Source organism: Bifidobacterium aesculapii (genome assembly GCF_001417815.1).
In the GTDB taxonomy this organism is placed as follows: domain Bacteria; phylum Actinomycetota; class Actinomycetes; order Actinomycetales; family Bifidobacteriaceae; genus Bifidobacterium; species Bifidobacterium aesculapii.
The window spans coordinates 57,672-115,145 of the sequence record NZ_BCFK01000028.1 but is presented as its reverse complement, the minus strand read 5'-3'; the positions used below and the strand labels follow the sequence as shown (position 1 = coordinate 115,145).

The 57,474-nt window shown below is 64.7% G+C and carries 48 protein-coding genes, 1 pseudogene and 1 riboswitch (1 of these 50 cut by a window edge); of the genes and pseudogenes, 28 read left to right on the top strand and 21 right to left on the bottom strand.

Annotated elements, in window-relative coordinates:
* The 6 genes from hisD to priA all read left to right on the top strand — a co-directional run.
* Window positions 1-1,251, top strand: partial view of a histidinol dehydrogenase gene (gene hisD / locus BFAL_RS04140; protein WP_055427153.1) — the 3' portion only. 147 nt of this gene lie to the left of the window's left edge; 1,251 of the gene's 1,398 nt are visible here — the last part of the coding sequence; its start codon lies beyond the left edge, outside the window; its stop codon occupies window positions 1,249-1,251.
* Window positions 1,248-2,426, top strand: a complete 1,179-nt coding sequence (locus BFAL_RS04135) for a histidinol-phosphate transaminase (RefSeq protein ID WP_055427152.1) — start codon at window positions 1,248-1,250, stop codon at window positions 2,424-2,426. The genes hisD and BFAL_RS04135 overlap by 4 nt, the downstream gene beginning before the upstream one ends.
* A 54-nt stretch (window positions 2,427-2,480) precedes the next feature.
* Entirely contained in the window at window positions 2,481-3,083 is a 603-nt protein-coding gene (gene hisB / locus BFAL_RS04130) for an imidazoleglycerol-phosphate dehydratase HisB (RefSeq protein WP_055427151.1), read from the top strand.
* Window positions 3,083-3,796 carry a hypothetical protein gene (locus BFAL_RS04125; RefSeq protein WP_055427150.1) on the top strand — a complete coding sequence of 238 codons (714 nt, stop codon included), beginning with the start codon at window positions 3,083-3,085 and terminating at the stop codon, window positions 3,794-3,796. The genes hisB and BFAL_RS04125 overlap by 1 nt, the downstream gene beginning before the upstream one ends.
* A gap of 68 nt (window positions 3,797-3,864) precedes the next feature.
* On the top strand, window positions 3,865-4,509 hold the full coding sequence (gene hisH, locus BFAL_RS04120; protein WP_055427149.1) for an imidazole glycerol phosphate synthase subunit HisH: 645 nt from the start codon (window positions 3,865-3,867) through the stop codon (window positions 4,507-4,509).
* Between the two features lie 63 nt (window positions 4,510-4,572).
* A complete protein-coding gene (gene priA / locus BFAL_RS04115; RefSeq protein WP_055427148.1) occupies window positions 4,573-5,298 on the top strand; it encodes a bifunctional 1-(5-phosphoribosyl)-5-((5-phosphoribosylamino)methylideneamino)imidazole-4-carboxamide isomerase/phosphoribosylanthranilate isomerase PriA in 726 nt (241 codons plus the stop codon).
* A 118-nt stretch (window positions 5,299-5,416) separates the two neighbouring features.
* Here the strand turns inward: priA and BFAL_RS04110 are convergent, their stop codons facing one another.
* Complete coding sequence (locus BFAL_RS04110; protein ID WP_055427147.1) at window positions 5,417-6,865, bottom strand: DUF2252 domain-containing protein; 1,449 nt, start codon at window positions 6,863-6,865, stop codon at window positions 5,417-5,419.
* A gap of 104 nt (window positions 6,866-6,969) precedes the next feature.
* On the opposite strand from BFAL_RS04110, the gene glnA (BFAL_RS04105) reads away from it, so the two are divergent.
* The 5 genes from glnA (BFAL_RS04105) (at window position 6,970) to BFAL_RS04085 (ending at window position 12,610) form a co-directional block, all read left to right on the top strand.
* Window positions 6,970-8,307 carry a type I glutamate--ammonia ligase gene (gene glnA / locus BFAL_RS04105; protein WP_055427146.1) on the top strand — a complete coding sequence of 446 codons (1,338 nt, stop codon included), beginning with the start codon at window positions 6,970-6,972 and terminating at the stop codon, window positions 8,305-8,307.
* A 152-nt stretch (window positions 8,308-8,459) separates the two neighbouring features.
* Window positions 8,460-9,683, top strand: a complete 1,224-nt coding sequence (locus BFAL_RS04100) for an MFS transporter (protein ID WP_055427145.1) — start codon at window positions 8,460-8,462, stop codon at window positions 9,681-9,683.
* Window positions 9,684-9,812: 129 nt separating this feature from the next.
* Window positions 9,813-10,388, top strand: coding sequence for an FMN-binding protein (locus tag BFAL_RS11300; RefSeq protein ID WP_055427144.1), 576 nt, complete (start codon window positions 9,813-9,815; stop codon window positions 10,386-10,388).
* 1 nt (window position 10,389) lies between these two features.
* Window positions 10,390-11,316 carry an FAD:protein FMN transferase gene (locus tag BFAL_RS04090; protein WP_055427143.1) on the top strand — a complete coding sequence of 309 codons (927 nt, stop codon included), beginning with the start codon at window positions 10,390-10,392 and terminating at the stop codon, window positions 11,314-11,316.
* Window positions 11,306-12,610: a ferric reductase-like transmembrane domain-containing protein gene (locus BFAL_RS04085; RefSeq protein WP_055427142.1), complete on the top strand. Its 1,305-nt coding sequence runs from the start codon at window positions 11,306-11,308 to the stop codon at window positions 12,608-12,610. The genes BFAL_RS04090 and BFAL_RS04085 overlap by 11 nt, the downstream gene beginning before the upstream one ends.
* 18 nt (window positions 12,611-12,628) lie before the next feature.
* On the opposite strand, the gene BFAL_RS04080 is transcribed toward BFAL_RS04085, so the two are convergent.
* The 3 genes from BFAL_RS04080 to BFAL_RS04070 form a co-directional block, all read right to left on the bottom strand.
* Window positions 12,629-15,082, bottom strand: a complete 2,454-nt coding sequence (locus BFAL_RS04080; protein WP_082440351.1) for an energy-coupling factor transporter ATPase — start codon at window positions 15,080-15,082, stop codon at window positions 12,629-12,631.
* An 82-nt stretch (window positions 15,083-15,164) separates the two neighbouring features.
* Window positions 15,165-15,767 carry an ECF transporter S component gene (locus BFAL_RS04075; RefSeq protein ID WP_055427141.1) on the bottom strand — a complete coding sequence of 201 codons (603 nt, stop codon included), beginning with the start codon at window positions 15,765-15,767 and terminating at the stop codon, window positions 15,165-15,167.
* Between the two features lie 7 nt (window positions 15,768-15,774).
* A riboswitch (FMN riboswitch) is annotated at window positions 15,775-15,928 on the bottom strand.
* Window positions 15,929-15,994: 66 nt separating this feature from the next.
* Entirely contained in the window at window positions 15,995-16,780 is a 786-nt protein-coding gene (locus BFAL_RS04070; RefSeq protein WP_055427167.1) for a nitroreductase family protein, read from the bottom strand.
* Between the two features lie 192 nt (window positions 16,781-16,972).
* On the opposite strand from BFAL_RS04070, the gene ppgK reads away from it, so the two are divergent.
* Together ppgK and BFAL_RS04060 are read left to right on the top strand one after the other, a co-directional pair.
* Entirely contained in the window at window positions 16,973-17,740 is a 768-nt protein-coding gene (gene ppgK / locus BFAL_RS04065) for a polyphosphate--glucose phosphotransferase (RefSeq protein ID WP_055427140.1), read from the top strand.
* Window positions 17,737-18,912 carry a pyridoxal phosphate-dependent aminotransferase gene (locus tag BFAL_RS04060; protein WP_055427139.1) on the top strand — a complete coding sequence of 392 codons (1,176 nt, stop codon included), beginning with the start codon at window positions 17,737-17,739 and terminating at the stop codon, window positions 18,910-18,912. Before ppgK ends, BFAL_RS04060 begins: the two co-directional genes overlap by 4 nt.
* Before the next feature lie 13 nt (window positions 18,913-18,925).
* Here the strand turns inward: BFAL_RS04060 and BFAL_RS04055 are convergent, their stop codons facing one another.
* The 3 genes and pseudogenes from BFAL_RS04055 to BFAL_RS04045 all read right to left on the bottom strand — a co-directional run bounded on the left by BFAL_RS04055 (window position 18,926) and on the right by BFAL_RS04045 (window position 23,811).
* Window positions 18,926-19,717: an ATP-binding cassette domain-containing protein gene (locus BFAL_RS04055; protein WP_055427138.1), complete on the bottom strand. Its 792-nt coding sequence runs from the start codon at window positions 19,715-19,717 to the stop codon at window positions 18,926-18,928.
* 83 nt (window positions 19,718-19,800) lie between these two features.
* Window positions 19,801-21,468: pseudogene (locus BFAL_RS04050) on the bottom strand (aryl-sulfate sulfotransferase).
* Window positions 21,469-21,636: 168 nt separating this feature from the next.
* Entirely contained in the window at window positions 21,637-23,811 is a 2,175-nt protein-coding gene (locus BFAL_RS04045; RefSeq protein WP_236691658.1) for a hypothetical protein, read from the bottom strand.
* Between the two features lie 78 nt (window positions 23,812-23,889).
* On the opposite strand from BFAL_RS04045, the gene BFAL_RS04040 reads away from it, so the two are divergent.
* Entirely contained in the window at window positions 23,890-27,393 is a 3,504-nt protein-coding gene (locus BFAL_RS04040; protein WP_055427137.1) for a tetratricopeptide repeat protein, read from the top strand.
* A gap of 28 nt (window positions 27,394-27,421) precedes the next feature.
* Here the strand turns inward: BFAL_RS04040 and BFAL_RS04035 are convergent, their stop codons facing one another.
* The 3 genes from BFAL_RS04035 to BFAL_RS11705 form a co-directional block, all read right to left on the bottom strand.
* Window positions 27,422-28,570 (bottom strand): Mrp/NBP35 family ATP-binding protein, encoded by a 1,149-nt coding sequence (locus BFAL_RS04035; RefSeq protein ID WP_055427136.1) that lies wholly within the window; start codon window positions 28,568-28,570, stop codon window positions 27,422-27,424.
* A 91-nt stretch (window positions 28,571-28,661) separates the two neighbouring features.
* Window positions 28,662-31,430 (bottom strand): NAD-dependent DNA ligase LigA, encoded by a 2,769-nt coding sequence (gene ligA / locus BFAL_RS04030; RefSeq protein WP_082440350.1) that lies wholly within the window; start codon window positions 31,428-31,430, stop codon window positions 28,662-28,664.
* A 170-nt stretch (window positions 31,431-31,600) separates the two neighbouring features.
* Window positions 31,601-32,101, bottom strand: coding sequence for a DUF805 domain-containing protein (locus BFAL_RS11705; protein WP_201780442.1), 501 nt, complete (start codon window positions 32,099-32,101; stop codon window positions 31,601-31,603).
* Between the two features lie 298 nt (window positions 32,102-32,399).
* Here BFAL_RS11705 and BFAL_RS04020 point away from each other — a divergent pair, with 298 nt between their 5' ends.
* Window positions 32,400-34,277 carry an oleate hydratase gene (locus tag BFAL_RS04020; protein WP_055427135.1) on the top strand — a complete coding sequence of 626 codons (1,878 nt, stop codon included), beginning with the start codon at window positions 32,400-32,402 and terminating at the stop codon, window positions 34,275-34,277.
* A 173-nt stretch (window positions 34,278-34,450) separates the two neighbouring features.
* Complete coding sequence (locus BFAL_RS04015; protein WP_055427134.1) at window positions 34,451-35,530, top strand: InlB B-repeat-containing protein; 1,080 nt, start codon at window positions 34,451-34,453, stop codon at window positions 35,528-35,530.
* A 212-nt stretch (window positions 35,531-35,742) separates the two neighbouring features.
* Here the strand turns inward: BFAL_RS04015 and BFAL_RS04010 are convergent, their stop codons facing one another.
* The 5 genes from BFAL_RS04010 to BFAL_RS03990 all read right to left on the bottom strand — a co-directional run bounded on the left by BFAL_RS04010 (window position 35,743) and on the right by BFAL_RS03990 (window position 41,691).
* Entirely contained in the window at window positions 35,743-36,570 is an 828-nt protein-coding gene (locus tag BFAL_RS04010) for an aldo/keto reductase (protein ID WP_055427133.1), read from the bottom strand.
* A 220-nt stretch (window positions 36,571-36,790) separates the two neighbouring features.
* Entirely contained in the window at window positions 36,791-38,224 is a 1,434-nt protein-coding gene (gene glnA / locus BFAL_RS04005) for a type I glutamate--ammonia ligase (RefSeq protein WP_236691663.1), read from the bottom strand.
* 253 nt (window positions 38,225-38,477) lie between these two features.
* Window positions 38,478-39,266 carry a DUF4191 domain-containing protein gene (locus tag BFAL_RS04000; RefSeq protein WP_055427131.1) on the bottom strand — a complete coding sequence of 263 codons (789 nt, stop codon included), beginning with the start codon at window positions 39,264-39,266 and terminating at the stop codon, window positions 38,478-38,480.
* 117 nt (window positions 39,267-39,383) lie between these two features.
* Entirely contained in the window at window positions 39,384-40,910 is a 1,527-nt protein-coding gene (locus tag BFAL_RS03995; protein WP_055427130.1) for a dihydrolipoyl dehydrogenase family protein, read from the bottom strand.
* 151 nt (window positions 40,911-41,061) lie between these two features.
* Window positions 41,062-41,691: a DUF3043 domain-containing protein gene (locus BFAL_RS03990; RefSeq protein ID WP_055427129.1), complete on the bottom strand. Its 630-nt coding sequence runs from the start codon at window positions 41,689-41,691 to the stop codon at window positions 41,062-41,064.
* A 161-nt stretch (window positions 41,692-41,852) separates the two neighbouring features.
* On the opposite strand from BFAL_RS03990, the gene BFAL_RS03985 reads away from it, so the two are divergent.
* Window positions 41,853-43,220, top strand: coding sequence for a dipeptidase (locus tag BFAL_RS03985; RefSeq protein WP_055427128.1), 1,368 nt, complete (start codon window positions 41,853-41,855; stop codon window positions 43,218-43,220).
* A gap of 29 nt (window positions 43,221-43,249) precedes the next feature.
* Here BFAL_RS03985 and BFAL_RS03980 read toward each other — a convergent pair whose 3' ends face one another.
* The 3 genes from BFAL_RS03980 to BFAL_RS03970 all read right to left on the bottom strand — a co-directional run bounded on the left by BFAL_RS03980 (window position 43,250) and on the right by BFAL_RS03970 (window position 45,533).
* Complete coding sequence (locus BFAL_RS03980) at window positions 43,250-44,428, bottom strand: sensor histidine kinase (protein ID WP_152973522.1); 1,179 nt, start codon at window positions 44,426-44,428, stop codon at window positions 43,250-43,252.
* Window positions 44,407-45,045 carry a response regulator transcription factor gene (locus BFAL_RS11755; RefSeq protein ID WP_055427126.1) on the bottom strand — a complete coding sequence of 213 codons (639 nt, stop codon included), beginning with the start codon at window positions 45,043-45,045 and terminating at the stop codon, window positions 44,407-44,409. The genes BFAL_RS03980 and BFAL_RS11755 overlap by 22 nt, the downstream gene beginning before the upstream one ends.
* 287 nt (window positions 45,046-45,332) lie before the next feature.
* Complete coding sequence (locus BFAL_RS03970) at window positions 45,333-45,533, bottom strand: hypothetical protein (RefSeq protein WP_055427125.1); 201 nt, start codon at window positions 45,531-45,533, stop codon at window positions 45,333-45,335.
* A gap of 531 nt (window positions 45,534-46,064) precedes the next feature.
* Between BFAL_RS03970 and BFAL_RS03965 the strand changes: the two genes are divergently transcribed.
* From BFAL_RS03965 to BFAL_RS03940, 7 genes are all read left to right on the top strand, one after another.
* On the top strand, window positions 46,065-46,661 hold the full coding sequence (locus BFAL_RS03965; RefSeq protein ID WP_055427124.1) for an ECF transporter S component: 597 nt from the start codon (window positions 46,065-46,067) through the stop codon (window positions 46,659-46,661).
* Window positions 46,661-48,151: an ABC transporter ATP-binding protein gene (locus BFAL_RS03960; protein ID WP_055427123.1), complete on the top strand. Its 1,491-nt coding sequence runs from the start codon at window positions 46,661-46,663 to the stop codon at window positions 48,149-48,151. The genes BFAL_RS03965 and BFAL_RS03960 overlap by 1 nt, the downstream gene beginning before the upstream one ends.
* A gap of 27 nt (window positions 48,152-48,178) precedes the next feature.
* Window positions 48,179-49,081, top strand: coding sequence for an energy-coupling factor transporter transmembrane component T family protein (locus BFAL_RS03955; RefSeq protein ID WP_082440354.1), 903 nt, complete (start codon window positions 48,179-48,181; stop codon window positions 49,079-49,081).
* 52 nt (window positions 49,082-49,133) lie between these two features.
* Complete coding sequence (rhuM, locus tag BFAL_RS11700) at window positions 49,134-49,349, top strand: RhuM family protein (protein WP_082440348.1); 216 nt, start codon at window positions 49,134-49,136, stop codon at window positions 49,347-49,349.
* A 244-nt stretch (window positions 49,350-49,593) separates the two neighbouring features.
* Entirely contained in the window at window positions 49,594-50,016 is a 423-nt protein-coding gene (locus tag BFAL_RS03950) for a nucleotidyltransferase family protein (protein WP_160319025.1), read from the top strand.
* The gene (locus BFAL_RS03945; RefSeq protein ID WP_160319024.1) at window positions 49,991-50,416 is read left to right on the top strand and encodes a HepT-like ribonuclease domain-containing protein; all 426 of its coding nucleotides are present in this window, start codon (window positions 49,991-49,993) and stop codon (window positions 50,414-50,416) included. The genes BFAL_RS03950 and BFAL_RS03945 overlap by 26 nt, the downstream gene beginning before the upstream one ends.
* A 469-nt stretch (window positions 50,417-50,885) precedes the next feature.
* Complete coding sequence (locus BFAL_RS03940; protein ID WP_055427119.1) at window positions 50,886-51,140, top strand: hypothetical protein; 255 nt, start codon at window positions 50,886-50,888, stop codon at window positions 51,138-51,140.
* A 285-nt stretch (window positions 51,141-51,425) separates the two neighbouring features.
* Here the strand turns inward: BFAL_RS03940 and BFAL_RS03935 are convergent, their stop codons facing one another.
* From BFAL_RS03935 to BFAL_RS03925, 3 genes are read right to left on the bottom strand one after another with little or no spacing between them, the layout of a single operon-like run.
* The gene (locus BFAL_RS03935) at window positions 51,426-52,187 is read right to left on the bottom strand and encodes a DUF4417 domain-containing protein (RefSeq protein ID WP_082440346.1); all 762 of its coding nucleotides are present in this window, start codon (window positions 52,185-52,187) and stop codon (window positions 51,426-51,428) included.
* Complete coding sequence (locus BFAL_RS03930; protein ID WP_152973521.1) at window positions 52,184-52,729, bottom strand: hypothetical protein; 546 nt, start codon at window positions 52,727-52,729, stop codon at window positions 52,184-52,186. Before BFAL_RS03930 ends, BFAL_RS03935 begins: the two co-directional genes overlap by 4 nt.
* Window positions 52,726-53,229 (bottom strand): hypothetical protein, encoded by a 504-nt coding sequence (locus tag BFAL_RS03925; RefSeq protein ID WP_055427116.1) that lies wholly within the window; start codon window positions 53,227-53,229, stop codon window positions 52,726-52,728. Before BFAL_RS03925 ends, BFAL_RS03930 begins: the two co-directional genes overlap by 4 nt.
* 240 nt (window positions 53,230-53,469) lie before the next feature.
* Here BFAL_RS03925 and BFAL_RS03920 point away from each other — a divergent pair, with 240 nt between their 5' ends.
* From BFAL_RS03920 to BFAL_RS03905, 4 genes are read left to right on the top strand one after another with little or no spacing between them, the layout of a single operon-like run.
* A complete protein-coding gene (locus BFAL_RS03920) occupies window positions 53,470-54,618 on the top strand; it encodes an ABC-three component system protein (protein ID WP_055427115.1) in 1,149 nt (382 codons plus the stop codon).
* Window positions 54,619-54,643: 25 nt separating this feature from the next.
* Complete coding sequence (locus tag BFAL_RS03915) at window positions 54,644-54,826, top strand: hypothetical protein (RefSeq protein ID WP_152973520.1); 183 nt, start codon at window positions 54,644-54,646, stop codon at window positions 54,824-54,826.
* Complete coding sequence (locus tag BFAL_RS03910; RefSeq protein ID WP_055427113.1) at window positions 54,819-56,501, top strand: DUF2326 domain-containing protein; 1,683 nt, start codon at window positions 54,819-54,821, stop codon at window positions 56,499-56,501. The genes BFAL_RS03915 and BFAL_RS03910 overlap by 8 nt, the downstream gene beginning before the upstream one ends.
* Before the next feature lie 42 nt (window positions 56,502-56,543).
* On the top strand, window positions 56,544-57,443 hold the full coding sequence (locus tag BFAL_RS03905; RefSeq protein WP_055427164.1) for a TrmH family RNA methyltransferase: 900 nt from the start codon (window positions 56,544-56,546) through the stop codon (window positions 57,441-57,443).
* Window positions 57,444-57,474: the final 31 nt, after the last annotated feature.

Below are 57,474 nucleotides of genomic sequence, written 5' to 3'. Positions count from 1 at the left end.
GGCGCTGCGGCCCTGCGCGATTTCGAGGAGAAGTTCGATCACGTCCGTCCCGAGCACCTGCGCGTGCCCGAAGCGGAGATAGAAGCCGCGCTCACCACGCTCGACCCTGAGGTGCGTGCCGCCATCGAGGAATCCGTGCGCCGCGCACGTGCCGTCGCCGAAAACCAGGTGCCGAAGGACTTCCACACCGACCTCGCGCCAGGCGCCCGGGTCGCCGAGCGCTGGATTCCGATCCAGCGCGTCGGACTGTACGTGCCCGGCGGCAAGGCCGTCTACCCGAGCTCCGTCATCATGAACGCCGTGCCCGCGCAGGCAGCAGGCGTCGAAAGTCTCGCCATCGCCACCCCGCCGGCGCGAGACAACGACAAGGGACTGCCGAACAAGACGATCCTCGCCACCTGCGCCATCCTCGGCGTCAAGGAGGTGTACGCCGTCGGCGGCGCCCAGGCCATCGCCATGTTCGCCTATGGTGCGAAAGGCAGTGAACCGCAGGACGGTGCCGTCCTGTGCGATCCGGTCGACAAGATCACCGGACCGGGCAATATCTTCGTCGCCACCGCCAAGTCCCTCGTCTCCGCGTTCGTCGGCATCGATGCCGTCGCCGGTCCCACCGAGATCGGCATCATCGCCGATAAGGACGCGAACCCGTCCCTCGTCGCCGCCGACCTCATCGGCCAGGCCGAGCACGACGAACTCGCCGGTTCCGTACTGTTCACCGACTCGCCGGAACTCGCCGGCAAGGTGCAGGAGAACCTCGCCTACCGCGTGCCGAAGACCGAGCACGCCGAGCGCGTCCACACGTCCCTGTCCGGCACGCAGTCCGCGATTGTGCTCACCGACGGACTCGACCAGTCCATCGATGCGGCCAACGCGTACGCCGCCGAACACCTCGAAATCCAGACCGCCAACGCGGACGAGGTCGTCAAGCGCATCAAGAACGCGGGCGCCATCTTCCGCGGCCCCTACTCGCCGGTTCCGCTGGGCGACTACATGTCCGGCTCCAACCACGTGCTGCCTACCGGCGGCACCGCACGTTTCGCCGCCGGTCTCGGCGTGCACACGTTCATGAAGCCCGTCGAGGTCATCGAATACGACGAGGAAGGCCTCAAGGCCCTTGCCGCGCGCATCAATGCGTTCGCCGTGTCCGAGGATCTGCCCGCCCACGGCGAGTGCGTGCTGTCCCGTTTCGTCAAGGACCCGTACGACAAGGCCACGCTGCGCGAGCAGGAGAAGGAAGCGGGCCTGCGATGAGCGGAGAGAACGCAAGCAACGCCATTCCCGCGAACCTGCCGCTGAGGAACGACCTGATCGGTGAGGAGCCGTACGGCGCCCCGCAGCTCGACGTGCCGGTCTGCCTCAACGTCAACGAGAACCCGTATGCGCCGGATCCGGCCGTCTGCGATACCATCGCACGCCGCGTGCGTGAGATCGCACCGACGCTCAACCGGTATCCGGACCGTGAGCACATCGCGCTGCGCCAGGCGTTCAGCGATTATCTCGCACGTGAATCGGATACGCGTCTCGACGTGGACGAACTGTGGGGCGCGAACGGCTCCAACGAGATCATGCTCCAGCTGTTCCAGGCGTTCGGTGGTCCGGGCCGCACCGCGCTCGGCGCCGACCCGACGTACTCCATGTACCCGGAGTACGCGCGCGACACGTTCACCGGCTGGAAACTCGCCCACCGCAACGAGGACTTCACCCTCAACGTGGAGAAGACCATCGAGGCGATCCACGAGGTCAAGCCGTCCATGGTGCTGCTCACCAGCCCGAACAATCCGACCGGCACGCCGCTGCCGATGAAGGACATCGAGCGCATCCTCGCCGCCTGCGAGACCGCCGAAGTGGAAGACGCCGGCGAGGGCGTCCACCCGATCCTCGTCATCGACGAGGCGTACGTGGAGTTCCGCAAGCACGGCACGCCGAGCGCCGTGAGCCTGATTCACCAGCACCCGAACCTCGCGGTCAGCCGCACGATGAGCAAGGCGTTCGCGTTCGCCGGCGCGCGCGTCGGCTACCTCGCGGCAAGCAAGGGCATCATCGACTGCGTGCGCATCGTGCGCATGCCGTATCATCTGTCCGCCGTGACGCAGGCCGCCGCACTCGCCGCGTTCGAGCATACCGACGAGCAGCTGAGCCGCGTCGAGCACCTGCGTGAGACGCGTGAGGCCACCGCGGCATGGCTCAAGGACCAGACCTACAAGGGCGAGCCGCTTCAGGTCGCCGAATCCGGTTCCAACTTCCTGCTGTTCGGCGGGCGTTTCGACAAGCGCGACACGATCTTCGACGAACTGCTCAACCGCGGCGTGCTCATCCGAGTGGTCGGCCCGGACGGCTGGCTGCGCGTGTGCATGGGCACCGACGAGGAGATGACGCGCTTCCGCGAGGCGCTCTCCGAGACGTTGCGTATCGTGGAAGCGGAATAGCAGCGAAACAACACATGTGACGCGGTTCCATGCCGCGCATGACAAGGAGTTACCATGGCGCGTACAGCGCACATCGTCCGTGAGACCAGCGAGTCGCACATCGACCTCGAGCTGAATCTCGACGGCACAGGCCAGACCGATATCGACACCTCAGTGCCGTTCTACAACCATATGATGAACGCGCTCGGCAAGCATTCGCTCATCGATCTGAAGATCCACGCGTACGGCGACACCGACATCGACGTGCACCACACCGTGGAGGACACCGCCATCGTGTTCGGCGAGGCGCTCAGGCAGGCGCTCGGCGACAAGCGCGGCATCCGCCGCTTCGCCGACGCCACCGTGCCGCTCGACGAGGCGCTCGCCAAGGCCGTCGTCGACATCTCCGGCCGCCCCTACGTGGTGTGCACCGGCGAGCCGGAAGGTTACGAATACTGCATGATGGGCGGTCACTTCACCGGTTCCCTCGTGCGGCACGTCATGGAGTCCATCGCGCTGCACGCCGGCATCTGCCTGCATCTGCAGGTGCTCGCCGGCCGCGACCCGCACCATATCGCCGAAGCGGAGTTCAAGGCGTTCGCGCGCGCCCTGCGGTTCGCGGTCGAACCCGATCCGCGCATCGAAGGGCTCATCCCGAGCACGAAGGGATCGCTGTGATGTCCGCCTGGAACGAGCGGGGGAACGACGGCGGCGATTCCTCCGACGACGATATGCACTTCTCCGACGAGGAGCTCGCCAAGGCGATGGAGGGCTTCGAAAAGGAATTCGCCGACGAGGAGACCTCCGACGAATCCGACGCGGATGACGCCGCCGGCCTCGACGGCATCGACATTCCCGACGACGCCTCCGCCATCGACCCCTCCGTCGGTTTCGACGATGCGCTTCAGGGGCTGCTCGGCAACAAGGCGAAGATGGCGGCGCTGGTCACGCGCATCGCGTCCGCGCAGCTGCTCGCCGCGTTCTGCCAGCTGTCCGACGTCTCCGCCGACTGCATCGGTTCCAACCAAGGCGCCATCGCGGTGCTGCGCAATCTCGACGGCGACGCGCCCGAAGCCGCGGCCCGTGACATCACGACCGTCGTCGGCGGCATGAGCGTCGTACTGGGCGTGAACCGTGCGGACAAGCTCGAAGTCACCCTGTATGCGGGCGGGCAGGCGGGCTCCACGCTCGCCCCGCCCATCCTGTTCAACTCCACGCCTCGTTTCGTGGAGGACCTCATGCTCGGCATCACCACTGTCGCGCAGTTGAAGACGCAGGGCTTCGAAGTGGTCGATTCCGCCTCGATGGACCGTGAGCGGGCGATGCAGGTGATCGCCGAGCACACACGCATGGGGCGCGGCGGCTCCACTCGCGGTTCCAGCGTCGCATAACGCGCCCGCGGATCCGCGCAGCGGGTCGAAGAGAACGAACGAACACCGGCAGACAAGGAGAACGAAATATGACCACCGCAGTCGTGTTCGACTATGGGTTCGGCAACGTGCGCTCCATGGTGCGCGCGCTGGCGCGCCTCGGCGTAGACACCACACTCACCTCCGACTACCGGCAGGCCCTTGAGGCGGACGGGCTCGTCGTGCCCGGCGTCGGCGCGTTCGCCGCGTGCATGGAGGGATTGCGCCGTGCGCAGGGCGATCGGGTGATCATCGACCGTCTGCGCGCCGGACGGCCGGTGCTCGGTGTGTGCGTCGGCGAACAGGTGATGTTCGAGACGGGCCACGAGCATGGTGAGAACGCCGACGGCGTGGGACTGATCGGGGGCACCGTCGACCCGCTCGACGCCGACGTCGTCCCGCACATGGGGTGGGACACCGTCGAAGGGGCGGAAGGCTCCGCGCTGCTACGCGGCGTGGAGGACGAGCGTTTCTATTTCGTCCACTCGTACGCCGCGCACGAGGCCGGCCTCAAGGATCTGTCGCCGCTTCAGATCGAGATCGGCGACGACCAGCATGTCACCTGGTGCGAGTACGGACGCAGCCGGTTCGTCGCCGCCTACGAGCGTGGACCGCTGTCCGCGACGCAGTTCCACCCCGAGAAGTCCGGCGACGCCGGCGCCCAGCTGTTGGAGAACTGGATCGCCACGTTCTGACCGTTCCGCCGGCGGCGTGCACGGACCGCACCTTCCACAGACTTCCAGTAGAAAGGTTCCATCATGTCACTTACCCTGCTTCCCGCCGTCGATGTGCGTGACGGCAAGGCGGTGCGCCTGCGTCAGGGCGAATCCGGTTCCGAGACCGACTACGGCTCCCCGCTCGAGGCGGCGCGCACGTGGGTCGAGTCAGGCGCCGAATGGATTCATCTCGTCGATCTGGACGCCGCGTTCGGCACGGGCGACAACCGCGCGCAGCTGCGCGAGATCGTGCATGAGCTCGGCGATCGCGTCAACATCGAGATGTCCGGCGGCGTGCGTGACGATGCGTCGCTCGAAGCCGCGCTCGAAGCGGGTGCCGCGCGCGTGAACATCGGCACCGCCGCGCTCGAGAACCCGGATTGGACCCGCAAGGTCATCGCCGAGTACGGCGATCGCGTGGCCGTCGGCCTCGACGTGCGCGGGCACACGCTCGCCGCGCGCGGTTGGACGCGCGAGGGCGGCGACCTGTTCGAGACGATGAAAATGCTCGACGACGCCGGATGCTCCCGCTACGTCGTCACCGACGTGGCGCGCGACGGCATGATGAGCGGCCCGAACCTGGACCTGCTCAGGGAGGTCGCCGAGCGCACGGACGCGAAGGTGACCGCGTCCGGCGGCATTTCCAAGCTCGACGATCTGCGTGCGATCAAGCAGCTCGCCGCGATCGGCGTCGACTCGGCGATTCTCGGCAAGTCGCTGTACGCTCGCGCGTTCACGCTCGAGGAGGCGTTGGACGTCGCCAAGTGACGGACAAGGTGCCGCTGTGCACTATGCGGCTATGACGGTGGTGCTCTTTCGCATCATGCGTAAGAGCCCCACTTGCGTTGCCGGCCCGTTCGCGTCGACTGGTCCGACGCCGACCTGTCTACATGGTCGGCAGCTCGCCCTTCTTGATCAGGCTCATGAAAACGGCGTAGTCCTCGTCGTTCTGCGCGGCGTAGCTCGCGGCGAACGAGGCGATGGCCTGGTCGAACTCGTCGGAGCCGCCCAGATAGTTCGCGATGGCGATGGAATCGCCGGTGCGCGCGTGCGCGTGGGCCAGGCACCATGCGCACATGCGCGACAGGTCGGACAGGGCGGTCGCGTTGAGATTGTCGATGTCGATCGACCCCTTGCCGTTCCACAACTGGCGTACGTAGTAGTCTCGCTGGCGTCCGTCCTCCGCGAGGAAGCTCGTCCAGCCGAGCAGCACGTCCGCGGTGGACTGGATGAGCTTCTGGCCCTGGACCACGCGCTCGCCGTGCGTCGTATACGGGGAGGCGCCGCAGTAGTGTTCGAGCACCGAATACGTGGCCTCCTTCATCTGGATCATCATGGGGTCGTCGGCGTCGCGGGCCGTCCAGACGGTCGCCCAGGCGCGCTGGCCCACCGAACCGACGCCCACCACCTTGCGCGCGCCGTCCTGGTAGCGGAAATGGTCGAACACCCAGCGGCGGTCTTCGTACAGGGAGTGGCGGTAGTTGTCGAACAGCGTGTCGATGCGCGCCTGCAGCGCCTCCGGATCCGCGTAGGAGGTCAGCTCGTTGATCGGCACGAGTTCCGGCGGGTTCGACTTGAACCGGAGTTTGCCGTCCTTGAAACGGCACAGTTTCGCGGCTGCAGCGTCGTTGTCCTTGAGCAGCGCCTTCATCGCGGCTTCGCGCAGCACGCCGTTGCGTTTGCCGCCTCCGATCGTCTCGAACCGGTCGAGCGTCTCCTCGACGTCGAGGTGCTCGTACCACGCGTCCAGATAGTCCATTTCGGAGAACTGCTTGACGCATTCGCGGTACGTGCGCGTGCATTGGAGCACGGCGTCGCGGATGTCCTTCTCCTTGAGGCCGTTCGCGCGCCCGCAGATCTCCACGGAGACGGCGAGACGCTTGAGGTCCCACTCCCAGGGGCCGGTCGCCGTCTCGTCGAAGTCGTTGATGTCGAAGACGAGACGGGCGGAGGGGGAGCGGAAGATGCCGAAGTTGCCGATATGCGCGTCGCCGACGCATTGCACGGGGATGCCGGTGACCGGCGTGGTCGCCAGGTCGTTGGTCATGATGAGCACGGTGCCGCGGTAGAAGGTGAACGGGCTGACGCTCATGCGCTTATAGCGCAGCGGAATCAGGTCCGGCACGCGGATGGCCGACTGCTCCTCGAGCAGCGCGATCGCCTCACGGCGTCCGGAGCGCACCTGCCAGACGGCGTGCGATTCGAGCGGGGCCTTCGAGCGTGCGGCGATGCCGGCGCGTGAACGTTCGCGTGGGGTCTCGGCCTGCCGCCATGATGCGACGTCGACGGGAGGGTTTTCGGACGGGGTGAGATGATCGGATGCTGCTTCGCTCATAGGGCACTACTCTAGCGTGACCGGGGACCGGCGCGGGACGCTTCGCCGCGGGCACGCTTGTGAGGTAACAAAGCCCTAACACGCGGGTGTGAGGATTGGGCACTATGGATAAGCAGCAAGAGTTCGCCTTGCGTACGGTCGAGGAACGTGACGTGCGCTTCATTCGCCTGTGGTTCACGGACGTGCTCGGCACGTTGAAATCCGTGGCCATCGCCCCAGCGGAACTGGAGGCGGCGTTCGAGGAGGGGCTTGGGTTCGACGGTTCGGCCATCGAGGGCATGACTCGCGTGTCCGAGGATGACATGATCGTCCAGCCGGATCCCTCCACATTCCAGATCCTGCCATGGCGAGGAGGTCCGCAGGGCACCGCCCGCATGTTCTGCGACGTGCTCACCCCGGACGGCGAACCCAGCCTCGGCGATCCGCGCCATGTGCTCAAGCGTTCGCTCGCCAAGGCGAAGGAGAAGGGGTTCACGTTCTATGTGCATCCCGAGATGGAGTTCTACCTGTTCGAGCAGCAGGACGACTGGTCCAAGGCACCCACCCCGATCGACGAAGGCGGCTATTTCGACCACGTGCCGCGCAGCCCCGGCATGGACTTCCGCCGCGCCACCGTGAACATGCTCGAGCAGATGGGCATCTCGGTGGAGTATTCGCACCATGAGGCGGGCCCCGGCCAGAACGAGATCGACCTGCGGTATGCGGATGCGCTCACCACGGCCGACAACATCATGACCTTCCGCACCGTGGTCAAGGAGATCTCGCTGGAGCGCGGCATCCATGCGAGCTTCATGCCCAAGCCCTTGGCGGATGCCCCCGGTTCCGGCATGCACACGCACCTGAGCCTGTTCGAGGGCGACGCCAACGCCTTCTACGAGGCGGGCCAGGAGTTCAACATGTCGCTCACGGCCCGTCAGTTCGCGGCCGGCATCCTCCACCATGCTGCGGAGATCTGCGCGGTCACCGACCAGTACGTGAACTCGTACAAGCGTCTGTGGGGCGGCAACGAGGCGCCGAGCTATATCTGCTGGGGTCACAACAACCGTTCGGCCCTGCTGCGCATCCCGCAGTACAAGCCCGGCAAGGGCAACTCGGCGCGTATGGAGTTCCGTGGCCTCGATCCGGTCGCCAACCCGTATCTCGCGTACTCCGTGCTGTTGGCGGCGGGTCTCGACGGCATCGAGAAGCAGATGACCCTGGCCGAGCCGACGAGCGACGACGTGTGGGAGCTGACGGACGAGGAGCGTCAGGCGATGGGCATCGAGCCGTTGCCGCGTTCGCTGGGCGCCGCTCTGAAGATCATGGAGAAGTCCGACTTCGTGGCGGACGTGCTCGGCGAGCATGCGTTCAACTATTTCCTGCGCAACAAGCGTCGGGAGTGGGAGGAGTACAACCGTCAGGTCACCGCATACGAGCTCAAGACGTATCTGCCCAAGCTGTGACCGCGTGCCGGCGTGGCATGGCATATGCCGTCGGCCGTCGTGATCCCGGAGCCCATCGGCTTGTTCCGCCGATGGGCTCCTCGCGTGTCGCCCCGGTTTTTGTAGGGCTCGGCCAATAGCATGTCCACTGATGCGAGATGGAAAGGATCGGTATGACCGGGCATAGATTGCAAACGATTGCACCCTCGTCGGATCGTTTCTTCAACCTGCCGGTGTTGATTCTCATTCTGGCGAGCTTCATGCTCGGCATGAGCGAGTTCATCGTCGTCGGCATCCTGCCGGACATCGCCGCGGGCCTCGGAGTCTCCGAAGTGACCGTCGGCAATCTCGTCGCCCTGTTCGCGTTCGTCTACGCCCCGGTAACGCCGCTCGGCTCCGCTGTCTCCGCGCGCTTCCCGCGCTTCGCGACCTATCTGACGCTCATGGGCGTCTTCCTGGCCGGCAACCTGTTGTGCGCCCTCGCGCCGAACTACGCGGTGCTCGTCGTCGCCCGAATCCTGATCGCGCTCGTCTCCGGCACGCTCGTCGCCATCGCGATGACCTACGCGCCCGACGTCACCACAGACCGGTACCGCACGAAGTTCATCGCCTGGGTGTTCTCCGGGTTCTCCATCGCCTCCGTCGTGGGCGTGCCGTTCGGCACATGGGTGGCGAACACGTTCGGCTGGCGCGTCACTTTCATCATCATCACTTTGGCGACCGCCGCGCTCATGACGTCCATGTTCCTTGTCCTGCCACGCAATTCGCACCCCGTAACCATCGGCTTCCTGCGCCAGTTCCGCCTGTTTTTCGACAAGCGCATCTGGGGCGGCGTACTCACCGTGGTGTGCGGCGCCGGCTCCAGCTATGTCTTCTACACGTATCTCACGCCGATCATGCGCGACGAGATCGGCGTGCCGGAACGCTACGTGAGCATCGGGCTCATCGTCTACGGCGTCGCCTGCCTGTGGAGCAACCTGTATGGCGGCAAGCTCGCCGAGAAGGGGCGGGGCGTCGAACCGCTGGCGCGTACGAGGCCGATTTTCTGTCTGCATGCGGTGCTGCTCGCCTCGCTCGCGTTGGCCTCGGTCATTCCGCTCTACGGTGCGATCCTGCTCGTCGCGCTCGGCATGATGATGTATCTGTTCAACTCCGCCTCGCAGGTGCTGTACATGGATGTGGCCGCACAGTCGCACCCCGGTTCGATGAACCTCGCCGCCTCGCTCAACTCGATGAGCTTCAACATCGGCATCGCACTTGGCTCGGCGGTCGGCGGGCTGGTCAACGACCATCTGGGACTCACCTGGCTCGGTCCGTTCGGCGCGCTCTTCGCCGTGTGCGCCGTCGTCATCACGACGCTGCTGCGCCGGTATCTGCCTCAGCGGCCCACAATGTGAACCGTCTCACAGAACCAGCTGTTTTCAGGGCTTTTCCAGTTTGCTGTAGGGCTGTTCCCCGCAGGTTCCCCTTATCCTGAACACGTAGGGTAATACCACGAATCGTGGTGTATGGAAGGGAACCCAATCATGCGTAGAAAAGTCATATCGGCGGTCATCGCCGTCTTGGGCATATGCGCCGCGGCGGCCGACATGATGCTGCTCTTCGTCGGCGCGGGGGCGTCCAGCCGTTCCGTCTCCTCCGCAGGCGCCCCGCTTGGCTCGGGCTCGTCGGCGGGTTCGTCCGACTCGGGAGCCTCGTCCGGAGCGGATTCCGGCGACGCCTCGGGCGACGGGTCCGATGCCGCAGACGGAGCCGGTTCCGCCGATGCCGACGAATCCAGCGGCGGCTCCACCGGAGACGATGCGGCGACGTCCGAAGGAGCGTTCAAGGACGGCACCTACACCGGTGCCGTCGTCGCCACCGGCAAAGGCGACGTGCAGGTGCAGGTCACGGTCTCCGGAGGCAAGGTCACGCAGGTCACGGCCGTCAAATACCCGAGCGACAATCCGCGTTCGATAGGCATTGCCCAGCAGGCGATCCCGCAACTGTCCGACGAGGCCGTCAAGGCGCAAAGCGCCGACATCCAGATGGTCTCCGGCGCCACCGAGACCTCCACCGGGTTCATCGGATCATTGCAGGATGCACTCGACCAGGCGAAGTGACATGACCGGGACGACCATCGAGTACCACGCCACCGCTGATGGAGAACTGCGCACGGCGGTCTTCCATCTGATGACCATGCCGTTCACCCTGCGTCTGCGCGGTGCCGACGAACACACGCTGCGCGACGCCGCGATCCGAATCCGCAGGTCGCTCGTCGGCGTGGACCGCCGGTTCTCGCCGTTCCGTGCTGACTCCCTCACCTCCCGCGCCAACCGCGGCGACTGGAGCGGGCTGTTGCTCGACCGCGACTTTCATGAGGTCTACGCACGCAACGCCATGGCCGCCGATCTGACGGGAGGGTATTTCCGCGCCATGCGCCACGGCAGATACGATCCCGTCGGCCTCGTCAAAGGGTGGGGCATCGAACGTGCCTTCACGCAGGTCCTGCGCCCGCTGCTGGGCAGCGGACGCGCCGAAGCCGCCGTCCTCGGCGGGGGAGGGGACATGCGCCTAGGCGTCGCCGCCGGCAGCGACTTCACATGGTCCGTCGGCATCGAGGATCCGGCCAGTACGGACATGCTCGCCGGCACCATCCGCATCCGGGAAGGGGCGGTCGCCACCAGCGGACTGTCGAAGCGGGGACGGCACATCGAGTATGGTCCCGGCACCCACCCGGGCGATGCCGGGGCGTCGGAGCCGGTCGTGCGCACCGGACCCGCACCCGCCTCGGACGACGTCATTCAGGCGACGGTGATCGGCTCCACGCTCACCGACGCGGACATGTGGGCCACCACCGCCGTCGCCGCCGGCCACGCACGATTCGCCGAACTCACGGCGCATGAGGACGATCCCTCGTTCTCTGCGCTGCTCATCACCCGCGACGGCGCGAAGCACACGATCAGGCCCGCCGCCATACCGATCATCGGCCACGCAACCACGGCCGAACCCGCAATCGAAAAGGACACGAACGATCATCATGCTGCGTAGAATCACCACATCCACCGCCCTGGCATGGGTGGTGGCGCTGTTCATCATCCCCCTGCCGTTCCTCATCGCCCTGCGTACGGGGCTGCCCTCCTTCTACACCGCCATGGCTCCGGGAATCGGCATCGGCGTCATCGCGTACGTGTGGATGCTCACCGCCGTCTATCTCGCAGGCCGCCCCCGTTGGGTGGACCGCACGGTGGGGTTGCCGCATATGATGATGATCCACGGCGTGCTGAGCCTGCTCGCCATCACGCTCGCGTACCTGCATGCCAACCTGCTGCCCGCCGAAGGCCTCACGAAGACGCTCGGTGGGGCTGGGCTCTACCTGTTCATGTTCCTCGCCGTCTACTCGCTGGTGTTCATGGCCGGTTGGCTCTCCCAGCGCGTGGCGTTCGTCGCCGCGCTCAAGCGTGTGCTGGAGCGTGTGTTCCGTCACGAGGCGAGCGTGTGGATCCACCGTCTGAACCTCGTGGCCGTGGTACTGATCTTCCTGCATGTGCAGTCGATCGCGTTCATCCGCGACGACCTGCCGTTCATCATCCTGTTCGACGCGACCACGGCCGCCGTGTTCGCCTGGTACGTCGTCTCGAAGATCCGTCAGCAGGCTGGGCGCGTCAAGGCGCGCGTCGCCGACGTGCGGACGGTCGCGAACGGCGTGACCGAACTGACGCTGGCCCTGCCCGCGAAGGCGGGCGCATGGGAGCCCGGCGACTTCACCTTCATCCGCTTCCCCGAGGTGAAGGGCATGCGCGAATACCACCCGTTCTCGATGATCAACACGGCGGACGGGCGGGACGTGGACGCCCAAGGCCATACGCTCATGCGGTTCGACATCCGCGCCGACGGCGATTTCACGCGGCGCATCGGCACGCTTCCCGTCGGCACCGTGGCCCACGTGCAGCCGAGTTACGGCCGCTACCGCCGCTTCATCGACGAGCATGCGCCGGGCGCGCCGCTGGTCATGCTCGGCGGCGGCATCGGCGTGACGCCGCTGCTGTCGCTGATCGGCGCATACCGGGGCGAGCGCGACATCACCCTCCTGTACGGCGCGCGCACCGAAGGCGACCTCGTGCACGCGGACGACCTGCGGCGTCTGGACGCCGCGCACGCCAACGTGCATGTCACGTTGCGCGCCGGCGGCAGGTTCGGCGAGCGGGAGGTCGCCGACGCGATGCGCCCCGGAGCGTTGTATCTCATCGCCGGCCCATACGCCATGATCCGCTCGTGGCGCGCGTTCCTGCTGCGCCACGGCGTGAAGGCGGACGACATCTACTACGAGCCGTTCGCGATGTGATCGTCCATCGCGCGACGGTCAGGCCGCGGCGAACCCCAACGCAAGCAGAACGGACAGATAGATGACGGTCGTCGCGATGAACGCCACGTCGCGCGCGGCGACGCGCATCACACGCCAGTGCGTGCGCCGGATGCCCTCCTCGTAGCAGCGGGCGTCGAGCGCGAGCGACAGGACGTCCGCATGGCGCAACGCACCCGCGAACACCGGCACGATGATCGCCGTCATGGCCTTCACGCGCTGGGGTAGGCTTCCCGTCTCTATCGAGCCGCCGCGCGCGGCCTGGGCGTCCGCCACCGCCTGCATCTCGACGGCCAACGTGGGGATGAACCGCAACGCGAGGCTCAGCACGAGCGCGATCTCCTGCGTATGCACGCCCAGGCGGTTCAGCGGGCGCAGCAATGCGGCGAACGCGTCGGTGGCGGCCGTCGGCGTGGTGGTCGCGAGGAACACGGCGCCCAGGATGATCACCAACGCGAAACGGCAGGTGTACAGCACGGCCGTGGCCACGCCGTCGTCCGTGATGGGCACCGGGCCGAGCGTGAACAACGTCGAACCGGTCCTGACGAAGAACACATTGAGCAATCCCATCACCGCGAACAGGCCGAGGAACATCCTCACCGAGCCGAGCAGACGGGCGGCGTGCGCGCGTGCGGCGGCGGCCACGCCGAAGGTGAACGCCGCGCCGAGCGCCAGCTGCGGCGCGGTTCCGATGGCGAACGCCGAGAACATCGCGACGAGGAACGTCACCATCTTCACGCGCGGGTCGAGCCGTGCGACGGGGGAGGCTTTCGCCACGTGTGAAACATCATGTGAAACGTTGCGTGGAACATGTTGTGAAACGTTATGCGCGTGGTGCTGCGCCGCTGCCGCCACGGTGCCGTCACCCTCCGCGCCCTGCAGCCGGGTCATATCGACGATGCGATCCGCCACGCGGCGTGCCTCCGCATGGCTATGCGTGACGATGAGCATGGTCACGCCCCGCGCCTTCGCATCGTCGATCAGACGGTAGACCCGCCCGCGCGCGTCCTTGTCCAATCCCGCCGTCGGCTCGTCCATGACGAGCAGTTGCGGTCGGCATGCGATGACCCCGGCGATGGCGGCCAGACGCTGCTGCCCGCCGGACAGGTCGAACGGCGAACGGTCGGCGAGTCCATCCAGACGGGCGACATGCAGCGCCTCCGCCACACGCTCCTCGACTTCGGCGCTCGGCAGCCCCTGGTTCGTGGGGCCGTACGCCACATCCTCGCGCACCGTATCGGCGAACAGCTGACGTTCCGGATGCTGCATGACCAGTCCGACCGTGCGCCGCAGCCGTGCCAGATCCCGGCGCTTCGCCGTGTCGACGCGGATGCCGTCGACCGTGACGGAACCCGCGTCCGGCCGGGCGAGCGCGCATATCAGACGCAGCAGCGTCGACTTGCCCGACCCGTTCGCGCCCATCAACGCCACCGTCTCGCCGCGGCGTATGTCGAGCGACACGTCGTCGAGCACGGGACGGGCGGCGCCTGCATACGCATACGAGACGTGCGATACCGACAACATCACGTCGTCTTGGCCTCCGGTGCCCGGGGCGGACGGTGCGTCGCCGGTTCCGCACATACCTGCCGCCTGCGGGACCGGCATGTCGGGGGAGTCGCCACCCTCCGCGTCCACACCGGTCCCGCCGCCCGTGGCCGCTTCGACGGCGGTCCCGGCATCGAGACGGACGACGCGCGTGGCGCGGGCGATCTCATCCGGATGATGCGTCACATGCACGATGGTCGTGCCGGAGGCGTGCAGTTCGTCGAGCACGCCCATCACCTCGGCGCGCGCTTCGGGGTCAAGCATCGCGGTCGGCTCATCCAATACCAGCAGTCGCGGGCACATGGCGAGCATGCCGGCGATCGCCGCGCGCTGCTGCTGACCGCCGCTCATGCGGATCGGGTTCGCCCGCCGCATCTCCTCCAAACGCACCGCGTGCAACGATTCCGTGATGCGCTCGCCGATGCCGCCCCGTCCGTCGCCGCCGTCGCCGTCACGGGGCACGCCGAGATTCTCCGGTCCGAAGGCCACGTCGTCCTCCAGCACGGTGGTGACGAGCTGGTCCTCCGGATTCTGGAACACGGCGCCGATGCCGCGCCGCGCCAAACGGTAGGCGTCGGCGTCCGGCCGGGAATCGGCGAAGACCGTGTGCCCGAGCAGCGTGATGGTGCCGGCGTCGGGCGCGGCGAGACCGGCGACGAGACGCGCGAGCGTCGACTTGCCGGAGCCGTTCGCGCCGGTGAGCGCCACGTACTCGCCTGCGGCGACGTGCAGCGTGACGTCGTCGAGCGCCCATGTGGCGCCGCCGTCATAGCTGAAACGGATGTGGTCGAGTTCGGCGAGGGTCACGTCGAGGATCCTTCCATGGGGCTTGCGGGAACGATGCGGGATTCCGGCGGCGATCGTCGCGCACGTGAAAACGGCGACGGCCGTGCCATGGGTGCTGCCCATGGCACGGCCTTGCCGGGATTCGGGTCGCGTCGGCGACGGTCACCGCGAACGCGGTGCGGGACGAGGAAAACGCCCTCGGGGGCTACTTGTCGAGCAGCTTGGTGATCGGCTTGTAGATGAGGAACGTGACGACCGCGTGGATGGCGAACTTGAGCACGTTGAACGGCAGCAGGACCGGCACGATCATCGCCGCGACCTGGGCGACGGTCATGTGCGCGTAGATCGGCGTGATGACGAGGTTGCCGCAGATGGCCACGGCGAGGGCGACCACTGCGCCGACGATGATGCCGATGAGGGCGCCCTTGCGGGTGCGGTCGCGCCGGTAGATGACGGACGCCGGCAGCGACAGGGCGAGCGCGACGAGAATCGCCATCAGCGCGCCCCACGGATCGGTGAACGCGTGCGGCAGGAATCCGAGCACGGAGACGATGGCGGCGGCGGCCGGACCGAACGCGAAACCGGCGATGAGACTCACGATGCCTGAAGGATCGTATTTGAGGTACGGCGCGGCCGGGAAGATCGGCAGTTCGATGAAGCTGGTGACGATCGCCAGGGCGACGAACAGCGCGTACACGGCGATGCGGCGGGTGGACCAGCGTCCGGAGTCGGCGACGCCGGTGGAGTGCGTGCCGGTGGCGTGATCGACCGGCTGCTGCTGGATATGGCCATCAGAAGATACGCTCATGCTGAGCTCTCCGTTTCTTCCATCCGGACTATGACCGTTGGCTCCGGATTCCCACCGGATCGGCCGCCGTGGCGGCTCGCGGGCTTCCCGCGCGCTCCCGTTATGAATCCCGGGCGCCGGGTTACCGCCAGTAAGGAGTTTCACCTTCCCTGAAACTGACAGCCACCTGTATACGCGAACCCCGCGATGAGCGCAACCTATGTTTCGCTGTGCGGGAGCCCGCCGGACTACCGGCGGGTGAAGATCCCGTTGTCCCCCCATGTCCACTGGCCTTGGCCGGCGCCGATCTGGAAGTGGAGTTTGGCGATGCCGAGGTCGTTGAACGCCCAGTGTTCGTCGCCCGCCGACGGGTCGATGTGCGCCGAGGCGGTGCCCGACGCGGCGTCATACGAGAAGACGACCGGCTGGCGGTTCATCGCGCTCGGGGCCTTCATCGCCGCCTCGACGCCCGCCCTGAACCATGCCGGAGCCGTCTCCCGCTCCGCGGCGGACATGCCGGCCGTGAACTGCTCGTAGGTCTTGGTCTCACGGTGCGTGCGTTGGAATTCGGCAAGCTCCTCGAACGGTTTCGCGAGACGTTCCACGTGATGCTCGGGGTGGCCGATCACCACGCCCAGATACAGTTCCTCGCCGTTGCGGATGTGGCAGTGGCGCGCCGCCTCGGCGCGGTCCCAGCTGCCGGCGACCCACAATGTGCCGAGTCCGCGCAGCGTGGCGGCGAGCACGGCGCGTTCGCCGTAGAATCCGGCGCGTTCCTTCGCTTCGTCGTCGTCTTTCGGGCCGACGATGGCCAGATAGTTCGCGGCGTTGGTCAGATGCCCTGAGGTGTTCGCCTCGGCGAACACCTTGGGACGGTCGCATACCAGCTGGATGTGCAGGTCGCCGAGAAGGTTGAGCGGCGCGAGCAGCATGTCGATCTGACGGGCCGTGTCGTCGTCGATCGGCTCGGGGTCGTAGGAGCGGATGGCGGTGCGGATGTCCACCGCGTCGATGAGTTGCGTATGTTCTGCCATGGCTCCCATTATGGCATCGTTCGCCGTCGGTCCGACGCTCTGATCTGCGGGCACGTTCCGATATCGTCATCCGTTACCGGGCGTTCATGCCGCCGCGTCCATACGCTGAGGCATGAACGCCCGTTTTGGGATGCAGGGGCGGTACGATGCAGGTAAGCGAAAGCACATCCCGATACAAGAGGAGGATCGACGATGATTGAAACCGCACAGGCCTTCGGCATCGACATCGGCGGCTCCGGCATCAAGGCCGCGCCCGTCAACCTGGAGAAGGGCGAGTTCGCCGAACCGCGTCTCAAGATCCTGACCCCCGAGGTCTCCACGCCGGACGCGGTCGCCAAAATCGTGCGCCAGCAGCTCGACCACTTCGAAGTGCCCGAATCCGCCCCCGTGGGCATCGCGTTCCCCGCCCCCATCAAGCCGGGCCAGCCGCTCGACTTCATGGCGAACCTCGACCAGTCCTGGGTGGGCGTCGACGTGACCGAGGTCTTCTCCGAGGCCGCGGGACGCCCCGTCACCGTCGTCAACGACGCCGACGCGGCCGGCCTCGCCGAGCAGCAGTTCGGCGCGGCCAAGGGCAAGGAAGGCCTCGTCATCGCCACGACGCTCGGCACCGGCATCGGCACCGCGCTCATCATCGACGGCGTGCTCGTGCCCAACACCGAGCTCGGCCATCTCATCCTCAACACCAAGCACCTCGACGCGGAGAAGTACGCGGCCAGCTCCATCAAGGAACAGGAGGATCTGAGCTACAAGAAGTGGGCGAAGCGCCTCACCAAGTACTACGGCCTGCTGGAGAAGTACTTCAACCCGGACCTGTTCGTCATCGGCGGCGGCGTGAGCCGCAAGTCGGACAAGTTCATCCCGTTCATCGACGTGAAGACGCCGATCGTGCCGGCCGAGCTGCGCAACGAGGCCGGCATCGTCGGCGCCGCCTACTACGCCAGCACCAGGCAGGCATGACGGTCCGGTTCTCCTCGCGAGTCGACGTCTCCGCCCCGAACCCGATCGCGGCCGCCGAGGCCGCGGCCCGGGCCCGGGGCGTGATGCTCGACAGACTCAACGACTCCAACCCCACCCGGCACGGACTCGCCCCCGCCGAGGTGCCCGGCGTGTACACGGCCGAACCGCGCGGCCCCCGCACGGCACGCGAGGCACTTGCCGGCTTCCTGGCCCGTCAAGAAGGGGAGGGCGACGTCGACCCCGACTCCCTCTACCTGCTGAGTTCGACGTCCGAAGCGTATTCGTGGCTCATCAAACTGCTGTGCGATGCGGGCGACGCGGTCCTCGCGCCGAAACCCGGCTATCCGCTCATCGAATCCATAGCCCGTCTCGAATGCGTGGACTCCATCGAATACCAGTTGCGTTTCGACGGCTCATGGACCATCGACACCGCCGAAATCGAGGACATCCTCTACTCCGAGGAAGGCGAGCGCATCCGCGCGCTTGTGATCATCAACCCGAACAATCCCACCGGCTCGTACGTGAAGCCCGGGGAACGCGCCGCGCTGGTGCGCCTGTGCCGCGAACGCGGCGTGGCCATCATCGCCGACGAGGTGTTCTACGACTATGCGCTCGAACCGTTCAACGGCAATGCACGGCTCGCGGGGGAGCGCGGCGTGCTCACGTTCGCGCTTGACGGATTCTCGAAGATGCTCGCCGCGCCGCATGCGAAGGTCGGGTGGATCCGCGTCTCCGGGCCCGAACAGGATGTACGCGAGGCGCAGCGCCGGCTCGACGTCATCGCCGACGACTATCTGCCGATGAGCGACATCATCGCCGAACGGCTGCCGGATCTGCTCGACGCGGCGCCGCGGCAGACGACGCGCGTGCGCGAACGGGTGCGCGGCAACCTCGCCGTCCTGCATGGCATGCTCGCGCGTGACGAGCACGGTCTGACCGACGTGCTGCGGGCGGAGGGAGGCTGGAACGTGCTGCTGCGCGTGCCGGCCGTCATCGACGAGAACGATCTCGTCCTGCGCCTCATCGACAGGTGCGGGCTCACCGGGCAGCCGGGGTATTTCTTCGACATGACGTCGAACGGGTATCTGGCGCTGTCGCTGCTGCCGGAACCCGACGTGTTCCGGCGCAACGTGCGCGCCGTGCTCGACACGGTCAGCGGAATGCTCGGCTGACCGTGTCAAGCGGCTAGGCGGCCGAGCGCGCCTCCTCGTAGCGGCGGCGGATGAGCTCCATGTAGAAGGCGACGGCCTCCTGCGGGGTGCCGTCGAACGCGACATGGCCGCCGTCGAGCACCAGCGTGCGGTCGATGGCGTATTCGGGGCGGACGATCATGTCGGTGTCATGCGTGGCGACGACGACCTGCTTGTCGTAGGTGAACAACGCTTCGGCCACGTGCCGCGTACCGACTTCGTCGAGTCCCTTCGACGGCTCGTCCGCGACGATCGCCGCCGGGTCGAACGCGAGTGCGGCGGCGATTGCGAGCAGGTGGCGTTTCTCCGAATCGAGTTCGGCGGCCTTCGCCCCGCGCATCCGCTGCAGACCGAAGTGCGCGAACAGGTTGCCGATGCGCGCGCTGCGTTCCGCGTCCGCGATCTTGTGCTTCTTGAGGGAGTCGTCGACGGCCTTGGCGATGTTCTCCGCACGGTAGAAGACGTTCGGGATTTCCTCGCGGCGCACCTTGCCGACCCATTCGTCGACGGTCCTGCGGTCACGCTTCGACGAGGTGTCGAGCGACGTGCCGCCGCCGGCGACCGTCACCGTGCCGGCGGACGGCGTGAGCGAGCCGTCCAGCAGACCCAGCAGCGTGGATTTGCCGGCGCCGTTGAGTCCGATGATCGCGGTGCGGCGTTCGGTGATGGTCAGATCCGTGGGGGACAGGCCGACATGGCCATCGTCATAGGTGTGGCCCGCCGCGGCGAGCGTGAACGTGAGCGACGCCGGTCGAGGCGTGTCTTTGCGTGCGAAGAAGAAGCCCATGGCCTCCAGTGTAGTGGGGGTCATGGGCCGGGTCGCGGATGGTCTCGGATGGCTTCGGACGGGGCGGGCTTCGACCCTGTCCGTCAGGCGAAGTAGAAGCCCTTGAAGTCGTAGTCGTACACGCGGTAGATGTACGAGGTGGACAGCGCCATCCGGTATTGGGCTTCGAGATCGCCGTCGTCATCGTACAGGCCGAACACGCCCTGCATGCCGGTGTCGACGAGGTTGACGTCGTCGTCGATCTCCTGCGCAGAGCTCACGTACGGCGAATACGGCACGTCGAACGACTGTACTTCGGTGTATGTGCCGGCGTTCTCGTCGACCAGGTACTTGCGGAACTGGGAGTTCGAGTTCTCGTCCTTGGCGCTCTGTGCGGTGGAGATGCCCTTGATCGTCGTCCAGTCGTAGTCGGGGCGGGTCATCGCGTAGCCGAAGTTGTTGTCGAACATATAAATGTAGTATTGGCCGTCCGGCAGGGAGTCGTCGGCCTGGTAGGTGATCGAGTGCTGGCCGCCCGTGTCGCCGAAGTCGCCGAGCTTGCTCAGGAACGAATCCTTGTAGGAGGTGCCGTCCCACACGCTCGGTTCGCCGATCATGTACGCGACCTTCGGATCGGTCTCGATGTCGTCCACCTTGATGATCGTCGAGGTCTCGCGCGCGGAAAGCAGCGCGGAGCCGTCGTCCAGCAGCTGGATCGTGTTGAAGTGAATCCAATCCCAGCGGTTGGTGGCGGTCGGATCGGATTCGTCGATGCCCGAATGGTCGGTGGACTGCTTGTAGTCGGGGAACACCTCGCCGAAGTCGACGAGCTGCGTGACCTCGCCGGTCGTGGTGTCCACCTTGATGACCTGGTCCTGCACGGCGTGGTCGGAGCGTGTGAGGTCGGTGGCCAGGGAGACGATGTTCCCGTCGCCGTCGAGCGCGTAGTCGTGGTGGAGGATGAACCGGTCGCCCAGGTCGATGATCTTTTCCAGTTTGCCCAGACGGTTCATGCCGACGAACGTCTTCGTGGAGGCGGAGAACCACATGAGTCCGTCGTCGTCGAACAGCAGACGGTGCGAACGGTAGTAGAGCACCGGCACCTCGCCGCGCAGCACGCCGTTGACGTCGTAGTAGTACATGAAGTCCTGCTCGTTGGAATCGTTGCCGAGAATCGCGTACAGGCCGTTGCCGACCGCCTCGACGGCGTCGGAGGAAGGCTCGACCGCCCGTTCGAGACGGACCTCTTCCGCGCCGAGGAGCTTCGCGCCGGTGCGCGTGAGCGTCTTCGTGCCGACCGTCGCGCCGGAGGCGTCCTTCAATGTGAACGTGATCGTGTTCTTCGCGCCGGGGATGAGGCCGAGCACGAGGAACTCGTGGGTCGTGGCATAATCGTCGCCCTACTCGGCCGTGGCGGAGAAGTCGGGGTAGCCGTCGGCGCTTACCGTGTAGGAGACGCTGGAGGCCTCGTCCGTGGTGAAGTAGACGTACAGCGACGTGGTGTTCGTACCGTACGGGTTCTCCTTGACGTACGGGTCGTCGAAGGTGGCGGCGGCGCTGTCGCGCTCGGAGGCGAGCGTCTCGTCGGCCATGGCATGGAAGTCCGTGGTGTATACGTTCTCGATGCGGGCGTTGAGCCGTTCGACGCGGCGCTCACGGATGGCGGCATCGACATTGTCCTGCGTGAGCAGGCACAATCCGAATGCGACGGCCATGGTGACGACGGCCGCCGCGATCTTCACGACGAGGTTCTTGGATGCTGTACGCTTCATTGTGCTGGGTTTCGGCTTTCACGAATGGTGTGCGGTCTCACATGTTGACCTGCCCAGTATTATGCTTCGTCCCTTGGAAATCATAGGATTCGGCTGGGGATTGCCTGAAGGGGACACCGTATTGCGCTGGAAGTCCACGGGCTTCGCCGCGAGGCGGGGAGCCGGACGCTACAGGACGAACCAGGACGCCACGTCGTGGAACAGACCCGGGTTCGTGCCGATCATCTGATCCTGACGGCCCGGCGTGAACAGGCACAGGATATTGATCAGCAGCGAGAGGAACAGCGCCAGCGGAACCACGAACCGCATGATCCGAACCGGCCACGTCGTTGTCGCGCCCGTCGTCCGTACGACGTCCGCATCCACCGCATCGTCGCCGATGCGCGCACCGTTCAACGCCCACAGGAGGCCGGGCAGCGCAGCCAGCGCGAACAGCCAGCCGAAATCACCCATGTAGCGCCATCCGAGGCCAGCGCTCGCCGCATCGAACACGACGACCAGCATGCCGATCGCCAACGCGGCCGCGGGCAGCGCCATCAACGCGGGGCGACGGCCGCGGCGCGATGCCCACGGCAGCGCCAGCGCCGCCAGCAGCATCGGGCACATCACGACCAGACCGCCCACCATCGGTTCCGCGAACGCCCACTGCGGCAGCGGCGTCGGCGACAATGCGACGAACGGGAATGCGTCGACGAGCCGCACCGGCAGCAGCAGATAGTAGCCGACCATCAGGGGGACGTCCCGCAGGGGCTGGCTGAACGCCGTCATATCCGTCACCGTGAACTGGTACTCGTTGCCGAACGTGAGGAATGAGCCGAACCGCACGTGGTTGTAGAGCGCGAGCGGGACCACTGGGACGAGCGCGGCGCCGAGCACGACGCCCGGGGCGCGCAACGCGTGCGCGACATGGATGCGGCGGGCGCGCAGATCGCCCGCCATGGCGCGGATTTGCGGCCAGAACAGCGGGATTCCCAGCAACGCCGCCAGACAGAACGTGGGCCGGCAGCCGAAATTCAGGGCGATGCACACTGCGCCCAGACCCAATCGGGGCAGGGACAGCTCCGGCGCGCCCTCGACGCGCCACCGGTCCGCCGGGTTGAGCGGGCGTTTCGTGGTCTGCGCGCCCAACCACAGCCACAATCCCAGCGTCGTGAGGGCGAGGGAGGCGGCGAACGGCACCGAATAGAAATTCGTGCGGTACGCCAGGTACACGGCATTCGACGCCAGCGGCATGAACGCCAGCAGGATGGACACGGCCGCGACCGACGTGCGCGGCGCCAGACGCACCACCAGACGGATGGCGAGCAGCCATAGGAACACCAATGCCAGGAACATGAGCAGGTGCACGGCCGCCGCGCTGGAGAGCATGCGCCCCGTCAACGCACGGTAGGGGGCGAACAGCAGCACCGCGGGCACCACGCCGAAATACGAGTACCAGCGGCCGTCATGGAAGGCGTAGTCCCAGTAGATGGGGCTCACGCCGGCATCCAGCAGGCGGCGGCGCGTCGCCACATCATACGGGTCGGCGGCGGATGCGAGCTCCGGGGGCACCGGCAGGTCGAGCGAGACACGGCCGTGCAGCAACGCGTCGGCGAGATGGCCGTACTGGTCGATGTCATACGTGTACCCGCCCGTCATATGGAACGACAGCGGTACGGCGTAGCGCATCTGCCACGCGACGTTCGCGACGGTCGCGACGGCGAACGGCGCCGTCAGCGCGGCGAACGCCAGACGCTGGCCGCGGCTGGACGGGTCGACGGGGATGCGCCACAGCCGCGAGCGCGGCCGCCACGCCGCCGCGGCGATCAGGACGCCGGCCATGAGCGCCACGCGCATCGGGCTGAACGAGAACGGCACGCGCACGTTCGCCCTCACCGCCTCGATGGGGACGACGGCGCCCTTCGCCTCCTCCACCCACACGCGCATCGTGCCGGAACCGGGCGCCCTGAGGAACAGGGAGCGAGACGACGACGTCGATACCGAGCGTACGATGCCAGTGCCGTCGCCGTCGGCGAACGTCACACGCAGATGGAAGACGCGCAGCGCGTCCTGCCTCGCGGCACGCACGTCCACGCGCGCGTAGTCGGACGTCCCGTCCGCCGGCACTTCGAGCCATGCGGACGTCGGGTCGGCGACGCGCAGCGCGCCCGCATCGGTGCGCACGAGACCGGGGCCCATGGCGTTGTCCGCCGAGGCGGAGTCCGTGCTCGCGCCCAATGTACGCCAGAACGGCAGGTTGAACCCCACGCATTCGATGAGCAATACGACGAGCACGCATGCGAGCGCGGCGAGCACCGTGCCGGGGCGCGGCGCATGGGACGGGCGACGGGGGAGACGAATCACCCGACCATTCTATAGTCAGTTATTCTCAGGGCTTCATCGCGAGGGGCCATGTCGGGTTGCGTTGGAACAATGTGAGGCATGTCAGTACGCAAGCTGCATCACCAAGGAAGCCCGTTCGATCCGCTGAAGGACGCGATGGGGCGGCTACGTGGGCTTGCCATGCATCTGACGCGTTCCGGCCGGGGCGCGTTCGAATCGGTCGACCCGTTCGGGGCCACCATCGACAAGGCGTCGCAGGCCGCGATCGCCGGCGGGTTCGTCAAGGACGCCTCGGACGGCGGCTCGACCGCTCCCACGCGTCTGGAGATGGACGTGGCGCAGGAGCTTGCCAGCCATTCGCGTCGGCTCGGCCCGCTTGTCAAACGCCGCACATACGACTTCGAGGACGTGCCGGGCCGTCTCACCCTCGGATGGGCGCAGCTGCCCGGCGGCAAGGGCGCCGCGGGGACGGGGTTCTCGCTCGGCGTGTTCGCCGACCGTGACCACTTCTCGCAGATCGCGGTCGCGGACGGCAAGGGGCGCGTCTTCGTCGGCACGCGGATCGGCATGGACGTGCAGGGCATGGAACCGAGGTTCATGCTCACCAAGGAACCGGGCGACGGCCGAGTCGGCGGCGGCGTCGTGGGCCGCGACGACAGCGGGCGGATGGTCTGGCTCGCCTCGTGGCGCCGTGACCGCGCCCATGGCGGCTACACGCTCGAACAGATGCGCTACCCGCTGTCCCGCGACATGCGTGAAGGACTCGAATACCGCGACGCCGTCGCCATCGCGTTCTTCGCCGCCTACATGCTGCCCCAGATGCGCGGCATGCTGGTCGGATTCGGCGCGGGCAACATCTTCCGCAGGCTCAACCGCGAGGCCCCGATGGGCGCCATCCGCCGTTCCGTGCGCGACATGATGGCGATGCGGGCGCATGGCATGCGCGTGTCGGGGCTCGAGGACCATTTCGCCGAACTCATGCACGAGGCCGGCGCGCTCGACGACGCGCCCGGCCTCGAAGCCGTGCACGGCGCCGAACCGCTGCACCTGTACACGTCCAGCTACTCCGGCTCGTACTTCTTCGGATGGGACTCCTCCCTGTCGTTGGCACCGGCCCTGCGCGCGCTCGCCATCGAAGGCAACCTCAACCGGTTCGCCGCGGTGAGCGCATGGCTGGAACGCAATGCGCGACTCGGTCTCGAACCCACCGAGGAGACGGTGACGCGCGCGCAGGCCGCCACCATCGACCTGAAGCTGCTCGACGACCCCGCGCTGCTCGCGCTCGGCGCGGATGACTCCGGCCGCTCCTCGGCGACCGCGGCGGGCGAGCGCAATGCTCTCGACGGCGCCGCCACGGGGCATGATGTGCGGCTGGACCGTGGGGCGGACCATCATGCGATGGCCTCGCTCATCGCGCAGGCGCATCGCATCGCACGAGGCATAGGCGAGCAGGCGGGCGAGCATGGCGACACCGGTTCGGAATGGGTGTACCGGCAGAGCATGGCGCTGCTGGTGCGGCGTCTGCGCCTGCCGTACCGGTTCGACGTGGAGATCCGTTCCGACCTCGCCTCCGGCCGCGTCGCCATCGGATTCACCACCGCTGGCGTGTCGATGATGCCCGCGACGCGCTATGACGAGTCGGAGCATCGTTGGGTGGCGTTGAGCGACCGGGAGCGCGCCGAGATGAGCGCCGCCTACAATCTGCGCGTCGGCCTGATCATGGCGGCGATGAGCTTCGCCGCCAGTGACCGTGTGCGCGAGGTGTCCCTGCATGTAGACTCATTGGGTTTGGAGGAGGCCGTCGCCGAGCAGGATTCCGCCATCGAGGAGATGATGAGCGAGGCGCTGAGCGCGTTCGAACGCATGCACACCGGCGGCATGGGCGCGGTGCGCGGCAAATCGGAGCCCAAGGACGGCGACTATCATGGCGACCCCACGCACACGCCCACCAAGCCGTTGGCCGACCGCGACCAGCAGGACGCCGATGGGTCGGGCGCCCAGTCCGCGGCGCAGGCCGGAACGCATGCCGAATCCGGTGCCGCGACGGCGCCTGGGGAGCATGACGACAGCATCGAGCGCCGCTTCGAGGACCTCATGCAGGGCGTCGACATCGATGAGGCCGCGTTCGCCATGCCCGGTGATGACGGCGACGGCGACGGGCATGCTGCGGATCCGTACGGCATCGATTCATCCGCCGACATGGACGGCGATTACGACGGCGACTACGACGGAGACGGGGAACAGGACGACGACATCGATCCGATGAACGTGCTCAAGCGCAATCCCACCGTGCGCAACCTCGCCACCGTGGCGTTCCCGAGGGAGGCGTTCCTCGCCCGCATCGACGAGGACGCCCTCGACCATCCGATGGAGACCTACCACATGTTCGACGCGGTGATGGACGTCGACGGCGACGGGGCGCTCAAACCGGTCAGCGCCGGCTTCGACCTGCGCGACCAGCGGTTCGCCCCCATCGGCGCCCAGGAGCAGCCCGAAATGTCCGACCACGTGTTCGCGCCCGAGGCCGCGCGCGTGCTCGGCACCGGCGACGCGGTCGGATTGTCCATCCAACGCGTCGACCTGCTGCAACGGGCCGAATCCGACTTCCACCGCATCGCCGGCGATGACGCGATGCCCTCGGTGACCAAGGCGAAGGAGGCGATGCGGATCATCGACATGATCGGCGACCCGGAACTCGCCGACCAGGCGTCGAACGTGACGAGCGCGCTCATCGATGGACGCGATACGCCGTCCATCGCGATGACCGTGGCCGACGAGCTCGACCGTGAGCGGCTCAAGGCCCGCGATCTGCTGTTCGGCGGGCGAGTGAATCAGGCGTTCGAGGCGGCCGAGGCCGCGATCGGCCGCCTCGACGCCATGTGGAAACGGGGCGACGGCGTCCCACGCTACTTCAACTCGTATGCGGAGCGCGTGATCTACAACCGTCTGTTCGCCACGCAGGGGGAGCGCACCGTGCTCATCCCCGACAACCTGTTCTACGCGCACATGGAACTCGCCGACGTGCTCGCCCAGATCAAGGGGGCGAAGGCGTCGTTGCCCCATCTGAACGCCATGGTCGCCTACGCGCCCGCCTATCCGCTCACGCATCTCAAGCTCGCGGTGCAGCTGGCACGCAGCGAGGACTGGGATTCGGCGCGCGCCGCATGCCTCAACGCGCTGCGCGTCGCACTCGACCGGGACGACGCCGCCTTCGCGTACTACCGTCTCGCGTACACGGAATGGATGCAGGACCGCTTCGACACGGCGGTGGCATCCTATCTGATGAGCGATCACATCGCGGCCGGGCAGATCGACTCGTTGGAAAGCGAGCTGCAGGAGCTCGTCGCCCGCGCCGACTCCCAGTGCATCCGCGTTCCGGAGAACGTGGACGAGGCGGCGCACGTCCTAGCCTCGCACGATCTGCCCGTCTGGCCGCACACCGAGGCCGCGGACATCGTGCGTGACGCGGCGCGTCTCACCGTCGACGAAGGCATGTTCGTGCCGGCTCGCACATTGTCCGTCGCGGCCGCCCGCATGAACGACGACGGCGGCAGTGGCATTGATGTGGTCCAGGCGCAGTTCATCCGCTCCTTGAACGGGTGACGCCCGTCACCGCCCGTTCAAGGAGGCGTCAGGCGGCCATGAGCCGTTCCGCCAGCGCCCGGAACTCGTTGCCGATGCCGTCGGGGCGCAGCGCGCCTTCGGCATCCAATACGGCCGGACGCCCGGCCTCACCGGTCTCGCGCAGCTCCGGCTCCAACGGCAGCCGAGCCATCAGAGGCACCTCGTAGCCGAGCGCCTCGGTGAGCTGTTCGGCTACGCGCTCGCCGCCGCCATGGCCGAAGATCTCCAGCCTCTCGCCCTTGTGCTCGTACCAGCTCATGTTCTCCACCACGCCGCGCACCTTCATCGGCACCTGCAGCGCCACGAGACCGGAACGCACGGCCACGTCTGAGGCGCTCGGCTGCGGCGTGGTCACGACGACGAGTTCCGCATTAGGCAGCGCCTGCGCCACGGAGATCGCCATGTCGCCGGTACCGGGGGCGAGGTCGAGCAGCAACACGTCCGGCTCGCCCCACCACACGTCGGAGAGGAACTGTTCCAGCGAACGCTGGAGCCTCGGACCACGCCACAGGATCGCACGGTCCGCGCCGGCGAACATGCCGATGGAGATGAGTTTGACACCCCATGCGGTGACGGGCATCAGCATGCCGTTCAGATTCGTGGGCTGCGTGTGCACGCCGAACAGGCGGGGCAGGGAGAAACCGTAGATATCCGCGTCGATCGCGGCCGTATCGTAGCCGAGCGCGGCGAACGTGGCCGCCAGATTCGCGGTGACCGACGATTTGCCGACGCCGCCCTTGCCGGAGGCGATCGCGAAAATGCGCGTTGTGATGCCGGGCTTGTTGAACGGATTCTGCTTGCGCTCGGCCTTGAGGTCGGCGACGAGGTCGTCAAGCTTGTCACGGCTCATGGAACCGACCTCGATGTGCGGGGTGAGCGTCGCATCCGGGTAGGAGGCGACCGCGCCGTTGATCTGGTTGGTGATGGTCTCGCTCAACGGGCATCCGGGCACGGTGAGTTCGACGTGCACGGTCACATCGTAGGCGTCGCGGGCATCGCCGTCGTTGTCGACGCCAGCGCGCACATCCGTGTTCGACGGCGCCGCCTCGATGGCGGCGATCATGCCCAGATCGGTCACGGAACGGCCGAGTTCCGGGTCGATGACACGGCTCAATCGTTCGTAGATGTCGGCTTCAATCCTGCGCGCGTCGCTCATGCGGTGCTTCCTCCTTCGTTCGGGCGGCTCCCACCTTAGCGTGTGCCGGCACGCCATGCCAGAGCCGGCGGCGAATCGGCCGCCGTCACGGTCACGATTCGACAGTACGCGTGTTGCCCTCCGGCTCTTCGGAGGTCGCCGATGCCTCGGGGGCTGCGTCTGGAATCTCGCCGGTCTTGAGCAGGTGGGCGAACCCGTCCTCGTCGATCATCGGGATGCCGAGCTCCTCGGCCTTGGCGGCCTTGGAGCCGGCGTTCGCGCCGACGACGACCCAGTCGGTCTTCTTGCTCACCGAACCGGCCGCCTTGCCGCCGCGTGCGATGATCGCCTCCTTCGCGGAATCGCGTGAATACCCTTCCAGCGAACCGGTGACGACGACCGTCTTGCCGGCGAGCGTCTGCGGCAGCGTGCTCGCCTCCGCCGCGGCCACGCCCACGCCGGCGGCCTTCCACGCGCGCAGCGTCTCGCCGCGCCAGTCACCGGGCTCGCGCGCCGCCGCGAACCAGTTCACCACGGATTGAGCGATCTCCGGGCCCACGCCGTCGATCGCGGTGAGTTCCTCCTCGCTCGCCGCCGCGATCGCGTCGAGCGAACCGAGCGACGAGGCGATCAGGCGCGCGGTCGGCGGTCCGAGCCGGCGGATCGAGAGCGCCACGAGCACACGCCACAGGTCCGCGTGACGCGCCTTGTCCATCTCGTCGAACATCTTGCGCGTGTTCTCGCCGGGACGGATGTAGACCGGCACGTCGGCCTCGCCCGCACGCGTGCGCTTGCTGTCCACGCGTACGATGACCGCGTCCGTCGGCACGTCGTAGTCCGGATAGGCGGTCACGGTGACGTCGTTCGCGTCCGGTGCGCCTGCGCGCGCCTGAAGCTGCTTCGCGGTGAGTTTCCTCGCCGCAGTGGGCGTGGTCCAGAACGCGGGCACCTGATGCCACAGGCCGGAACCTCCCACACGCTTGCGTGTCTTCTTCTTCCGCCCGTTCGTGCCGACCGTCTCATGCACTTCGATGATCGGCGCCTCGCGCCACACACGCACGTCCTTCAGGTCCGCCGCGGTCAGGGCGAACAGGCCCGCCTCGGAGGACAGCACCGGCGTCTGCCGTTCCGGCAGCGACAGTCCTTCGACCGGCTCGTACGGTTCCGGCTCCTCGCCGGGCTGCACGAGGATCTCCGTGATGTTCGGCGCGTAGGTCGCGACCGAATCCGGCCGGTTCTCCTCCGGATTCGTCAGCGCGACGGCCGACTGGTCGCCCAGATGCTCGATGTCGAACGCCTTGCGCGAGGCGAGCGAGATCACGCGTTCGGTCAGCTGCGCGGGGCAGCTTTCCACGTTCGGGCAGCGGATGTCCTTGTCGCCTTCCTTGGCGGGCGCCAGCTTCGCACCGCAGGAGGGGCAGTGTTCCGGCATGACGAACTCGCGCAATTCGCCCTCCCGGCCCTTGCGGCGTTCCAGCACGGGGCCTACGAGCTCGGGAATCACGTCGCCGGCCTTGCGCACGACGACCGTATCGCCGATGAGCACGTTCTTGCGCTTCACCTCAGACGGATTATGCAGGGTGGTGCGCGCCACCGTGGAGCCGGCCACGTACACGGGCTTCAGGATCGCCACCGGGGTGACACGGCCGGTGCGGCCCACCTGCACGGTGATGTCGAGCAGTTCGGTGTTGACCTCCTCCGGCGGGTACTTGTAGGCGATGGCCCAGCGTGGCGCGCGCGAGGTCGCGCCCAACGTGCGCTGCAGCGCCAGATCGTCCACCTTGACGACGATGCCGTCGAGCGCATGTTCGATGTCGCCGCGATGCTCGCCGTAGTAGTCGATCATCGCGAGAATCTCGCTGAACGACGTGACGGTGCGATTGTGCGGCGAGACCGGCACGCCCCACTTCTCGTACAATGCGTACGCTTCGGACTGATCGTTCACCGCATCGTGCGTTCCGGCCGCGCGGCCCGCGCCCCAGCGCAACGTGCCGATGCCGTGCGCGTAGAAGCTCAATCGGCGGGTCGCGGTGATGCGCGGATCCTTCTGGCGCAGGGAGCCGGCCGCCGCGTTGCGCGGGTTGGCGAACGGGGCGCGGCCCGCGTCCTCCTGCTCGCGGTTCAACGTGTGGAAGTCGTCCCATCGCATGAACACCTCGCCGCGGATCTCCACGAATTCGGGGATGTCGCCTGTGTCGCCGCCGAGGTTCGCGGGGATGGAGCCGATGGTGCGCACGTTGAGCGTGATGTCTTCGCCGGTTACGCCGTCGCCGCGCGTGAGGCCCTGTTCGAGCACGCCGTTGCGGTAGATGAGGTTCAGCGCGAGACCGTCGATTTTCACCTCGCAGCTCATCGGCAGGGCCTTGCCGTCCGGCCAGTCGAGGTCGCGGCGCACTGAATCGTACCAGTCCCTGAGCTCTTCGATGGAGAACACGTCGTCGAGGCTCATCATGCGGCTCGGATGACGTACGGATGTGAAATCGTTGGAGAACGTGCCGCCCACCCGATGCGTCGGGCTCTGCGGGTTGTCGAGCGCGGGGAACGCGGCCTCAAGCCGTTGCAGACAGCGCAGGCGCGCATCATATGCGGTGTCGGAGGAGACGGGCGCGTCGTCGATGTAGTAGGCGATCTGATCGGACTCCACCCATGCGGCGACGCGCGCCCATAGACGCGCTGCATTCTCGGAGTTCAACGACGCCATGTCGAGCCGGTCCAGACGGACGGCGTCGGCGTCGGTCGCCTGCAATGCGGCAATCCACCGTTCGGTGCCCGGGGCGAGATGCGCGATGCCCTCATCGGCCACGACGGACGGCAGCCCCTGGGCCGCGCCGTCGGTCGCGTCCATCGCGTCGAAATCCCAAGCCAACTGACCGTCCGTCATATTCCCGTCCTTGCATGCGTCGATGTTCCGCAACGATTGTACCCAACGGCAGCGGGAGGCGGGCGGGATGCGGCCCGAACGCGTGTGGTCCGCCTCCCGGTAAGGAGGCGGACCACACGGGACACGTCGAGGCGATGGTTGCCGGCGGTGGGCCGGTCAACGGTCCGGGCTCACAGCAGCACGGCGAATGCGGAGGAGGACGCGGCCACGACGCCGATGATGATCATCAGCAGCCACAGCACCACGCTGACGACCACGGAGACCAGCGCGCCCATGCCGGCCTTCTTCGCGTCGCCGGGCTTGGAATCCTTCCATACGAGGAACAGGATGAGGCCGACAAGCGGGATGAAGAAGCCGAGTATCGCCCAGCCGAACGAACCCTGATCGTTCGGCTGGGCTTGCGGAGCACTGTAGCCGGGGGCCGCCGGAGCCGCACCATAGGGGAACTGGGGCTGCTGGCCGTATGCGGGAGGCTGGTACCCGGGCGCCGGGGCCGCACCATACGGGGCTTGGGGTTGGGCGTACGGGTTCTGCTGGGGTGTGCCGTATGCGGGTTGCGCAGGCGCGGGGACAGGGGAGGGCTGGCCGTAGGCGGGCACCTGCGGCGCGCCGTATTCAGGCGGCTGGCCGTAAGGGGGTTGGGGCTGGGGCACTTGGTTGTTGTCGGTCATCATCATTCCCTTCTGTTCATGCCCGGAACGTGATGACGTGCTCCGGACGGTGCCGCCGTACCGCTTCGATGCAGTGCGGACTAGGTCACGATTCCATAGTAGCCCCTGAAAAGCGATAGGGCCACCGGAATCGTGCGCGATGACGCCGTTCCCTCCGATTATTCCGTGTGCCGGGCTTTGACGGGTGGATATTCGTCGAAACCCGGCGTACTGTCTATGGCGAGAGGGAAGAAAATGCGACAGTATGTCCATGACACGAAGTTGACGTCATGTCAACTCATCCCCAAGGAGGCGGAGCATGTATTATTCCAACGGCAACTACGAGGCGTTCGCCCATCCGAAGAAGCCCGAAGGCGTTGACGGCAAATCGGCCTACATCATCGGCACTGGGCTCGCGGCACTGTCCGCCGCATGCTACCTGGTGCGTGACGCGCAGATGCCCGGCGAGCGCATCCACATCCTCGAAAAGGACGCGGTCCCCGGTGGCGCGTGCGACGGCGCCGAAATTCCCGGCCTCGGCTACGTGATGCGCGGCGGACGCGAGATGGACAACCACTTCGAGGTGATGTGGGACCTGTTCCGTTCCATTCCCTCCATCGAGACCCCCGACGTCTCCGTGCTCGACGAATACTATTGGCTCAACAAGGAGGACCCGAACTACTCGCTGTGCCGCGCCACCAAGGACCGCGGCCACGACGCCGGGACCAACGGCAGGTTCGGCTTGTCCGACAAGGCCGCGCAGGAGATCATGAAGCTTTTCTTCACGCCCGATGAGGAGCTCTATGACAGGCCGATCACCGATTTCTTTGACGACGAAGTGCTGGACTCCAACTTCTGGATGTACTGGCGCACCATGTTCGCCTTCGAGAACTGGCATTCCGCGCTTGAGATGAAGCTGTATATCAAGCGCTACATCCATCACATCGGCGGCCTGCCGGATTTCTCGGCGTTGCGCTTCACGCGCTACAACCAGTACGAGTCGATGATCCTGCCGATGGTCAAGTACTTGGAATCGCACGGTGTGCAGTTCCACTACAACACCAAGGTCGAGAACGTGGAGTTCGCCATCGGCGGCGGGGACGGTCCCAGGCGCGAGCGCACCGGCGTGGGCCAGGACACGATCCTCAAGATCCAGGCGACCTCCGGCGTCTTCAAGCGCAACCCGTTCAGCTCCGACACCAGGAAGCTCGCCGTGCGCATCGACATCGACCACGAAGGCGACAAATCGTCCATCGACCTGACCGCTGACGACTACGTGTTCATCACCAACGGCGGATGCGTCGAGAACTCCACCATGGGCTCGCAGCATTCGCCCGCACCGTGGAATCCGGACCTGAAGCCTGGCGGCGGCTGGGACATGTGGCGCCGCATCGCCAAACAGGACCCGAGTTTCGGCCATCCGGACACGTTCTGCTCCGATCCGCAGGCCACCAAGTGGATGAGCGCCACCGTCACCACGCTGGATGGCGAGATACCGCCGTACATCAAACGCATCTGCAAGCGCGACCCGTTTACCGGCAAGGTCGTCACCGGCGGCATCGTCACCGTCACCGACTCCAACTGGCTCATGAGCTGGACCCTCAACCGCCAGCAGCAGTTCCGCGACCAGCCCAAGGACCAGTTATGCGTGTGGGTCTACGGCCTCTTCCCGGACAAGCCCGGCGATTATGTGAAGAAGCCGATGACCGAATGCACCGGCGAGGAGATCTGCGAAGAGTGGCTCTACCACATGGGTGTCCCGGCGGGGAGGATCGAGGCGCTCGCCAAATCCCATGCCAACACGGTGCCGGTGATGATGCCGTACATCACCGCGTTCTTCATGCCGCGCGCGGCCGGCGACCGGCCGGACGTGGTGCCCGACGGCGCCGTCAACTTCGCGTTCCTCGGCCAGTTCGCCGAAACCCCGCGCGACACGATCTTCACCACCGAATACTCGATGCGCACAGGCATGGAAGCGGTGTACACACTTCTCGACGTAGACCGCGGCGTACCCGAGGTGTGGGGCAGTGTGTACGACGTGCGCAACCTGCTCAACGCCACGGTCAAGCTGCGTGACGGCAAGCCGGTGACTGACATGAAGCTCAACTTCGTGGAACGTGCCGTGCTCGGCAAGATCTTGAAGAAGCTCGACGGCACCGACATCGCCGCGCTGCTCAAGGAATACCACGTGATCTGAGCGGCCGTGTCTCGGTATTCCCCCAGAGTTCATCCGCGCGTTCACCTGCGGGCATCCGTCACGGCGGGAACGGACGATGATGGATGATGAGAGGGGAGGGGACGGCGCCGTAACACGTCGGCTCGACCTGACGTGTTACGGCGCCGTCCCCATCCTCCCTAGAGGAGGAAACAATGACACAGTTCAAGAACACGCGCCGTGGCGCCGCGCTCAAGCGCCCGCTGATCGCCGCGCTGCTCACCATCGGCATGATCGTCCCGTCGGTCGGTCTCGTGCAGACCGCCGGTGCCGCCGAGTCCGCGCCGGTTGCGGCGCAGACCTCATCGGTTGCGGCGCAGCCCGGTGCGGCCAAGGCGCAGCCCGGTGCGGCCAAGAAGCCGGCCGCGCAGGCCAAGCCGGCATCTCCGGCGACCGCTCCGAAGGCCTCTGAGGACCAGAAGACCGCTGCGGCCGCGAAGACATCGGCGCCGGTTGCGTCGGCCGCGAAGCCCGCCGCCGCGGCTCCGGCGCAGTCCGCTCCCGCCAAGACGGCGGCTCCGGCCGCCGCCGCGGACGAACCGACCGTGTACTACCACTTCTACACGGATCCGGATTCCGAGGCGTCCGACCAGTCGATCGCCTGCACGACGGGCAAGACCATCGCGCAATGCCCCGGATTCCCGTACCTCACCATCTCTAAGCCGGGCTACCAGTTCGCCGGCTGGTATGCCTCCAAGGATTTGAGCGGCAGCCCGATCGACCCGAACACCACCATCGTGGACAAGGGCTGGGCCGCGTTCTACGCCAAGTGGGTCAAGGCCGAGAAGACGTTCACGCTCACCTTCGAGACCAACGGCGGCAGCGCCATCGCCCCGCAGCAGGTGAAGTCCGGCGAGAGCTATGCCGGTGACGCCGTCACCACGCGCGACGGCTACACGTTCGCCGGCTGGTTCGCGGACAAGGAGCTCGCCAAGCCCGTCGACCTGACCACTCTGAAGCTGTCCGCTGACACCACCGTATACGCCAAGTGGACGAAGAACGAGACCAAGCCGCAGCAGCCCGGCGGCCAGAACCAGACCAAGCCCGAGACCAAGCCTTTCACGAAGCCCGCTGCGAAGAAGCCCGCCGCCAAGAAGAGTGCGGCCAAGAAGACGACCGCTAAGAAGAGTGCGAAGAAGCTGTCCAAGACCGGCTCCTCCATCGCCTCCATCGCCATCTTCGCACTGGCGCTCGCCGGAGCCGGCATCGTGCTCGGCCGCAAGCGCGCCGAGTGACGGTGACGCTGCCGGCGACGGCCGCACCGTGATCAAAAATCAGAATCGGCGCAATCGCAGTGATTCCGCCGATCCGGATTCTTGATCACGCGGACCGCGCGGCATTCCGACCTATACGACGGTGGGGCTCCTCCATACAGGAGGAGCCCCACCGTTTTCGTCGCTTCATCGCCTTCCGCCGCCGGGAACAGGATGGGCGATGAGCCCATCCGTCAGAAATCGAACGTGTCCGGGTCGGCGCCGTTGCGGCGGCCCGTGTTGATCGCATTGACGGCGGCCATGTCCTCGCCGGTCAGGTTGAAGTCGAAGACGTCGAAGTTCTGGCGGATGCGCTCTGCGTGCGTGGACTTCGGCAGGACGATGACGCCGCGCTGGATGTGCCAGCGGATTACGACCTGCGCGGGCGACTTGCCGTATTTCGCGCCAATCGCGGCCAGACGCGGATCGGACAGCAGGTTGCCGCCGGTGCCGCCGAGCGGGCTCCACGCCTCCACGTCGATGCCCTGCGCGTGCGCGAAGTCGATGAGCTCCTGGTTGGCGAACTGCGGGGAGGATTCGATCTGGTCGACCGCTGGCCTCACATCCGAGTTCGCCAGCAGCTCCTCCAAGTGGTGACGCTGGAAGTTGCTCACGCCGATCGCCTTCGCGCGGCCGGCGGCGTAGATCGCCTGCAGGTCGTCCCACGCCTGCTGCCAGCCGTCGGCCGGCCAGTGGATCAGATACAGATCCACATAGTCGAGGCCGAGACGCTCGAGGCTCTCCTCGAACGCGGCCTGACCGCGATGGGCGCGGATGTCGTCGTTCCACAGCTTCGTGGTGACGAACACGTCGCCGCGCGGCACGCCGGAACGGCGCAGCCCCTCGCCCACGGACGTCTCGTTGCCGTAGATCATGGCAGTGTCGATGTGGCGGTATCCGGCCTCCAACGCCACGGTGACCGCGTCGACCGTGGTCGCGCCGTCCGGCGTCTGGAACACGCCCAGACCCACCTGCGGGATGACCGTGCCGTTGTTCAGAGTGATCGTCGATTGGATCGCCATGAGCGCCCTCCTTGATGTGGCTGATGATCCGTGGCTACGGCCGCCGACCGGCCATCGCCTTCCAAAATCTATTCTACGGATTTCGCGCGCAGCCATGACGGTTGCGCCATGCGTGGAATACGCGCGGATCGACGACTGTGGTCCGATGCGCGGGAACCCCCGTGGATGCGGTCGGCATCCACGGGGGTTCGGAACATCACGGTTCGCCTTCGCGAACCTATCAGATGTGGTAGTAGAGCTCGTACTCGAGCGGGGTCGGGGCCAGACGGGCCTGATCGATTTCGTCGCGCTTGAGCTCGATCCAGGTCTCGATGAGGTCGGGGGTGAACACGTCGCCGGCGGTGAGGAAGTCGTTGTCCTCCTCGAGGGCGTTGAGCGCCTCGCCGAGGGAGCTCGGCACCTGCTTGATGTTGGCGTGCTCTTCCGGCGGCAGCTCGTAGAGATCCTTGTCGACCGGAGCCGGCGGCTCGATGTGGTTGAGGATGCCGTCGAGGCCGGCCATCATCTGGGCGGAGAAGGCCAGGAACGGGTTGCAGGACGGATCCGGCGCGCGGAACTCGATGCGCTTGGAGGCGGGGGAGGTGCCGGCCAGCGGGATGCGGATGGCGGCGGAACGGTTGCGGGCCGAGTAGACCAGCGAGACCGGGGCCTCGAAGCCCGGGACCAGACGGTGGAAGGAGTTCAGCGACGGGTTCGTGAACGCGACCACGGCGGAGGAGTGCTTGATCAGGCCGCCGATGTACCAGCGGGCGATGTCGGACAGGCCGCCGTAGCCCTGCTCGTCGTAGAACAGCGGCTTGCCGTCCTTCCACAGGGACTGGTGGCAGTGCATGCCGGTGCCGTTGTCGCCGGCGATCGGCTTCGGCATGAAGGTCACGGACTTGCCGGCGAGGGCGGCGGTCTCGTGGACGACGTACTTGTACTTCATCAGGTCGTCGCCGGCGTGCTGCAGCGTGTTGAAGCGGTAGTTGATCTCCTGCTGGCCGGCGCCCGCCACCTCGTGGTGGGAACGCTCGAGCTGCAGGCCGACCTTCTGCAGGTTGGCGACCATGTCGTCGCGCAGATCCTGGTTGTGGTCGATCGGCGGCACCGGGAAGTAGCCGCGCTTGACGCGGTTCTTGAAGCCGATGTTCGGGGTGCCGTCCTCTTCGGTGTCGACGCCGGTGTTCCACGGGGCCTCGATGGAGTCGACCTCGTAGAAGGAGCGCTGCATGGAGTTCTCGTAGCGGACCTTGTCGAAGATGAAGAACTCCGCCTCGGGGGCGAAGGAGGCGGTGTCGGCGATGCCGGTGGACTTCAGGTAGGCCTCGGCCTTGCCGGCGACCTGACGCGGGTCGCGGGAGTACGGCTCATCGGTCAGCGGGTCGACGATGGAGAAAGCCACGTCGAGGGTCTTGTGCTTGCGGAACGGATCGATGAAGGCGGTGGTCACGTCCGGAACCAGCTTCATATCGGACTCGTTGATGGCCTGGAAGCCCTGCACGGACGATCCGTCGAACGGCATGCCGTCGGTGAACGCGTTGTCCAGGAACTCGCTGACCGGGACGGTGAAGTGCTGCTGCACGCCGATCAGGTCGGTGAAACGGACGGAGACGTACTCGACGCCTTCCTTGTTGATGAGGGCCTCGGCCTCTTCCGGCGTATGGGCGAAGATCTTGTTCTCAGCCACGATCGCTCCTTTTATCGAGATGACTTACAGGGTAAAAGCATAGGAACGCTCGTTTCGCCCGCTCGTAACTTCGGTTACGAGAATGTTTCGTGACCGGTAACGCTCGATCGCATGCGTTGCGTGGCGGCGGGTTCGCCGCGTTCGACGGCATGACGGTCGGTCGTCATGCATGTCCGGAACGCGGACGGATACTGGACAGTGACGTGACGTGCCCATACGGCATGGGGTTGACCCCACGTCAGCGTCCGCGCATGGCGCGGCGGCTGACCTTATGCATGCGGTTCGGGTCGATGCCCTTCGGGATGCCGTAGCCGCGCTTCGACTGCAGGGTGCGCAGGCGGTCGTTGAGGATGCCGAGCTCCTCCTTGGTGAGGATGAAGCGGCGGCGCGGGTGGATGCGGGCCAGCAGCTTGTTGGAGTGGTTGGACGGCACGTAGCTCTTCTTGCGGGTCACGGTCTTGCGCAGATCCTGCAGTCGGGTGGTGCCGTTGGAGCCGTCGCCCATGACGATGCGGTACACGGGGATGGACGATCCGGCGGTCACGCCCTTGATCTCGTGCTCCTGACGGTCCATCTGGCGCTTGACGCGCTCGTGGCCGCCCTCGCCGAGCAGGTAGATGCCGTTGTAGCCGGTGCCGCGCCAGATCGCGTCCTTGGTGCGGGGGTCGACCCACACGGGCTGTTCGGAGAAGGTGAACCCGGCCTTGCTCATGTTGCTCAGCACGCTGACGGCGGCGCCGGGGCGGCCCTCCAGCTGCTTGTAGCCGACGCGGTCCGCGCGGTTGGTGAGCGTCATCGTGGCGAACAGCACGCCGAGCATGATGCCGGCGATGACGGTGAAGATCCACGTGAGCCAGGTCCAATGGAAGACGAGACCGAGCACCACGACCAGCACGACCGGGGCGATGAACGCGCCGCCGCACAGCCAAGGCAGCTGCTTGTCGTCCTTGTAGGTGAACTGGAAGATCTGGATGATCTGCTTGATGGTGCTGTTCTTTTTGGGCTTCTTCTCGTCCTTGTCTGCCATTGCTTGCCTCACTTGGAGTCGGTTTTACGCATACTGGCCGCTGATTTTACCAGCACACGTGCCCCGGGCACGCGGGAGCCGCCCGGAACCGTGTTGCCTTGTGCCCGCCGGGCGCGTTCAGCGCGTGTGCAGCGGGCGGCCGTCCGCCTTGAGGAGCGCCTCGCCGAGCGTCTCGCTGAACGTCGGATGCGGATGGATGAGCCGTGCCGCCTCGCTCAGCGGCACGCGGTTGCCGACGAGCTGCTCCGCCTCGGCGATCAAGTCGGAGGCGACTGGGGCGACGATGTGTACGCCCACCACCACCGGGACGCCGGGGCGGTCCGCGCGTTCGGCGCTGATGATCGTCATCGCGCCGCCGACGCCGCTCATCAGCATGCGCGCGTTGCCGAGCATCGGATACGTGGTCTCGGTGACGTTCGTGAGCTGCGGCTCGGCCTCGGCCTCGCGGCCGGTGAGCCCCACGCAGGCGGCTTCCGGGTGGGAGAAGACCACCTGCGGCACGGTGGTCTCGTCCACGGGCTTCGGGTCGAGTCCCGCGACGGTCTCGGCGACGGTCATGCCCTGCTCGAAGGCGCGGTGCGCGAGCGCGTGCCCGGCGGTGATGTCGCCCACCGCCCACACGTGCGGAGCCCGGGTGCGTCCCATCGGGTCCGTTTCGACGTAGCCGTGGCCGTCGAGCGTCACGCCGGCACGCGTCATCCAATCGAATCCGGTTGCCGGGTCGCGTCCGATGGCGGCGAGCACGATCTCGCCGTAGACCTCGTGGTCGGTGTCGTCCCCGCCCTGCGTGTAGTGGACGGTCGCGCCGAGATTGACCCCCGTGTCCACGCGCGTGACCGCCGTGTGCTTGACGACGGTCACGCCCTGCCTCGACAGTTCGCGCGTCAGGGTCGCAGCGGTGCGTCGGTTCCAGCCGGAGAGCACACGGTCCTTACGGATCAGCAGCGTGACGTCCACGCCGGCCGCGTTCCACATGGAGGCGAATTCGATGGCGACCGCGCCGGCGCCGACGATCACCGCGGAGGCGGGGAACTCGTCGAGTTCCAACGCCTGCGTCGAATCGATGAGCGCTCCGGCGAACGGATGGCACGGCAGCGGCCTGGGGGAGGCGCCGGTGGCGAGCACCACGTCGGACGCTTCGATGACGATCTCGGAATCCATCGGCTCGGGCACATCCGCCTTGCGGAAACGTTCGACCGGGTCTCCGACGACGGTCACGGCGAGGTTCGCCGTGCGCGCGCCGGCGCCATCATGCGACCGGTCCGCATCGCTCGTGCCGGTGGCCGGACGCAGGTCCGTGGCCGCGCCGTGGAACACGGTGACGCCCCGGTGCGCGAGCAGTGCGGCCAATCCGCCCGTCATCGTGTCGACGATGTGCCTGCGGTAGTCGCGCAGACGGCCGTAGTCGATGCCGTCCACGCGCGCCTGCACGCCGAGTTCCGCGGCGCGATGGACCGTGTCGATGGTGTGCGTGGCGGTGATGAGCGCCTTGGACGGGATGCACCCGCGGTTCAGGCAGGTGCCGCCCAACGTGGCATCGCGTTCGATGAGTGCCACCGACAGCCCGAGCTGCGCCGCGCGCAATGCGGCGGAATAGCCGCCGGGACCCGCTCCGATGATCGCGAGGTCGAAGAATTCCGCCATGGTATGCCTCCAGTCCGATGGGTGGGGTCCTGGCCGGATGCGGCATGGGCCGCACCGCGTATTCCAATGACCATATGAAAAGGGCCTGGCCCCCATCATAGGGGGCCAGGCCCGTCGATGACGATTGCGCCGACAGCCGAGGCGAGGCGGATCACTCCGGGAAATGACCGCGCTTCGGGTAGCGGGGCTTCGGCAGTCTCCAGCGGCGGATCTGGATTGCACGGCTCCACGCGTAGGAGGCGGAGCGCGAGCCCTTCGCCACTGCGCGTTCGCCGTACTTGGCGATGAGCTTCTTCTTGAGCTTGCGCCACATGAGCCACACGTCGAGCACCACCGCGGCCAGATAGACGTACATGAGCAGCATCATGACCATTGAGATGGTCTGATCCTGGACGACGGAGGTGACGACCATCGATGCGATGAGGATGATGAACGCGACGGGGATGAAGAACTCGCCGACATTGAAACGGGCGTCCACGTAGTCGCGGATGTAGATGCGCCACGGCAGACGCTCCGCCTTCGGCATGTGCGCGACGTCGCCCTTCTGCATCGCCTCGTATTCGGCGTTCTCACGCTCGCGCATGCGCGCCTTCGCCTCTTTGGCGCTGGCCTTGCGGTCCGTCGGCACGAGCGGACGGATGCCGGCCGCCTGGGCCTGCTTCATCTTGGGGGTGGGCGCGCTCTTCGTGCGGTCCTTCCTGACCGGCGCCGCCGGCTGCTCGGCTTCCTGCTCGACAGGCTTCTGAGCGGATTCCTTCTTCTTCAACGGGTTCCATGTCATGCTTGCAGGTTACGGTGACGTCTAGACGCGCAGGATGCGCCGAAACGGCACCATACAAGGCCATAGGAGGTGTTGGGCGCCTCCTCGGCCGCACTTGCGCGAAGCCCGGACAGGGCTCGGCCATAACCGTATATACAGGTGCAGCAAAGGAGAAGCAACGCATGCCCCGACTCACCCCGGACGACATCCGCGCGCGCGTGGAATCCGATTGGACCCGCATCGTCGACGTCCTCAACCGCAAGATCGCGTTGAAATCCGTCTCCGCGGAAGGCATCACCGGCGAACACATGAGGCGTTCGGCCGAATTCGTCGCCGAGCAAATGCGCGAGGTCGGCGTCGACGCGAAGGTCGTCCAGTCGACGAACCCGGACGGCACGCCCGGAGCATGGGAGGTCATCGGCTCGCGCATCGTCGACCCGGCGGCGCCCACCGTGCTCCTCTACGCGCACCACGACGTGCAGCCCGTGCCGGACCCGGCCGCATGGGACACCGACCCGTTCGTCGGCACCGAGATCGGCGACCGCCTCTACGGCCGCGGCTCGGCGGACGACGGCGGCGGCATCGCCATCCATTCCGGTGCGCTCAAGGCCCTCGGCGACGACCTCAAGGTGAACGTGAGGATCTTCATCGAAGGCGAGGAGGAGATGGGCTCCGCCAGCTTCATCCCGTTCGTCGAAGAGCACAGGGACGACTTCGCCGCCGACGTGATCGTCGTCGCCGACTCCGGCAACTGGGCCGCCGACATCCCCTCCCTGACCACCTCCCTGCGCGGCAACACGTGCGTGGACGTGACCGTGCGCGCCCTCACGCATCCGGTCCACTCCGGCCAGTACGGTGGGCCGATCCTCGACGCGAACACGCTCGCCGCGATGCTCATCGCCTCCCTGTACGACGGCGACGGCGACCTCGCCGTGCCTGGCATCGCCGCCGAGGAGCCCGTCGGCGGCCTGCAGCGCGACGTGGACGAGGCCGGCGTGCGCGCCGACGCGGGCATCGTCGACTCGTACCGTCTCGCCGGCACCGGCTCACTCGCCTCGCGCCTGTGGACCAAGCCGAGCCTGACCGTCATCGGCTTCGACGCGCACCCCGTCGACGGCTCGTTCAACGTGATCAGCCCCGAGAGCCGCTTCCGTCTCTCGCTGCGCACCGCCCCCGGGCAGGATCCCGCCGAAGCGCAGGCGGCGCTCGCCGACTTCCTCGTCTCCCACCCGCCGTTCGGCGCCGAGGTCGAGGTGACCAGGCTGGAGAACGGCCGCGGCTGGGCCATGGACCCGGACGCCGTCGCCACCAGAGATGCGCTCGAGGCGATGGAGGAGGCGTTCGGCGTCGCCCCCATCAACCAGGGGCAGGGAGGCTCCATCCCGTTCATCCCCGAGCTGCAGCGCATCTTCCCCGAGGCGCAGGTGCTCGTCACCGGCCCGGAGGATCCGAAGGCCAACGCGCACAGCCCCAACGAGTCGATCTCCCTGAGCGGCCTGAAGAACAACGTCATCACCGAGGCGCTCCTGCTCGCCAAGCTCGCCAAGTGACGTTTCCCATCCCCGGGAATCGGTCGGGATCAGCTTTGCTGGTCCCGACCACGGGATTGCGGAGGAATGGCCGCGAACGAATACCATGTACCGTCATTCAGTTGCCCCGTGACGAAGGTACCGCTGATGCGCTCGATTTCACGGCGGTAATACTTCATGCCCTGTCCATGTTGTGGAAGTTCCTCGTCGGACAATGCGTTGGACGTGGTGATTTCGATGCCGCTGTCGTTCCATACGACGGAAACCTCATATGACTCCCGTTTTGCGTGTCTGATGATATTGGCGTAGAGCTCGCCGATGAATCCAGTGCAGAGGGTCATTCTCTCTTCGCTCATCGGGGCGGGACCGTCGTCGATGTTGAGGGTGCTCCGCCCTTCGAAGCCGAGACGGTTTATGCGCCTGTCGTTGTCGTCCAACACTCGGTGAAGGCGATTGGCAAACGTTTCCATCTCCGAGGATGTCGTGCCATGGACGCCCTGGCCCCATTCATTGAGGGAATCGACGACCTTGTGCGTATTGTCCAGCGCGTTGAGCACCGACTCATTGATTTGACGCCAATCGTCGATATCGTTGCTGCCTGCTCTGATATGATGTTGGGCCATGCGTGCGATGAGTGACAATTCCCCGGTGACGGCGTCATGCATGCGCTGGGCGGCATGCGCAGTGAATTCCGCTTGACGTAGATTGTCCTCCGCTTGGGCAAGTTTCATCTGTCGTAGGAATCCGTCCTCTCGCCAACGCAGCGATCGCCCGACGAGCGAAGCCATGACGCTGAACGGTATGAAGGATACGAATACGAACAAGTCGACGTTCCAACCGTTCGGGAGTCCAGTGTAGACCACCTGCAGCAGGATCATCGTGATGGTCAGCATCGCCGCCATGCGGTCCGAGGTCATATATGACAACAATCCCAACGCGTACAGCACGCTGAACGTGGACGTGGGACCCGTGCCGTTGGAACAGACCGTCGTCAGGCCGTCGATGACGATGAGCGCTACGGAGGATGACAGAGGCAGGATACTGGTACTGGCTAGCAGAGTCCCCTGCATGAGCGAGAGAGCCAATGCGATTCCGCCGGATGGGGGATTGTACGCCCATTGAATGATGAGCAACGACGAAAATGCGGATGAGAGGGCTATACGTACTTTTAGCGGGGGAGTCGAAGGTGTTGGTGCCTTCCCGAGGTTCAACCACGTGGTGAAAGCCATATCGCCACCGCCTGACGAGCCGTTCGCGCTCCGAGTTTCTGCATGATATGCTGCATGTGTTTACGCACGGTCGCCTCTGAAATGCCGAGTTTGCCGGCGATTTCGGTATCGAGCAGTCCTTCATCCGCGCACAAGTCGATGATTTCCTCCTCCCGCAACGTGAGCCGCTGATTGTGAACCGTCTCGTTCATTAGACGGATGTGTGCGAGTTGCCGTGATTCGAAGCCCGCCATCGAGCCGTTGCGAATCACCGAGTCGATGGCGGTGATGATGCCGTCTTCGGTGTTCTTACTGGCCAGCCCCTGTGCGCCGGCAGCTTTCGCTTTCGCTTCATACAAGTTCAGCGAGAAACTCGTCATCGCGAGAATGGGGAAGTCGGGGGACTGTTTCCGTATGAATCTGCACGCGCTGGGCCCTTGGACTCCTTCCAGTGACATGTCCAGCAGCAATAAGGACGGAGCGTGCGACTTGGTCAGAGGCATCGCTTCTTTGGCTGACTGGACCATCCATATGACACGGGCTGTCGGTAGACGTTCGGTTAAGAGCCGGTACAAGGAATCCAGAGAACGTGTGTCATTGTCGACGATGGCTATCGACGTCGCAGTGTTAAATGACATCGTGTATGAATCCGTTAATCTTGCTGCACGCCTAGTCATCCCCTATGGACTGGCCTACAATGCCACCATGGGAGGGGAATGCATTGTGCATATGGTTGTATTCCGTCGTTGGACGCCGTGAAGGAAACAATTGCCGGGCAACTGGGAAACGCCAGAATCATCGCCAATAGCATGCCCGTGATTTTCATGAGTCCAATCCCCTTTCCTGAATATACCAGGTTCCTTTCCTTGTGCTAAAAGACTTGAAAAGGAACCAGGCATTTGTCACATGATCGTCATGAATGACATCATAGATGGCGATAAAGGTATTTGCCGCTATCCATTTGGTGTGAGATATCGTGTAGGTTTTCAGCCAGCATCCTATCTTCGGATGTGCCCTTGGACAGTTTGGATGCCTTCTTATCCAGATGATGTTGGATGGAGATGAATGCGATTGCGATGACTGTAAATACCAAGGTGGAGATTGAAGCGATGGCCAGACCGTTCATGGAATCACCCTCGGCTGCCGATTCCGAATTTCGCTGCGCACACGGCGATCTGCCAAGGTGTGCCCCCTCTATCGCTAATTCGATAGCAGGAGTCTCGGGTCGGAATCCAGTGGTCGTAGCACTGTCCGTGATCATAGAAATCGCAGCGCGTCCGTATTGTCGATTCTCCGGCATAGGAAGTCTGCGTAATGGAACACGTTCCTAGTGTCAGCAATGCGACAATGCATGCGGACAGTATCTTCTTATTCATATCATGCTCCTTTGCTATCGTCATCATGAGCTATGACATACCGTCAAACATAGTGTCGTTGCTCCATGTCCGCCATACACGGATGCGGTAGTGTGTCGCTTTCGTGAAAGGCATCTCGTCGGCTACGTCGTTTATGGTGGGAGCTGACACGGGAGCCGCCTGAGCGCGGCTGAGAGGAGACCGCAACGGGTCTCGACCGATGGAACGTGGGCGGGCAATGCCGCCCACGGAATTGTCGCTCCTCCCGTGCCTTCATGAAGTAGAGAAGAAAGGCACACATCATGGCCGAAACCGTCGCCAAAGCCAACTACAAGTGGCGCGTCGTCGACATCGTCGTCACCGCCGTCATCGCCGTCGCCTCCGGCGTCATCTTCTGGGGCTGGGACGTGGTCTGCACCGTTCCGCTGGAGATCTTCGGAGCGGTCACGCCGGGCTTCGAAGGCCTGCTCAACGGATTCTGGCTGTTCGCCGGCCCGCTCGCCGCCATCGTGGTGCGCAAGCCCGGAGCCGCCCTCTTCGCCGAAACGCTCGCCGCGTTCCTCGAGCTCACGCTCGGCAACCAGTGGGGCGTGGGCGGCTCGCTCCTCGTCGGTATCCTGCAGGGTCTGGGCGCCGAAATCGCGTTCGCCATCTTCGTGTGGCGCAAGTGGAACATCGGCACCATCGCGCTGTCCGGCGCACTCGCCGGCGTGGGCTGCTGGGCGTACTACTGGGCCACCCACCCGGCCTGGGGCGCCGGCTATGTGGTCGTGTACCTGATCACCTCCATCCTCTCCGGCATCATCATCGGCGCGGTCATGCTGGGCGTGCAGCGTGCGCTCGCCGCCACCGGCGCGCTCGACCGTTTCGCCTCCGGCCGCAGCGAGGCCCGCGTCTGATGCGCATCACCCCCGCCGGCGTCGAAGCGAAGGGATGGGGATGGCGCCACACCACACGCAAGGACTTCGCGCTGCGTGATGTGGACCTCACCATCCGCCCCGGGGAGCACGTGCTGCTCCTCGGGGCTTCCGGCGCCGGCAAATCGACGCTCATGGCCGCGCTCGCCGGCGTGCTCGGCGGACCCGAGGAAGGCGACCAGGAGGGCACCCTCACCGTCGACGGCATCGACCCGTCCGTCGCGCGAGGCAAGGTCGGACTCGTCCTGCAGGATCCCGATTCGCAGATCATCCTCGAACGCGTGGGCGACGACGCGGCCTTCGGCTGCGAGAACCTGAACGTGCCACGTGACGAGATCTGGCGTCGCGTGCGCGAATCGCTTGACCTCGTGGGATTGGACGGCATCAGCCTCGAACGTTCCACACGGCATCTTTCCGGAGGGCAGCGGCAGCGGCTCGCGCTCGCCGGCGTGCTCGCCATGCGACCCGGACTGCTGCTGCTCGACGAGCCCACCGCGAACCTCGACCCGGAAGGCGTGCGGGAGGTGCATGACGCGGTGCGCGACGTGCTTGCGAACACCGGTCAGACCATGGTCGTCGTCGAGCATCACATCGACGTGTGGCTGGATCTCATCGACCGCGTGATCGTCATCGGGCATCCCAACCCGGACTCGCACGTGGGCGGCGTCATCGCGGACGGCACGCCTCGCGAAGTGTTCGGCGAATACGGTGATCTGCTCGCCGCGGGCGGCGCATGGGTGCCGGGCCGTGCGATCGCCGAGCGTGCGCCGCAAGCCGTTGCGGCCGTGCGCGCGGATGCAACGGACGAGCCGGCGCTTGTCGCCGATGATCTGAGCTTCGGACGCGGCACGGCATTGGGCGAACACATCGATCTTGCGTTCCGCTCCGGCGAGGTGACGGCCTTGATGGGGCCGAACGGCGCCGGCAAGTCCACGCTCGCCCTGACGCTCGCAGGCCTCCTCAAGCCGTTGGCCGGCCATGTGCGCGTACGCGCGGACATCGCATCCGGCGCACGCGGCGACGAGCCGAATCTATGGAGAAGCCGCGAACTGCTGGGGCGCATCGGCATGGTCTTCCAGGAGCCGGAGCACCAGTTCGCGGCACCGCTCGTGCGCGACGAAGTCGCCATCGGGCCCAAGTCGATGGGTGCCGACGAGAAGAAGGCGTACGCGATCGCCGACGAGATGCTCGAGCGCATGAACCTCTCGCGGTTCGCCAAGGCCAATCCATACACACTGTCCGGCGGCGAGAAGCGCCGCCTGTCCGTCGCCTCGATGCTGGCCGCCGCGCCGAGGATTCTCGTCATGGACGAGCCGACGTTCGGCCAGGATTTCACGACATGGACCGAGATGGTCGACCTCATCGCGGGTGTGCGCGACCAAGGGTGCGCCGTCATCGTCGTCACGCATGACGAGCCGCTCGTCGAGGCGCTGGACGCCAGGCGCATCATGTTCGGATTCGCGGGGGAGTGACGTTTGAACGGAATGGTGAACGGGAACATGGACGAAAAGAACGGGACAACCGCGTTGGACGTGACGGGTGAGGAGGCTTCTGCTGTGGGAACGGTCGCGGCCACGGGCGACACGGTGACCGTTTCGCCTCCGGACGCGCGGCGCGAACCGGCGCGGGCCACCTCGCCCTCATGGTTCATCGCGAAGGTGAATCCGGTGGCGCGCATCATCGGAGCGCTCGTCATGTGCATCCCCATGTTCGTCAGTCTTGACGTGGTCTCCGCCTCCGTGGCGCTGGGATTGGAGTTCGTGCTGCTGTGGATCGGCGGCATCGCCCCATGGCGCGTGCTGCGCAGCACATGGCCCGTGTGGATCGCGGCCGTGGGCGGATTCGTCTCCGTGTTCCTCTACGGCCGCACCTCCGGCGAGATCTGGTTCTCCGCGGGCTGGATCGTGGTATCGCAGGGCTCCACCTATCTGGCTGCGGCCACGTTCCTTCGAGTGGGCGCCATCGCCATGCCCGGCGTGATTCTCGCGTTGGGCCTCGACCCGACCGATCTGGCCGACGGTCTCGTGCAGATCCTTCATTTCTCGCCACGCTTCGTCTATGGCGGGCTCGCGGGCATGCGCATGTTCACGCTGCTGCAGGACGATTGGCGCGCGCTCGGGCTGTCCCGCCGTTCGCGCGGTCTCGGCGACGGCAACGCGGTGAGCCGAGCGTTCTCGCAGGCGTTCGGCCTGCTGGTGTTGTCGATCCGACGCGCCACGAAGCTCGCCACCGCGATGGAGGCGCGCGGATTCGGCGGTTCCGGGCCGCGTTCGGCGGCGCGCGTCTCGAGATTGCACCCGATCGACGCCGTGTTCTGTCTGATCTGTCTGGCGATTCCGGTCATCGCGCTCGCCGTCGCCGTGCGCACCGGCTATTGGCACTTCTCCTTCCAGGGTGCGTGACGTCGGGCGCTTGACGTCGGTACTGTGAGCACGTTGGGAAAGGGAAGGCAATATGCAAAAGCACATTGCCGATTCGAACAAGCCCGTTGCATACTACAACCTCGACGTCATCATATCGGTCGGATACCGGGTGAAACTCCATCGTGGCGTGCAGTTCCGCCGTTGGACGACCGGTGCGCGACGATATCGGTGCGGACGTAAATCGCTGGAATCTATCCGTAGGCACGTGGGGGGAGAGGAAGGATACCGTGAGAAGAGACATCGATGAGCTGAATGTGCGCATCGCCGGCATCGTCAGGAGGAAGACCGAACTACGTAAGCAGATCGACGCCATTGTCGCGGATTCGGAACGGTAACATGTGAGATATGCACGCGTAGCGCGCACACCTTCAATGGAAGGACGCGAAAACGTTGCTGGATTGTTCGTGCGATGTGCGGACAGTCCTATCGTTGTGTTCGTGTATGAGGCGTCATAGACTCCTCATGAGGAAAACGATAAGGATGTGATGGGTATGACAGTGGCAATGCCATCGGCGACATTATCTCATTCCGTGCGGCGTGAGACGGTCCCCTCGCCGTCCGAGATCGCTGCTCTGGCTCGTCCTCTTGCGCGCCAATATGGCATCACAGAATTGTACTTGTTCGGTTCAATGGCCGACGGTGGTGCGGACTCCGATTCCGATATCGATTTCATCTACGAGACCGCCGATGACGATATGCGTGTTCGAAGAATCGCGAACTTCCGTGAAGCGCTACGTGAAGCGTTCGGTCGGGACATCGATCTGGTAAAAGCCAGTTATATCACCCAGCCGGAGAAGAAGGCGTATGACGAACTGATTAGATCGTTATTCGTGCGCAACGTATTGGCCAAGCCGATTCTACGTATTCTTCCAGATGAGGGGAAAACCGATGGTGGGAAAAGCTTCGGAGAATGATCCACGGCGTGACTTGATTCACTTGTTGCAGATTCGGCATGAATTGGAGATGGCGTTGTCTTTTCTCGACGGCGTTACCCTTGAACAATTCGAAGACGACGATTTGCGGCAGCATGCGGTGTGCATGGCGGTAGCGCAGGTGGGCGAACATGTGAAGAAGCTGTCGAAGCGATTCGTCATGGCCCAACCGGAAATCGCTTGGAAGGCGATAGCGGGAACCCGTGATTGGATAGTTCACGATTACGGGAATCTTGATTTTGATGAGATTTACGAGTCGGTGACGAAGGATGCCGGGGAAATCATGGAGTTTGTGTCCAAGGCAATCGATGAGATTGGGGTTCCTGAGGATTCAATCGGTGACGCAGGAACACAAGCGTTGAGAAATGCGCGAAGCATCTGAATGATAGACGTAATGAGAGGGGACTGAGGACAGGGCAGAGTCGATGAGATGATTACGCGACTCTGCCCGGAAGGGGCCGAGTACAAGGCGCTGGGTGAGCTTGCTGCCATGTGGACAGCAGGGTAAGTATTTGGTGAAGGCTTCTAATGAGAAGCCTCTGCTGTTTTCGTGGGATGGGTGATGGTTCGGGCAGTCGGATGTCGGGACGATGCAGGTGCCCTGATGATGGCGGTCGGCGTACGTTCGTATGCGTCTGTTCGCGATTCCGTGCCGGCCGTCCCAGGCCCGGATTATGGTGGGGTGCAAACACACGTACAGTGTGTTCCGCTTGCGCGGATGATTTCACTGATATGCGCGGATTCGTGGTGTTCTTACCGTCACAATACGTTCTCATTTTTCCGCAGGACACCTACGAAATGTCTGCCGCTGTGCCTGACTTTCATACCCTGTTCTTGAAAGGGGTTTCATCATGTTGAATTACATCATCGACGAGTCTCGTCCGTTCACGTTCGCCGCTTATCTGACGGGAGCGAGGAACGGTGTGACCGCATGGATCGCGAAGCTCACGCCGAATCTTCCGTATGACGCGTCGGTCAAGGTGCCGCGCCGGCTGATTCCGGCGGACATGACGGTTCAGCCGTTCGGCGCGGACGGGATCCTGCATCAGAGCTTCGACCGCCTGTCGGACGCCGAGGACTGGACCGCCGCATGGGCGAACCGGTGACGCCGGGCCTACTGGGATTGAGAGATGGGGCTCTTCCTGTGCTCATCCACGATTCGACGCTGCTGAAGTACATAGGCGACGGGAGACATAACAAGCTCGAAGAGAGGGATCGATCGTGACCGCTGACGCCTTGCGGTAGGCGTGACTGTAGTCTGGTGGGCATGCCCATCAACCAAGCAGTGATCGACAATCTGGAATCAGATTGCGGGCCCGCTACGTCGCATTCGGCAATATGCGCGCCATGTAGCGCCATGTGCAACGAATCCGAGTCGATGGCGCTGCCGGTCACCGGTCTTTCATACGGCTGGTCCAGTCGTCGTACTGCTTGAACGTGGCGTCATGCGCGTATGGTCCGAAGACCTGTTCAGGCATGGGGCCGTAGACGAGCACGACTTTGGGTTCCAAGGTTTCCATCATGGCGGAGAGTCCAGCTTGGAATTCGTGTTTGTCGTCCGCGGTCCGGATGCACCCATAGGTGCCGATGGCTACGATGCTGTGCTTCTCCACGCCGAGGAAAGCCAGTCGTTCCGGCAGTTCCTCGGTGGTGTAGGTCAGGCGGTTGCCCCAGCGGATCTGGGGAATCACATATACGCCGTGGGATTGGTAGTAGTGGCCGATGGCGCGGCTTTTGTAGGTGTTCGCGATTTGCACCGCGAGTGGCGCATCCCGGTAGAGCGAGCAGTCCGGGCTGATGAGTGGGCGCCGGCGGAACTCATTGATGAACCGGTCCGGGTTGATGAGTACGTCGGCGAATTCGACGTCCATCTCGTAGAATCCCACGGCAAGGTCTGGGTCGGCGTCACGATTTCGTTTGCTGAACGGGATGATGCTCGAGGGTATGACGAATTCTGATGGGCGTTTGATGATGGGAATGCCGAGGATGCCGTCGAAGTCGGCGCCGGCGACGAGTTCTGGGTTCATGCCGTCGTCGATGGTCGCTTTGCGGCGTGGAGGCGGTTGCGTCGGTGGTTGAATGCCGCCATCTACCGAAACTCCACGTAATCCCGGGACATCGAACGCGTCCTGATACGGTTCACGTGAGGTCATAGGTTCTCCTGCTTTTTTGAGTCTTCGTGCGGTTCCTGAGGGTCGTTTGTCGTGCTGTTGTTGTTGCTGTCTTCACCGGCTTCATTGGCTTCGCGCTGTCGCCAGCGTTCGACGGCGGCGATCATCTTGGGGTCGGCTTCCGCGGCGTAGTAGGGGTGATAATAGATGTTCGCCTCGGGGTAGCCGGATGCGGGCAGGATTGTGATGCACAGATCATCGAGGGCGCGTGCGGCATCGTATGGGGCTTTGTTGAATCCGGCTTTGTAGTAGAGGTAGCCGAGGAACTCGTACGGGTCTGGGATCGGCTTCTTGTTCCAGTTAAGGCCTTCGTAGCGGAACGCTGCCCGTGCGATGTCGTCCGGGGTTTTGCACTCGTTCCGCACGTAACGGAAGAATGCTTGCCTGACGGCATTCCAGCCATACTCGTCCACAAGGTGTGCAACCGGTTTCTCGAGTGCCCGTAATTCCTCATAGGATACTGAGTCCGAATCGGCATCAAAGTAGTTTTTGATAGGAGTTTCGAGGTCGTGGTTGTTGCTCATTGCTTCCTCCAAGTGAATTTGTCGCCGAAGAGATTGTGGTTCATATTGTAAAGTTTGCGCAGTGCGGCTTCCACTTTGTCCATGGACTTGGAGCTGGGTCTGAAATGGCCGCTCCGATCATCAAAAGACATGATTTTCCCGTCCTTGATGTTTATGAGGCCGGCGGCTTGTACTACGGGGTCCTTGCCACCGATCAGTGTGGGGTGCGGCGAGCGGCCATTTGAATGGTATGGGTTACGCCGTGCTCCGAAGACGATGTGTCCGTCCGTGTCCAGTACGTACATGAAGGTACCTGAGGCTGCTCTTCCGCCAAAAATGATGGAATCACCTTTGATGGCTTTCTCGAGGTCGGTGCGGGTCGGGTTCTTGAAGTATCCCCGGCTGGGGTTATAGATTCCGGCTGTTTTGTCGAGTTCCAGCATCGACTTGACGACGTGGTAGGTCGGTTGGTACGGCTGCGATCCGCCGTTGCTGTACGCCCCCTTGGCTCCACTGCCCATTGCGTCCCTCTCCTTTCTGTTCGCTGATTCGTGCGTTGTGCGCGATACGGGCCACGCTATGAAACGGCGACCGGGATTCAGGGAGAAAATGGGAGACCCAGAAGGGAGAAACTGGGAGAAAAACCGCGGAAAGCGTTGCAGCGCCTAGTAAACTAAAAAATGTTGGATTGCTGTCTATGCGGCTGATGCCAATGGAGCTATATGTCATAAAGACAGTGCTGTGCTGCATGAGGAGTGACGATGACCGGAGAGGTGAATGCCAGATTCTGCGATTTGGTGAAATCGCTTCGGCCTCTTATCGGTAAAGAGCTATCTGCCGGCAAACAGGTGGCTGAGGTCATTTCGATGCTCACCAGAGTTCCGGGGAATCGCATAGGCACGGCTGCGGATCCTTCTCAGGCGTCACAGGAAACCCTCCGCAAAATGTCCTCAGATGATAGGTCGTTCACAAAGAAGCTGGCCAATGCCATATACGAATGCATGGATCTTGGCCAGTTCATAATTCGGATCGATGCCGCGGCGATTCCGGTCAAACAGAGAATCGTGGATAATCTTGCCGAATATGGGACAAAGGTGAATCTTGACGAGTTGGGTGAGCGATGCGTGAAAATCGCATTGACTGTGATTTCCCGAAAAGCCGGTCAGAAACTGACCTCGGAATCCGTAGCCGCCAAGATTGCCTACGCGAGAGGCATCGCGGATAACAAGGATGCTCTGCTCATGCAGTGTGCCGGGCTCTGCATGGAATGCAGTGCTTCCCTGATAGCGGATAAGCGCGGGGATGGTATACCCGTATACGAGATTCTTCCCATTGATCCGGACGTATCCTCATACGGTCTTGACGATTATGTGGTGATGTGCCCGACATGCGCGGCGAAATACAAGCACCACCCAAGCAAGAGTGACATCGACCGAGTGCGGAGCGAGAAGAAGGCTGTTTCCAAGCAACGGGATTTCGAAGGTCTATTGACTCCGTTGAGCTTGGAAAAGGAACTTGCGAAATTGCTGGATGATATCAGAGAACTGGGTTTTGAAGACACGTCTCATCAGCAAATCCAGATGCGCAATCCCGTACCGATACGTGATAAGGTCTCCGAAGACGGTGAACTCTGCCGTGAGATAACCGATTCAGTCAGTTCGTATTATCCGTTCATCGCCGCGCGAATGAAAATGCTGGAGGAAACCCAGCGATTGTCGTTTAATGATCTGCTGTCACAGATGCATGCCAAATATCTGAAGTATGAGGGTCAGGGATTGAGTCAAGCCGAGATTTTCGACCATCTTTCCGATTGGATAGCTGATCGCACTCATTCGCGGTCGCGTACCGCTTCGATTCTCGTCTCGTATTTCGTCCAGATATGTGAGGTGTTTCGTGCTCCTGCCCAGTAAGCTTGTACCCTTCGCCGAGTCGACGTTGGCTGATCTCGTGCCGGTTCTTTCGCTGATACCGGAAGAGGGGATCGGCGTCGTCGATTTATATCTGCGGTGTCTTTCCGGAATAAAGAGTCCAGAAGCCGTCATCGACGCGTTGACGGTCTTGTTCGCAATCGGAGCAGTGAAGCTTGACGAAACTAAAGAGGTGATTCATCGTGCTTAAGGAGATCTATTCGAGCCGATTCGCCGCTCATGTCGGTGCTGATCGGCACATCCGGTTCCACGGTGGGTTGAACGTGGTGCTCGGCGGCGAGCAGGCAGAGAACTCCATCGGAAAATCGACGTTGCTGATGATCGTCGATTATGCCTTCGGCGGTAAGGCGTTCAGTAAATCGGATGCCGTGAAGGATTACGCCGTGGGTGACCATGAGATCTTCTTCGCTCACGAGTTCGCCTCCGGAACGCGGTATTTCTCCAGAGACACCGCTCAGCCGAATCTGGTCAAGGAATACTTGGACAGCATGTATTCGGTGCTTACCGGATCCATGACTGTTGAGGATTTCTGTAGGACGCTGAAGGAGGAATCCGGATTCCAGGATCCGGACCTGACCTGGAGAGAGGCGGCGGGACCGTTCGCTCGTGTGAGTGCATCGCATGAGATCGACTATGCGAAGCCATTAAGCGTCTCGCCGCGTACACCGGATGCTCAAGCTGTGGGAACGCTTGAGAAGATGTTCGGCGTCTTCCAGCCCATCAAGCAATTGGAGACGGCGGTCTCGGATGCCCGGAAGCGATACGAGGTGATGCACGGAGCGGCAAAGCTGGGTCTTTCCGATTACATCTCATTGAGAAGCAAACGGGATCGCAGAAGCGCACAAGCACAGCTGGAGACGGCCGAACGAGAACTCAACGACCTTAAACTGGCGGCCGACCAGAAGCTGTTCGAAGAAGGCATCGCTGCCTCGGAACGCAATAATGAACTCAAAGCGGAAATCAACGAGCTGCTGCAGAAGCGGGATCTGCTGACCGCCAAAATCGGCATCATCGACAGGGGAAGAATCACTCGACACGATGTCGACGTCCGGCAGATCGAAGCTTTGCTGCGGTTTTTCCCGAATGCGGACATCGGCCGAATCGAGGAGATAGAGGCGTTCCATCACAAACTGGCTGAAATCCTCAGTGACGAGCTCTCCGCGCAGAAGGAACAGTACCGGCTGATGATCGGTTCCATTGACAGTCAAATCAACCGATTGAGAACCGAACTCGCCGATATGGGGCAGACCGGAACGTTGAGCACCGAGGAGTGGAACAAGGCGGGAGAGCTGAATGGCAACATCCAACGGTTGCAGGCGCAAATCGGCTCCTGGGACAAGACCGAGGAGCTGAAAGCGGTGATGCAAGAGGCATCCGCGGAACTACAGGTACAACGGCCGAAACTCATCGGCGGAATGACCGGCACAATCAACGCTGCGTTGAAACAGCTGAATGACGCCGTCGATACGGGGAACAATCCTCCCGAGCTACGCATATCGGAGACCCGGAACGGGAAGCAGTCGTATACGTTCGGCACCGAACGAGACACCGGTGCCGGCACCCGTGCGAAGGATGTGGTTCTCCTTGATATGACGGTTCTGGAGCATACCGATCTTCCGGTGCTCATTCATGATTCGACGCTGCTGAAGAACATCGGAGACGAGCCGATCGAGTCCATTATGAAGCTGTATGCGAAGACGGACGCGACGGACAAGCAGGTGTTCATCGCCTTCGACAAGCGTGGGTCGTATTCCGAGAAGACACGGCAGATCATCGATGACCATACGGTCGTCTCCCTGAACGCCGACGGGCGGGCGCTCTATGGCAGAAGATGGAACAGAATCGAAGAACAGGAGGAATCGTGACCGCGGACGCGCCGCGGCAGGCGTGACGGTACTCTGGTGGGCATGCCCATCAACCAAGCAGTGATCGACAATCCGAAATCAGACCGTGTCAAGCGTGTGGCCGGACTCGCGCGGCCCGCGGCGCGCGAACGTTCCGGCCGCTTCCTCATCGAAGGGCCGCAGTCCGTGCGCGAGGCCGTCACGTGGCGGCCGGACGTCGTGCAGGATCTCTACGTCGCGGTCGACGACGTGCTCGGCGAGACCCGCTACGCCTCGGACACGCTCGCGAAGATCGTCGAGCAGTCGCAGGACGCCACCATCTACGTGCACAAGGTCACGCGCACGGTGATGGAGAAAATGAGCAAGGACGCGCAGGGCATCGTCGCCGTCGGCAACATGCGCGCCATGCACGCCGACGCGGGCGACGTCAGGCTCGGCGCGACCCCTCGCGTCGCCGCCTTCTGGCAGGTGCGCGATCCCGGCAACGCGGGCACCGTCATCCGTGCGGCGGATGCGGCCGGATGCGACGCGGTCGTGTTCGTCGACGAGTGCGTCGACCCGCTCAACCCCAAGGTCATCCGTTCCACCGCGGGTTCCCTGTTCCACATCCCGGTCCTTTCCATGGACGTGGACGGGTTCCTCGCATGGGCGGGGGGGCACGGCGTGGACGTCATCGCCGCCGACGTGTACGGCACGCCGGACCGCCGTCCCGAATCGTTGCCCGACGTGCTCGCCGCACGCGCGCGGTCCGTCGCGACCGCGACCGAAGACGGTGCCTCGGATGCGACGGCCGCACGCGGCGACGCCGTGCTGTTCGGCAACGAGGCGCGCGGACTGCCGCCTGAAATCCTCGCACGGGTGGATCGCATCGTGTCCATCCCGCTGTACGGCAAGGCCGAATCGCTCAATCTCGGCACCTCCGCCGCGGTGATGCTCATGAGCCTCGCCATGAGTGCGAAGTAAGGCATGTGCGCGCGGCCCGCCGCCCATGACG

What these genes read in the sequence shown, in the direction of transcription:
- BFAL_RS03950 (WP_160319025.1), top strand. Translation starts at nt 49,594, where the DNA reads ATGACAGTGGCAATGCCATCGGCGACATTATCTCATTCCGTGCGGCGT.
- BFAL_RS03945 (WP_160319024.1), top strand. Translation starts at nt 49,991, where the DNA reads ATGGTGGGAAAAGCTTCGGAGAATGATCCACGGCGTGACTTGATTCAC.
- BFAL_RS03970 (WP_055427125.1), bottom strand. Translation starts at nt 45,533, where the DNA reads ATGAACGGTCTGGCCATCGCTTCAATCTCCACCTTGGTATTTACAGTC.
- BFAL_RS04070 (WP_055427167.1), bottom strand. Translation starts at nt 16,780, where the DNA reads ATGGCAGAACATACGCAACTCATCGACGCGGTGGACATCCGCACCGCC.
- glnA (WP_055427146.1), top strand. Translation starts at nt 6,970, where the DNA reads ATGGATAAGCAGCAAGAGTTCGCCTTGCGTACGGTCGAGGAACGTGAC.
- BFAL_RS03955 (WP_082440354.1), top strand. Translation starts at nt 48,179, where the DNA reads ATGGACGAAAAGAACGGGACAACCGCGTTGGACGTGACGGGTGAGGAG.
- BFAL_RS04135 (WP_055427152.1), top strand. Translation starts at nt 1,248, where the DNA reads ATGAGCGGAGAGAACGCAAGCAACGCCATTCCCGCGAACCTGCCGCTG.
- BFAL_RS04100 (WP_055427145.1), top strand. Translation starts at nt 8,460, where the DNA reads ATGACCGGGCATAGATTGCAAACGATTGCACCCTCGTCGGATCGTTTC.
- BFAL_RS03995 (WP_055427130.1), bottom strand. Translation starts at nt 40,910, where the DNA reads ATGGCGGAATTCTTCGACCTCGCGATCATCGGAGCGGGTCCCGGCGGC.
- BFAL_RS04055 (WP_055427138.1), bottom strand. Translation starts at nt 19,717, where the DNA reads ATGGGCTTCTTCTTCGCACGCAAAGACACGCCTCGACCGGCGTCGCTC.
- BFAL_RS04080 (WP_082440351.1), bottom strand. Translation starts at nt 15,082, where the DNA reads ATGGGCAGCACCCATGGCACGGCCGTCGCCGTTTTCACGTGCGCGACG.
- BFAL_RS04125 (WP_055427150.1), top strand. Translation starts at nt 3,083, where the DNA reads ATGTCCGCCTGGAACGAGCGGGGGAACGACGGCGGCGATTCCTCCGAC.
- BFAL_RS11755 (WP_055427126.1), bottom strand. Translation starts at nt 45,045, where the DNA reads ATGTCATTTAACACTGCGACGTCGATAGCCATCGTCGACAATGACACA.
- BFAL_RS04075 (WP_055427141.1), bottom strand. Translation starts at nt 15,767, where the DNA reads ATGAGCGTATCTTCTGATGGCCATATCCAGCAGCAGCCGGTCGATCAC.
- hisB (WP_055427151.1), top strand. Translation starts at nt 2,481, where the DNA reads ATGGCGCGTACAGCGCACATCGTCCGTGAGACCAGCGAGTCGCACATC.
- BFAL_RS04015 (WP_055427134.1), top strand. Translation starts at nt 34,451, where the DNA reads ATGACACAGTTCAAGAACACGCGCCGTGGCGCCGCGCTCAAGCGCCCG.
- BFAL_RS04060 (WP_055427139.1), top strand. Translation starts at nt 17,737, where the DNA reads ATGACGGTCCGGTTCTCCTCGCGAGTCGACGTCTCCGCCCCGAACCCG.
- BFAL_RS03925 (WP_055427116.1), bottom strand. Translation starts at nt 53,229, where the DNA reads ATGGGCAGTGGAGCCAAGGGGGCGTACAGCAACGGCGGATCGCAGCCG.
- rhuM (WP_082440348.1), top strand. Translation starts at nt 49,134, where the DNA reads ATGCAAAAGCACATTGCCGATTCGAACAAGCCCGTTGCATACTACAAC.
- BFAL_RS03935 (WP_082440346.1), bottom strand. Translation starts at nt 52,187, where the DNA reads ATGACCTCACGTGAACCGTATCAGGACGCGTTCGATGTCCCGGGATTA.
- ligA (WP_082440350.1), bottom strand. Translation starts at nt 31,430, where the DNA reads ATGACGGACGGTCAGTTGGCTTGGGATTTCGACGCGATGGACGCGACC.
- BFAL_RS04085 (WP_055427142.1), top strand. Translation starts at nt 11,306, where the DNA reads ATGCTGCGTAGAATCACCACATCCACCGCCCTGGCATGGGTGGTGGCG.
- BFAL_RS04010 (WP_055427133.1), bottom strand. Translation starts at nt 36,570, where the DNA reads ATGGCGATCCAATCGACGATCACTCTGAACAACGGCACGGTCATCCCG.
- BFAL_RS04035 (WP_055427136.1), bottom strand. Translation starts at nt 28,570, where the DNA reads ATGAGCGACGCGCGCAGGATTGAAGCCGACATCTACGAACGATTGAGC.
- BFAL_RS04040 (WP_055427137.1), top strand. Translation starts at nt 23,890, where the DNA reads ATGTCAGTACGCAAGCTGCATCACCAAGGAAGCCCGTTCGATCCGCTG.
- BFAL_RS03985 (WP_055427128.1), top strand. Translation starts at nt 41,853, where the DNA reads ATGCCCCGACTCACCCCGGACGACATCCGCGCGCGCGTGGAATCCGAT.
- BFAL_RS03940 (WP_055427119.1), top strand. Translation starts at nt 50,886, where the DNA reads ATGTTGAATTACATCATCGACGAGTCTCGTCCGTTCACGTTCGCCGCT.
- priA (WP_055427148.1), top strand. Translation starts at nt 4,573, where the DNA reads ATGTCACTTACCCTGCTTCCCGCCGTCGATGTGCGTGACGGCAAGGCG.
- BFAL_RS03930 (WP_152973521.1), bottom strand. Translation starts at nt 52,729, where the DNA reads ATGAGCAACAACCACGACCTCGAAACTCCTATCAAAAACTACTTTGAT.
- BFAL_RS03980 (WP_152973522.1), bottom strand. Translation starts at nt 44,428, where the DNA reads ATGGCTTTCACCACGTGGTTGAACCTCGGGAAGGCACCAACACCTTCG.
- BFAL_RS03920 (WP_055427115.1), top strand. Translation starts at nt 53,470, where the DNA reads ATGACCGGAGAGGTGAATGCCAGATTCTGCGATTTGGTGAAATCGCTT.
- BFAL_RS03965 (WP_055427124.1), top strand. Translation starts at nt 46,065, where the DNA reads ATGGCCGAAACCGTCGCCAAAGCCAACTACAAGTGGCGCGTCGTCGAC.
- hisH (WP_055427149.1), top strand. Translation starts at nt 3,865, where the DNA reads ATGACCACCGCAGTCGTGTTCGACTATGGGTTCGGCAACGTGCGCTCC.
- BFAL_RS04020 (WP_055427135.1), top strand. Translation starts at nt 32,400, where the DNA reads ATGTATTATTCCAACGGCAACTACGAGGCGTTCGCCCATCCGAAGAAG.
- BFAL_RS04000 (WP_055427131.1), bottom strand. Translation starts at nt 39,266, where the DNA reads ATGGCAGACAAGGACGAGAAGAAGCCCAAAAAGAACAGCACCATCAAG.
- BFAL_RS04110 (WP_055427147.1), bottom strand. Translation starts at nt 6,865, where the DNA reads ATGAGCGAAGCAGCATCCGATCATCTCACCCCGTCCGAAAACCCTCCC.
- BFAL_RS04090 (WP_055427143.1), top strand. Translation starts at nt 10,390, where the DNA reads ATGACCGGGACGACCATCGAGTACCACGCCACCGCTGATGGAGAACTG.
- BFAL_RS03905 (WP_055427164.1), top strand. Translation starts at nt 56,544, where the DNA reads ATGCCCATCAACCAAGCAGTGATCGACAATCCGAAATCAGACCGTGTC.
- BFAL_RS11705 (WP_201780442.1), bottom strand. Translation starts at nt 32,101, where the DNA reads ATGACCGACAACAACCAAGTGCCCCAGCCCCAACCCCCTTACGGCCAG.
- BFAL_RS11300 (WP_055427144.1), top strand. Translation starts at nt 9,813, where the DNA reads ATGCGTAGAAAAGTCATATCGGCGGTCATCGCCGTCTTGGGCATATGC.
- BFAL_RS03990 (WP_055427129.1), bottom strand. Translation starts at nt 41,691, where the DNA reads ATGACATGGAACCCGTTGAAGAAGAAGGAATCCGCTCAGAAGCCTGTC.
- BFAL_RS03960 (WP_055427123.1), top strand. Translation starts at nt 46,661, where the DNA reads ATGCGCATCACCCCCGCCGGCGTCGAAGCGAAGGGATGGGGATGGCGC.
- ppgK (WP_055427140.1), top strand. Translation starts at nt 16,973, where the DNA reads ATGATTGAAACCGCACAGGCCTTCGGCATCGACATCGGCGGCTCCGGC.